The sequence below is a fragment of the Modestobacter excelsi genome (assembly GCF_005930495.1).
Lineage (GTDB): Bacteria > Actinomycetota > Actinomycetes > Mycobacteriales > Geodermatophilaceae > Modestobacter > Modestobacter excelsi.
Genome location: NZ_SJEX01000009.1, coordinates 1 through 55360 on the forward strand (window position 1 = coordinate 1; position 55360 = coordinate 55360).

General features: G+C 74.7%; 58 protein-coding genes, 1 pseudogene and 2 riboswitches. Of the genes and pseudogenes, 18 read left to right on the forward strand and 41 right to left on the reverse strand.

What is annotated here, in order from left to right; all coding sequences use genetic code 11:
• Together FHL80_RS05100 and FHL80_RS05105 are read right to left on the reverse strand one after the other, a co-directional pair.
• On the reverse strand, positions 1–216 hold a 216-nt coding region (locus tag FHL80_RS05100), incomplete at its 3' end, for a hypothetical protein (protein WP_138732380.1).
• 50 nt (positions 217–266) lie between these two features.
• Positions 267–1298 carry a zinc-binding dehydrogenase gene (locus tag FHL80_RS05105; protein WP_138732381.1) on the reverse strand — a complete coding sequence of 344 codons (1032 nt, stop codon included), beginning with the start codon at positions 1296–1298 and terminating at the stop codon, positions 267–269.
• 52 nt (positions 1299–1350) lie between these two features.
• Between FHL80_RS05105 and FHL80_RS05110 the strand changes: the two genes are divergently transcribed.
• From FHL80_RS05110 to FHL80_RS05125, 4 genes are all read left to right on the forward strand, one after another.
• Entirely contained in the window at positions 1351–2409 is a 1059-nt protein-coding gene (locus tag FHL80_RS05110) for a threonine aldolase family protein (protein ID WP_138732382.1), read from the forward strand.
• Positions 2410–2524: 115 nt separating this feature from the next.
• A riboswitch (SAM riboswitch) is annotated at positions 2525–2640 on the forward strand.
• 45 nt (positions 2641–2685) lie between these two features.
• On the forward strand, positions 2686–3978 hold the full coding sequence (locus tag FHL80_RS05115) for a bifunctional o-acetylhomoserine/o-acetylserine sulfhydrylase (protein ID WP_138732383.1): 1293 nt from the start codon (positions 2686–2688) through the stop codon (positions 3976–3978).
• 15 nt (positions 3979–3993) lie between these two features.
• Positions 3994–5118, forward strand: a complete 1125-nt coding sequence (metX, locus tag FHL80_RS05120; protein WP_246078468.1) for a homoserine O-acetyltransferase MetX — start codon at positions 3994–3996, stop codon at positions 5116–5118.
• 163 nt (positions 5119–5281) lie between these two features.
• Positions 5282–6388: a fatty acid desaturase family protein gene (locus tag FHL80_RS05125; protein WP_216870432.1), complete on the forward strand. Its 1107-nt coding sequence runs from the start codon at positions 5282–5284 to the stop codon at positions 6386–6388.
• 67 nt (positions 6389–6455) lie between these two features.
• On the opposite strand, the gene FHL80_RS05130 is transcribed toward FHL80_RS05125, so the two are convergent.
• Genes FHL80_RS05130 through FHL80_RS05150 form a run of 5 tightly spaced genes read right to left on the reverse strand, consistent with a single transcriptional unit; the run spans position 6456 to position 9667 of the window.
• A complete protein-coding gene (locus FHL80_RS05130) occupies positions 6456–7115 on the reverse strand; it encodes a sigma factor-like helix-turn-helix DNA-binding protein (protein ID WP_138732384.1) in 660 nt (219 codons plus the stop codon).
• A gap of 8 nt (positions 7116–7123) precedes the next feature.
• Entirely contained in the window at positions 7124–7654 is a 531-nt protein-coding gene (locus tag FHL80_RS05135; RefSeq protein WP_138732385.1) for a gamma carbonic anhydrase family protein, read from the reverse strand.
• 56 nt (positions 7655–7710) lie between these two features.
• A complete protein-coding gene (locus FHL80_RS05140; protein ID WP_138732386.1) occupies positions 7711–8022 on the reverse strand; it encodes a hypothetical protein in 312 nt (103 codons plus the stop codon).
• 24 nt (positions 8023–8046) lie between these two features.
• On the reverse strand, positions 8047–8937 hold the full coding sequence (locus FHL80_RS05145; protein WP_138732387.1) for an NAD(P)H-hydrate dehydratase: 891 nt from the start codon (positions 8935–8937) through the stop codon (positions 8047–8049).
• Complete coding sequence (locus FHL80_RS05150; protein WP_138732388.1) at positions 8918–9667, reverse strand: histidine phosphatase family protein; 750 nt, start codon at positions 9665–9667, stop codon at positions 8918–8920. Before FHL80_RS05150 ends, FHL80_RS05145 begins: the two co-directional genes overlap by 20 nt.
• 124 nt (positions 9668–9791) lie before the next feature.
• Between FHL80_RS05150 and FHL80_RS05155 the strand changes: the two genes are divergently transcribed.
• Both FHL80_RS05155 and FHL80_RS05160 read left to right on the forward strand, forming a co-directional pair.
• A complete protein-coding gene (locus FHL80_RS05155) occupies positions 9792–10373 on the forward strand; it encodes a YdeI/OmpD-associated family protein (protein WP_138732389.1) in 582 nt (193 codons plus the stop codon).
• A 129-nt stretch (positions 10374–10502) separates the two neighbouring features.
• Positions 10503–11843: an FAD-binding oxidoreductase gene (locus FHL80_RS05160; RefSeq protein WP_216870433.1), complete on the forward strand. Its 1341-nt coding sequence runs from the start codon at positions 10503–10505 to the stop codon at positions 11841–11843.
• 58 nt (positions 11844–11901) lie between these two features.
• On the opposite strand, the gene FHL80_RS05165 is transcribed toward FHL80_RS05160, so the two are convergent.
• The 3 genes from FHL80_RS05165 to FHL80_RS05175 form a co-directional block, all read right to left on the reverse strand.
• Positions 11902–12915: a C40 family peptidase gene (locus FHL80_RS05165; RefSeq protein ID WP_138732391.1), complete on the reverse strand. Its 1014-nt coding sequence runs from the start codon at positions 12913–12915 to the stop codon at positions 11902–11904.
• A gap of 133 nt (positions 12916–13048) precedes the next feature.
• Positions 13049–13498, reverse strand: coding sequence for a hypothetical protein (locus FHL80_RS05170; RefSeq protein ID WP_246078469.1), 450 nt, complete (start codon positions 13496–13498; stop codon positions 13049–13051).
• Between the two features lie 136 nt (positions 13499–13634).
• Entirely contained in the window at positions 13635–13940 is a 306-nt protein-coding gene (locus FHL80_RS05175; RefSeq protein ID WP_138732392.1) for a hypothetical protein, read from the reverse strand.
• Positions 13941–14233: 293 nt separating this feature from the next.
• On the opposite strand from FHL80_RS05175, the gene FHL80_RS05180 reads away from it, so the two are divergent.
• Entirely contained in the window at positions 14234–14794 is a 561-nt protein-coding gene (locus tag FHL80_RS05180; protein WP_216870434.1) for a DoxX family protein, read from the forward strand.
• A 7-nt stretch (positions 14795–14801) separates the two neighbouring features.
• On the opposite strand, the gene FHL80_RS05185 is transcribed toward FHL80_RS05180, so the two are convergent.
• The gene (locus tag FHL80_RS05185; protein WP_138732394.1) at positions 14802–16235 is read right to left on the reverse strand and encodes a glycine hydroxymethyltransferase; all 1434 of its coding nucleotides are present in this window, start codon (positions 16233–16235) and stop codon (positions 14802–14804) included.
• A gap of 17 nt (positions 16236–16252) precedes the next feature.
• Positions 16253–16334: riboswitch (ZMP/ZTP riboswitch) on the reverse strand.
• A gap of 102 nt (positions 16335–16436) precedes the next feature.
• Here FHL80_RS05185 and FHL80_RS05190 point away from each other — a divergent pair.
• A complete protein-coding gene (locus tag FHL80_RS05190) occupies positions 16437–16724 on the forward strand; it encodes a hypothetical protein (protein ID WP_246078470.1) in 288 nt (95 codons plus the stop codon).
• A gap of 387 nt (positions 16725–17111) precedes the next feature.
• On the opposite strand, the gene FHL80_RS05195 is transcribed toward FHL80_RS05190, so the two are convergent.
• The 5 genes from FHL80_RS05195 to FHL80_RS05215 all read right to left on the reverse strand — a co-directional run bounded on the left by FHL80_RS05195 (position 17112) and on the right by FHL80_RS05215 (position 22849).
• Positions 17112–18500: a metallopeptidase TldD-related protein gene (locus tag FHL80_RS05195; RefSeq protein WP_138732396.1), complete on the reverse strand. Its 1389-nt coding sequence runs from the start codon at positions 18498–18500 to the stop codon at positions 17112–17114.
• Entirely contained in the window at positions 18497–20011 is a 1515-nt protein-coding gene (locus FHL80_RS05200) for a TldD/PmbA family protein (RefSeq protein ID WP_138732397.1), read from the reverse strand. Before FHL80_RS05200 ends, FHL80_RS05195 begins: the two co-directional genes overlap by 4 nt.
• An 86-nt stretch (positions 20012–20097) precedes the next feature.
• Positions 20098–21966 carry a Na+/H+ antiporter gene (locus FHL80_RS05205; RefSeq protein ID WP_138732398.1) on the reverse strand — a complete coding sequence of 623 codons (1869 nt, stop codon included), beginning with the start codon at positions 21964–21966 and terminating at the stop codon, positions 20098–20100.
• Positions 21967–21997: 31 nt separating this feature from the next.
• Entirely contained in the window at positions 21998–22336 is a 339-nt protein-coding gene (locus FHL80_RS05210; protein WP_138732399.1) for a UBP-type zinc finger domain-containing protein, read from the reverse strand.
• A gap of 153 nt (positions 22337–22489) precedes the next feature.
• A complete protein-coding gene (locus FHL80_RS05215; protein WP_216870435.1) occupies positions 22490–22849 on the reverse strand; it encodes a nuclear transport factor 2 family protein in 360 nt (119 codons plus the stop codon).
• 81 nt (positions 22850–22930) lie between these two features.
• Here FHL80_RS05215 and FHL80_RS05220 point away from each other — a divergent pair, with 81 nt between their 5' ends.
• The 3 genes and pseudogenes from FHL80_RS05220 to FHL80_RS27010 all read left to right on the forward strand — a co-directional run.
• Entirely contained in the window at positions 22931–23458 is a 528-nt protein-coding gene (locus FHL80_RS05220) for a MarR family winged helix-turn-helix transcriptional regulator (RefSeq protein WP_138732400.1), read from the forward strand.
• A gap of 17 nt (positions 23459–23475) precedes the next feature.
• Positions 23476–24297, forward strand: coding sequence for an MBL fold metallo-hydrolase (locus FHL80_RS05225; RefSeq protein WP_138732401.1), 822 nt, complete (start codon positions 23476–23478; stop codon positions 24295–24297).
• Positions 24191–24742 (forward strand): annotated as a pseudogene (locus FHL80_RS27010) (aldo/keto reductase); the annotation flags it as partial. The gene FHL80_RS05225 and the pseudogene FHL80_RS27010, both read left to right, overlap by 107 nt.
• 67 nt (positions 24743–24809) lie before the next feature.
• Here FHL80_RS27010 and FHL80_RS26100 read toward each other — a convergent pair.
• Both FHL80_RS26100 and FHL80_RS05235 read right to left on the reverse strand, forming a co-directional pair.
• On the reverse strand, positions 24810–25043 hold the full coding sequence (locus FHL80_RS26100; RefSeq protein WP_246078471.1) for a hypothetical protein: 234 nt from the start codon (positions 25041–25043) through the stop codon (positions 24810–24812).
• Positions 25044–25114: 71 nt separating this feature from the next.
• Positions 25115–26410, reverse strand: a complete 1296-nt coding sequence (locus FHL80_RS05235; protein ID WP_138732402.1) for an amidohydrolase family protein — start codon at positions 26408–26410, stop codon at positions 25115–25117.
• A gap of 38 nt (positions 26411–26448) precedes the next feature.
• Here FHL80_RS05235 and FHL80_RS05240 point away from each other — a divergent pair, with 38 nt between their 5' ends.
• From FHL80_RS05240 to FHL80_RS05250, 3 genes are read left to right on the forward strand one after another with little or no spacing between them, the layout of a single operon-like run.
• A complete protein-coding gene (locus tag FHL80_RS05240; protein ID WP_246078472.1) occupies positions 26449–27090 on the forward strand; it encodes a DedA family protein in 642 nt (213 codons plus the stop codon).
• Positions 27087–27767 (forward strand): HAD family hydrolase, encoded by a 681-nt coding sequence (locus tag FHL80_RS05245; protein ID WP_138732403.1) that lies wholly within the window; start codon positions 27087–27089, stop codon positions 27765–27767. The genes FHL80_RS05240 and FHL80_RS05245 overlap by 4 nt, the downstream gene beginning before the upstream one ends.
• The gene (locus FHL80_RS05250) at positions 27764–28375 is read left to right on the forward strand and encodes an alpha/beta hydrolase family protein (protein ID WP_138732404.1); all 612 of its coding nucleotides are present in this window, start codon (positions 27764–27766) and stop codon (positions 28373–28375) included. Before FHL80_RS05245 ends, FHL80_RS05250 begins: the two co-directional genes overlap by 4 nt.
• A gap of 15 nt (positions 28376–28390) precedes the next feature.
• On the opposite strand, the gene FHL80_RS05255 is transcribed toward FHL80_RS05250, so the two are convergent.
• The 6 genes from FHL80_RS05255 to FHL80_RS05280 form a co-directional block, all read right to left on the reverse strand.
• A complete protein-coding gene (locus FHL80_RS05255; protein WP_138732405.1) occupies positions 28391–29317 on the reverse strand; it encodes an SRPBCC family protein in 927 nt (308 codons plus the stop codon).
• A 221-nt stretch (positions 29318–29538) separates the two neighbouring features.
• The gene (locus FHL80_RS05260; protein ID WP_138732406.1) at positions 29539–30402 is read right to left on the reverse strand and encodes an FAD binding domain-containing protein; all 864 of its coding nucleotides are present in this window, start codon (positions 30400–30402) and stop codon (positions 29539–29541) included.
• Entirely contained in the window at positions 30399–32879 is a 2481-nt protein-coding gene (locus tag FHL80_RS05265) for a xanthine dehydrogenase family protein molybdopterin-binding subunit (protein WP_138732407.1), read from the reverse strand. The genes FHL80_RS05260 and FHL80_RS05265 overlap by 4 nt, the downstream gene beginning before the upstream one ends.
• Positions 32876–33424, reverse strand: coding sequence for a (2Fe-2S)-binding protein (locus FHL80_RS05270; protein WP_246078473.1), 549 nt, complete (start codon positions 33422–33424; stop codon positions 32876–32878). The genes FHL80_RS05265 and FHL80_RS05270 overlap by 4 nt, the downstream gene beginning before the upstream one ends.
• 233 nt (positions 33425–33657) lie before the next feature.
• A complete protein-coding gene (locus FHL80_RS05275) occupies positions 33658–34980 on the reverse strand; it encodes a GAF domain-containing protein (RefSeq protein WP_138732409.1) in 1323 nt (440 codons plus the stop codon).
• Between the two features lie 86 nt (positions 34981–35066).
• The gene (locus FHL80_RS05280) at positions 35067–36284 is read right to left on the reverse strand and encodes an MFS transporter (protein WP_216870437.1); all 1218 of its coding nucleotides are present in this window, start codon (positions 36282–36284) and stop codon (positions 35067–35069) included.
• 108 nt (positions 36285–36392) lie between these two features.
• Here FHL80_RS05280 and FHL80_RS05285 point away from each other — a divergent pair, with 108 nt between their 5' ends.
• Positions 36393–37142 (forward strand): hypothetical protein, encoded by a 750-nt coding sequence (locus FHL80_RS05285; RefSeq protein ID WP_138732410.1) that lies wholly within the window; start codon positions 36393–36395, stop codon positions 37140–37142.
• Positions 37143–37194: 52 nt separating this feature from the next.
• On the opposite strand, the gene FHL80_RS05290 is transcribed toward FHL80_RS05285, so the two are convergent.
• Positions 37195–38115 carry an ABC transporter permease gene (locus tag FHL80_RS05290; RefSeq protein WP_216870438.1) on the reverse strand — a complete coding sequence of 307 codons (921 nt, stop codon included), beginning with the start codon at positions 38113–38115 and terminating at the stop codon, positions 37195–37197.
• Entirely contained in the window at positions 38112–39101 is a 990-nt protein-coding gene (locus tag FHL80_RS05295) for an ATP-binding cassette domain-containing protein (protein ID WP_138732411.1), read from the reverse strand. The genes FHL80_RS05290 and FHL80_RS05295 overlap by 4 nt, the downstream gene beginning before the upstream one ends.
• 38 nt (positions 39102–39139) lie before the next feature.
• Here FHL80_RS05295 and FHL80_RS05300 point away from each other — a divergent pair, with 38 nt between their 5' ends.
• Positions 39140–39799, forward strand: a complete 660-nt coding sequence (locus FHL80_RS05300) for a TetR/AcrR family transcriptional regulator C-terminal domain-containing protein (RefSeq protein WP_216870439.1) — start codon at positions 39140–39142, stop codon at positions 39797–39799.
• Between the two features lie 9 nt (positions 39800–39808).
• On the opposite strand, the gene FHL80_RS05305 is transcribed toward FHL80_RS05300, so the two are convergent.
• The 5 genes from FHL80_RS05305 to FHL80_RS05325 form a co-directional block, all read right to left on the reverse strand.
• Positions 39809–41107, reverse strand: coding sequence for a multidrug effflux MFS transporter (locus FHL80_RS05305; protein WP_216870440.1), 1299 nt, complete (start codon positions 41105–41107; stop codon positions 39809–39811).
• 170 nt (positions 41108–41277) lie between these two features.
• The gene (gene mftF, locus FHL80_RS05310; RefSeq protein ID WP_138732412.1) at positions 41278–42723 is read right to left on the reverse strand and encodes a mycofactocin biosynthesis glycosyltransferase MftF; all 1446 of its coding nucleotides are present in this window, start codon (positions 42721–42723) and stop codon (positions 41278–41280) included.
• A complete protein-coding gene (locus FHL80_RS05315) occupies positions 42720–43268 on the reverse strand; it encodes a cysteine hydrolase family protein (RefSeq protein WP_138732413.1) in 549 nt (182 codons plus the stop codon). The genes mftF and FHL80_RS05315 overlap by 4 nt, the downstream gene beginning before the upstream one ends.
• Positions 43265–44731 carry a purine-cytosine permease family protein gene (locus tag FHL80_RS05320; RefSeq protein ID WP_138732414.1) on the reverse strand — a complete coding sequence of 489 codons (1467 nt, stop codon included), beginning with the start codon at positions 44729–44731 and terminating at the stop codon, positions 43265–43267. Before FHL80_RS05320 ends, FHL80_RS05315 begins: the two co-directional genes overlap by 4 nt.
• Before the next feature lie 113 nt (positions 44732–44844).
• Positions 44845–45102: a type B 50S ribosomal protein L31 gene (locus FHL80_RS05325; protein WP_138732415.1), complete on the reverse strand. Its 258-nt coding sequence runs from the start codon at positions 45100–45102 to the stop codon at positions 44845–44847.
• Positions 45103–45298: 196 nt separating this feature from the next.
• Here FHL80_RS05325 and FHL80_RS05330 point away from each other — a divergent pair, with 196 nt between their 5' ends.
• Positions 45299–46297 (forward strand): iron-siderophore ABC transporter substrate-binding protein, encoded by a 999-nt coding sequence (locus tag FHL80_RS05330; RefSeq protein WP_138732416.1) that lies wholly within the window; start codon positions 45299–45301, stop codon positions 46295–46297.
• 33 nt (positions 46298–46330) lie between these two features.
• On the opposite strand, the gene mftE is transcribed toward FHL80_RS05330, so the two are convergent.
• Positions 46331–47023, reverse strand: a complete 693-nt coding sequence (gene mftE / locus FHL80_RS05335; protein ID WP_138732417.1) for a mycofactocin biosynthesis peptidyl-dipeptidase MftE — start codon at positions 47021–47023, stop codon at positions 46331–46333.
• Positions 47024–47243: 220 nt separating this feature from the next.
• Between mftE and mftD the strand changes: the two genes are divergently transcribed.
• Positions 47244–48464, forward strand: a complete 1221-nt coding sequence (gene mftD, locus FHL80_RS05340) for a pre-mycofactocin synthase MftD (protein WP_138732418.1) — start codon at positions 47244–47246, stop codon at positions 48462–48464.
• A 59-nt stretch (positions 48465–48523) separates the two neighbouring features.
• Here the strand turns inward: mftD and FHL80_RS05345 are convergent, their stop codons facing one another.
• The 9 genes from FHL80_RS05345 to mftA all read right to left on the reverse strand — a co-directional run bounded on the left by FHL80_RS05345 (position 48524) and on the right by mftA (position 55120).
• Positions 48524–49456 (reverse strand): vWA domain-containing protein, encoded by a 933-nt coding sequence (locus FHL80_RS05345; protein WP_138732419.1) that lies wholly within the window; start codon positions 49454–49456, stop codon positions 48524–48526.
• Between the two features lie 60 nt (positions 49457–49516).
• Positions 49517–50578, reverse strand: coding sequence for an AAA family ATPase (locus tag FHL80_RS05350; RefSeq protein WP_246078474.1), 1062 nt, complete (start codon positions 50576–50578; stop codon positions 49517–49519).
• Positions 50575–51408, reverse strand: a complete 834-nt coding sequence (locus FHL80_RS05355) for a mycofactocin-coupled SDR family oxidoreductase (protein ID WP_138732420.1) — start codon at positions 51406–51408, stop codon at positions 50575–50577. Before FHL80_RS05355 ends, FHL80_RS05350 begins: the two co-directional genes overlap by 4 nt.
• Before the next feature lie 46 nt (positions 51409–51454).
• On the reverse strand, positions 51455–52294 hold the full coding sequence (locus FHL80_RS05360) for a mycofactocin-coupled SDR family oxidoreductase (protein WP_281283432.1): 840 nt from the start codon (positions 52292–52294) through the stop codon (positions 51455–51457).
• Positions 52291–53253 carry a mycofactocin-coupled SDR family oxidoreductase gene (locus FHL80_RS05365; protein ID WP_342777314.1) on the reverse strand — a complete coding sequence of 321 codons (963 nt, stop codon included), beginning with the start codon at positions 53251–53253 and terminating at the stop codon, positions 52291–52293. Before FHL80_RS05365 ends, FHL80_RS05360 begins: the two co-directional genes overlap by 4 nt.
• Positions 53193–53339: a hypothetical protein gene (locus FHL80_RS25230; protein ID WP_216870441.1), complete on the reverse strand. Its 147-nt coding sequence runs from the start codon at positions 53337–53339 to the stop codon at positions 53193–53195. Before FHL80_RS25230 ends, FHL80_RS05365 begins: the two co-directional genes overlap by 61 nt.
• A 70-nt stretch (positions 53340–53409) precedes the next feature.
• Entirely contained in the window at positions 53410–54636 is a 1227-nt protein-coding gene (mftC, locus tag FHL80_RS05370; RefSeq protein WP_138732421.1) for a mycofactocin radical SAM maturase, read from the reverse strand.
• Positions 54633–54953 carry a mycofactocin biosynthesis chaperone MftB gene (gene mftB / locus FHL80_RS05375; protein ID WP_138732422.1) on the reverse strand — a complete coding sequence of 107 codons (321 nt, stop codon included), beginning with the start codon at positions 54951–54953 and terminating at the stop codon, positions 54633–54635. The genes mftC and mftB overlap by 4 nt, the downstream gene beginning before the upstream one ends.
• A 47-nt stretch (positions 54954–55000) precedes the next feature.
• The gene (gene mftA, locus FHL80_RS05380) at positions 55001–55120 is read right to left on the reverse strand and encodes a mycofactocin precursor MftA (RefSeq protein WP_138732423.1); all 120 of its coding nucleotides are present in this window, start codon (positions 55118–55120) and stop codon (positions 55001–55003) included.
• Between the last annotated feature and the right edge of the window lie 240 nt (positions 55121–55360).

Here is a 55360-nt window from a genome sequence, read left to right on the forward strand (position 1 = left end):
CGCCGCCACGACACCGACGACGACGACGACCCGCCCGAGCCGCACCACGGCCACCTCGGCCGCCCCGGACGAGGACGAGGGGACCAGCGCGCCGACGACCACCGAGGACGAGCCCGGCGAGCAGGCCCCCCGCAGCTCGAGCACCCCGAGCGCCGTCAGCACGCCGACGAGCCGGGCGCCGTCGACGACCCGGGCTCCTGCGTCGACCCGCGCCACCGCGACGACGGCCGCCCCGACGTCGAGCGCGCCGACCAGCTGAGCGCGGCTCAGAACGAGGTGACGACGGCGATCCCCGGCTCCCGGCCGACCGCGGCCAGCGCCGCGCCGGCGTCGTCCAGTCCCAGCCCGCGGGTCACCAGGAGCTCGGGGTGCAGCCGCCCGGCCTCGATCAGCGAGAGCATCGCCGGGTAGTCCGCGGCGGCCATGCCGTGGCTGCCCAGCACCGCCAGCTCGCCGGCGATGACCAGCTCCATCGGCACCTCCGGGCGGCCCACCGCGGGCGGCAGCAACCCGACCTGCACGTGCCGGCCGCGCCGGCGCAGGCTGCGGATCGAGTTGACGCAGGTCGCGGCCGCGCCGAGGGCGTCCAGGGAGACGTGCGCGCCCCCGCCGGTGAGCTCGGTGACCGCGGCCGGGACGTCGTCCGCCGTCCCGTCGACGAGGTGCTCCGCACCGCACGCGGCGGCCAGCTCCAGCGCCCCCGGCGAGACGTCGACGCCGACCACCCGGGCACCGGCTGCGACCGCGACCTGGACGGCGGACAACCCCACCCCGCCGCAGCCGTGCACGGCGACCCACTCCCCCGGGACCACCTGGCCGACACCGGTGACCGCGCGGTACGCGGTCGCGAACCGGCAGCCCAGGCCGGCGGCGGTGGAGAAGGGCATGCCGTCGGGCAGGGCGACCAGGTTGACGTCGGCGGCGTCCAGCGCGACGAGCTCCGCGAGCGACCCCCAGTGGGTGAACCCGGGCTGGGTCTGGTGCAGGCACACCTGGCCGGCGCCCTCCCGGCACGGCGGGCAGTGCCCGCACGCGCAGACGAACGGCACGGTCACCCGGTCGCCGACCGACCAGTTCCGCACCCGGTCCCCGACCGCGGCGACGGTGCCGGCCAGCTCGTGCCCGGGGACGTGCGGGAGGACGACGTCCGGGTCGTGCCCGGACCAGCCGTGCCAGTCGCTGCGGCAGATGCCGCTGGCGCCCACCTGCACGACCACGCCGTCCGGGGCGGGGGCCGGCTCGGGCACCGAGCGGACTGTCAGGGGGCCACCGAACTCCTCGAACACCAGCGCGCGCACAGCGCAGAGCCTGCCTGGTGCCGCTGCGGGGGCGGCAGGCAGGCTGGGCGGCGTGGACGACCTCGCTGCGCTGCGCCAGTCCTGCGACCGGGCGCTGTCCGGGCACGGCCCGCAGACCGCCGCCGACCTGCTCGCGACCGTCCCGCCGGACACCGCGGTGGACCGCTACGGCGACGGCGGCGTGGTCGCCGAGCTGGAGGAGGAGGTCGCCGACGTCCTCGGGCAGCCGGCGGCGGTCTACCTGCCCAGCGGGATCATGGCCCAGCAGGCCGCGCTGCGGGTGCACGCCGAGCACCGGGGACGCCGTGCGGTGGTCTACCACCCGCAGTGCCACCTGGAGGTGCACGAAGGGCGCGCGCTGGAGCGGCTGCAGGGCCTGGTCGGCCGCCCGGCCGGCGACCGGGACCGGCTGCTGCTCCGGGCCGACCTGGACGCCGTCGCCGAGCACCCGGCGGCGCTGCTGGTCGAGCTGCCGCAGCGCGACCTGGGCGGGCAGCTGCCGCCGTGGGACGACCTGGTCGCGCAGGCGACCTGGGCGCGAGAGCGCGGCGCCGCCGCCCACCTGGACGGCGCGCGGCTGTGGGAGGCCGCCGCCGGTTACGGCCGCCCGCCGGCCGGGATTGCCACGCTGTTCGACACCACCTACGTCAGCTTCTACAAGGGCATCGGCGCGCTGGCCGGCAGCGCGCTCGCCGGGCCGGCGGAGGTCGTCGCCGAGGTCCGCGAGTGGCGGCGCCGGCTCGGCGGCACGCTGTTCGGGCTCTGGCCCGGCGCCGCCTCCGCGCTGACCTGCCTGCGCCGGCGGCTGCCGCTGTTCCCGGGCTACCTGGAGCGGGCCCGCGAGGTCGCCGCCGCGGTGCGGGACCTGCCCGGGGTCACCGTCGTCCCGGACCCGCCGCAGACCCCGATGCTGCACCTGCTGATCCGCACCGACGCCGACCGGTTCACCGCGGCGGCCCGCACGCTGGCCGAGGGCGGGCTGTGGACCTGGGAGCGGGCGATGCCGACCGCCGACCCGGGCGTGCTGCGGGTGGAGCTGCCCATCGGCGACGCGACCACGGCGCTGTCGGTCGAGGAGGTCCGGACGGCGATCGCGACGTTCGCCTGCTGAGCGGCCGCCCGCCCGGGCGGCCATGTCGGCCAACATGGCTCCTCACGACGTGAGCGGAGGCTGGCGCCCCGGGGGAGTTGTGCAGCTGCCCGACCGTCGTCCTAGGATCACCGTGGCTCACGAGAGGCAGCGACAAGCACCTGGCTGGCTGCCCGGCAACCTCAACTCCGTCTGAGGTGCTCCAGGGGAAGAGCTGGCCGGACGGCGCCCGCCGCCCGGCAAGGACGGAGCCCTCCGCGCTGTGGGTGCTCCGGCGACCCAGGAGGTGCTCAGCGCATGACCGAGCCCAACGGCTGGAGCTTCGAGACCCGGCAGATCCACGCCGGAGCCGCCCCCGACCCGACCACCGGCGCCCGGGCGTTGCCGATCTACGCCACCACCAGCTACCAGTTCCGGGACAGCCAGCACGCCGCAGACCTGTTCGCGCTGGCCGAGATGGGCAACATCTACACCCGGATCATGAACCCGACGCAGGACGCGCTCGAGCAGCGCGTGGCCTCGCTGGAGGGCGGCGTCGCGGCGCTCGCGGTGGCCAGCGGCCAGGCCGCCGAGACCCTGGCGATCCTGAACATCGCCGAGGCCGGCAGCCACGTCGTCGCGTCGGCCTCGCTGTACGGCGGCACCTACAACCTGCTGCACCACTCGCTGCCCAAGCTGGGCGTCCAGGTCTCCTTCGTCGAGGACCCCGACGACCCGGAGAACTGGCAGTCCCTGGTGCAGGAGAACACCAAGGCCTTCTACGCCGAGACGATCGGCAACCCGAAGGGCGACGTCCTGGACATCTCGGCGGTGTCGGAGGTCGCGCACCGCAACGGCGTCCCGCTGATCGTCGACAACACGATCGCCACGCCGTTCCTGATCCGGCCGATCGAGCACGGCGCCGACATCGTCGTCCACTCCGCCACCAAGTACCTCGGCGGGCACGGCACGGCGATCGCCGGGCTCATCGTCGACTCCGGCAACTTCGCCTGGACCGGCGGGGAGTTCCCCGGTTTCACCACGCCCGACCCGACCTACCACGGCGTCGTCTACGCCGACCTCGGCGCGCCGGCGTACGCGCTGAAGGCCCGGGTGCAGCTGCTGCGCGACCTCGGTCCGGCGATCTCCCCGTTCAACGCCTGGCTGGTCGTCCAGGGCATCGAGACGCTCTCGCTGCGCATGGAGCGGCACGTCGCCAACACCCAGCGGGTCGCCGAGTGGCTGGAGTCCCGCGACGAGGTCGAGTCGGTGCACTACGCCGGCCTGGCGTCCTCGCCCTGGCACGCCGCGCAGCAGAAGTACGCCCCGAAGGGCGCCGGTGCGGTGCTGGCGTTCGAGATCCGCGGCGGCATCGAGGCCGGCAAGCGCTTCGTGGAGGGGCTGGAGCTGCACAGCCACGTGGCCAACATCGGCGACGTGCGCAGCCTGGTCATCCACCCGGCGTCCACCACGCACTCGCAGCTGACCGCCGACGAGCAGCGGACCACCGGCGTCACCCCCGGCCTGGTCCGGCTGGCCGTCGGCCTGGAGGGGATCGAGGACATCCTGGCCGACCTGGAGTCCGGGTTCCGGGCCGCCAAGTCCGCCTGAGCAGGAGCGCCTGAGGTGACGGGGGTCCGGGACGCGGAGGCGACTGCGGCCACCGCGTCCCGGACCGGCGGCTGGGTCGAGGGCGACCCGGTCGGGATGCGGCGCTTCGTCGACCTCGGCGGCCCGCTCCGGCTGGAACGCGGCGGCGTGCTGCCGGCGGTGCGGGTCGCGTACGAGACGTGGGGGACGCTCACGCCCGACGCGGGCAACGCGGTGCTGGTCGAGCACGCGCTCACCGGCGACAGCCACGTCGTCGGCCCGGCCGGGCCGGGGCACGCGACGGCCGGCTGGTGGCCGTCGCTGATCGGCCCGGGCGCCCCGCTGGACACCGACCGGCTGTTCGTCGTCTGCGCCAACGTCCTCGGCGGCTGCCAGGGGACGACGGGGCCGTCGTCGACCGCGCCGGACGGCGCCCCGTGGGGTTCCCGGTTCCCCGAGGTCACCATCGCCGACCAGGTGGCGGTCGAGGCAGCCCTGGCCGACGCCCTGGGCATCGGCACGTGGCAGGGGGTGCTCGGCGGCTCGATGGGCGGGATGCGGGCGCTGGAGTGGGCGGTCTCCCGTCCGGACCGGGTCGCCGGGTTGTTCTTCCTGGCCTCGGGGGCGGTGGCCAGCGCCGACCAGATCGGCACCCAGACCACCCAGCAGGCCGCCGTGCGCAGCGACCCGGCGTGGGCCGGCGGCGACTACGCCCCCGGACCCGGACCGGTGACCGGGCTCGGCATCGCGCGCCGGATCGCGCACCTCACCTACCGCAGCGGCCTGGAGCTCGACGCACGGTTCGGGACGACGGTGCAGGACGACGGCCGGTTCGCCGTCGCCTCCTACCTCGACCACCACGCCGCCAAGCTGGCCGCGCGGTTCGACGCCGGCAGCTACGTCGTGCTCACCGAGGCGATGAACAGCTGGGACGTCGGCCGCGGTCGGGGTGGCGTGGAGGCGGCCCTGTCCCGGGTCACCGCGCGGGCGGTGGTCGCCGGCATCGACTCCGACCGGCTCTACCCACCGGCGCAGCAGCAGCGGGTGGCGGCGGGCCTCGGCGTCCCGCTGCGGCTGATCAGCTCCCCGTACGGCCACGACGGCTTCCTGGTGGAGACCGCCGAGGTCGGCGCCCTGGTCCGGGAGCTGTTGGCGGGCTGAGCGGGCCGGCGCCGGGGGCCTCGCGTGGCAGGCCGGTGCCACGTCGCATACCGTCGGCCGCACGCGGTGCTCGATCCAGACGCAACGCGGTCCCCGTCGTCGCCGGCCCGCCGGCCCCACCCGGCGTGCCCCGGAGCAGCCCGGAGCCGGCCAGAGAGAGCAGATGACCGCATCCACCCTGGAGGGCCCCACGCCTCCCCCCGCCCGCGGATCGCGTCCCGAGCGGGCCCGTGACCGGTCGGTCAGCGTCTACGCCGAGCTCTCCCAGCAGGTCAAGGACGCCGGGCTGCTGAACCGTCGCCGCCCGTACTACGTCGTCTCGATCGCGTTGACCGTCGCCGCGTTCGCCGGCGTCTGGGCCGCGATCGTCGCGGTCGGGGACTCGTGGTGGCAGCTGGCCCTCGCCGTCCTGCTCTCGCTGGTCTGCACCCAGTTCGGCTTTCTGGGGCACGACACCGCGCACCGCCAGGCGTTCGGCTCGCACCGGGTCAACGAGTGGTCGGCGCGCGTGCTGTCCTGCGGCTTCGCGGGCATCGGCTACGGCTGGTGGATGCAGAAGCACAACCGGCACCACAACGCCCCGAACCAGATGGGCAAGGACCCCGACATCGTGTCCGAGGTGCTGGCCTTCACCCCGGACGACGCCGCCGAGCGGACCACGGGGCTGCGCGGATGGTTCACCCGCCACCAGGGCTGGGCGTTCTTCCCGCTGCTGTGCTTCGAGGGTGCGGCGCTGCACGCCAACAGCCTCGCCACGCTGATCCGGGACAAGTCGATGCCGCACCGCCGGCTCGAGGTCGCCGTCATCGCGCTGCGGCTCGGCCTGTTCGTCGCCGCCGTCTTCCTGGTCATGCCGCCGCTGCTGGCGGTGGGCTTCATCGTCGTCCAGCAGGCGGTCTTCGGTCTGCTGCTCGGCGGGTCGTTCGCGCCCAACCACAAGGGCATGCCGGTCGTCCCGAAGAACGCCAAGGTCGACTTCCTGCGCCGCCAGGTCCTCATGTCCCGCAACATCCGGGGCGGTCTGCTGACCGACTTCATGATGGGCGGGCTGAACTACCAGATCGAGCACCACCTCTTCCCGAGCATGCCGCGGCCGAACCTGCGGAAGGTCCAGCCGATGGTGCGCGCGCACTGCGAGAAGCACGGCATCAGCTACACCGAGACGTCGCTGGTCGGGTCCTACCGGATGGTCGTCCGGTACCTGAACCGGGTGGGTCTGGGTGAGCGCGACCCCTTCGTCTGCCCGCTGGTGCAGTCCGCCCGCAACTGAAGAAGGACCCCGCTGCCCCCACCACTCGCGAGCTCGCGGCGGGGCCCTGCAGCGGGGCCCTGCTGCGTCAGAGGGTGACCGCGACCAGCACGACGATCGCGACCAGCACGGCAGCCAGGGCGAGCAGGCCCAGGCGGTGGCTGTGCCGGTCGTGGGCGCCCTCCCGGACCCAGTGGAGGACGTCGTCGGGTGCGGCGCCGACCTGCTGCGCCCGCCGGGCCAGGTGGCGGGCCAGCCGGGTGCCGTCGGTGTCGAGGGCGTCCAGGCCGCGGACGATGTCGCTGGTGACCGTCTCGGCCGGGGAGCCGAGCGCCTCGGCGGTGTCGGCCACGGGCAGCCCCGCCCCGTACCGGAGCACCAGGGTGGCCCGCAGCTGCGGTGCGAGTCGCGCCAGTGCGGCCGCCACCTCGTCCGGCGGGCCGGGGTCGGAGGGCCGCCGGGCGAAGCCGGGGAAGCCGGAGGCGTTCGCCAGGACCGGGCTGTCCCCCAGCAGGTCGCCCACCCGGGACACCCGCCGCCAGCTGGTGTGCGCGGCCACCAGCTCCCGCCGGGCGGACGCGGTGGCCTGCTGCTGGTCGCCGAACCGGTCCCAGGACCGCTCGGTGACGATCAGCGCGCTCTGCAGCAGGTCGCGCGCCTCCACCCGGTCGCCGGTCAACAGGTACGCCGTCCGCAGCAGCCCGGCCGCCTGGTCGGCCACGAACCCCTCGAACGTCCCCGCCGTCACCCGCCCACCTACTGCACGCGGCGGACCGCGCGGTGGGCGTCGAGGCGATCGGTGTAGCTGGTCGCGTTCAGCCGGATCGCCGCCCGGTCGTCCTCGGTGGTCTCCCGGCGCACCTTGGCCGGCACCCCGGCGACCAGCGAGTTCGGCGGGACCTCCGCACCCTGCATGACCACGGCCCCGGCGGCGACGATCGAGCCGGAGCCGATGTGCGCGCCGTTGAGCACGGTGCTGCCCATCCCGATGAGCACGTCGTCGTCCACCCGGGCGCCGTGCAGCACCACGTTGTGGCCCACCGTGACCCCCCGGCCGATGACCAGCGGCGCACCCGGGTCGCTGTGCAGCGTCGAGCCGTCCTGCACGTTGGAGTCCGCGCCGATCTCGATGACCTCGGTGTCGGCGCGGGCGATCGCGCCGTACCAGATGCTCGACCGCGGCCCCATCGTCACCTTGCCCACCACGACCGCCGTCGGTGCCACGAACGCCTGCTCGTCGATCGCCGGGGCGCCGAAGTCGAGCTCTCCGATGTAGCTGTCAGCCACGCTGCTGCACTCCTCGCCGAGGTCGCGGGCGGGTCCCGCTGCTCGGGAGCAGCAGATCACACCTCGCCGTCGGCACCCCACTCGGCGAGGAAGGCGGCCGGGCTGAGCTCGGCGAGGTGGCGCTGCACCAGGCCGAGCATCTCCCCGGGCACGTTGGGGTCCCCGGCCGACACCCGCACCACCTCGGCGCCGTCGGCGCGGCGGGTCACCACCACGTCGCTGAGCGAGGGCTGCGGGAGCAGCCCCCAGGCGAGCTCGGCGGCGAACGCGGCGAGGAACCGGGCGCTGCGGACCAACCGGCCACCGCGGCGCGGCTGCAGCGTCGCCTCGTACACGTCGCTGGCGCGCTGGGCCTCTGCTCCGGTCACCGGGCCAGCCTGGTCGACGCAGGGTCAGAGGTCGACCTCGGCGAGCACCCGGGGGATCTGCGCCGGCAGCTCGCGGGCCAGGAAGCCGAGCCGGCCGACCGTCGCGGCCAGCAGCTCCCCGGCCCGGCCGTGCAGGTAGGAGGCCCACACCGCGGCTTGGTCGGGCTCGGCCCCGCGGGCCAGCAGGCCCGCGACCACCCCGGCCCGCACGTCGCCGGAGCCGGAGACGCCCAGCCCCGCGCCACCGCTCTCGTCCTCCCACAGCCGGCCGTCCGGCCCGGCGATCCAGCTCGTCGCCCCGCCCAGGCCCACCGTGGCGTGGGTCTGGTCGGCCAGCCGGCGGGCGGCCCCGGCGGGATCGTCCTCGAGCTCGTCGGGGTCGGCGTGCAGCGAGATGGCGAGCTCGGTCGGGTTGGGGGTGAGCACCGCACGACCGGCCAGGTGGTGCAGGCAGCCGGGGTCGGCCGTGACGGCGGCCAGCGCGAGGGCATCCAGCGCGACCGGGCCGGTGAGCCCGGGCAGCAGCGCCTCGACCAGCCCGCGGGCCTCGTCGACGTCGGCCAGGCCGGGGCCGATGAGGACGGCAGACGCGCTCTGCGCCAGGTCGGTGACCAGTTCCGCCGAGTCGGCGCGGATGGCACCGGCCTCGGTCGACGGGACGCCGCGGACCAGCGCCTCGGGCAGCGCGATGGACACGTGCGGGGCGACCTTCGACGGGACGACGACCTGCAGCTTGCCCGCGCCGGAGCGCAGCGCCGCCTCGGCTGCCAGGGTCACCGCGCCGAGGGTCTCCGTGCTGCCGCCGATGACCAGGATCGAGCCGCGGGACTCCTTGCCCCCGGTCGGCTCGGGCAACCGCCAGGCGCGCAGCACCTGCGGGGTGACCAGGGTGGCGTCAGGCTGGGGACGGGACATCGTTCTCCTCGGTCACGGGGGCCTCGTCGTCCGGGTGGCCGTCGAGGTGCTCGACGCTGTTGAAGGTGACGAGCTGGAAGCGCCCGTCGGACAGCTCGTACCGGGTCACCGAGGTGTTGGCGATCTGGTCGCCCCGGTCGATCTCCAGCAGCTGGGTCTCGGTGAGCTCCTCCAGCACGTACCGGAACACCATCACCACGGCCTGGTGCGAGACGCACAGCAGCCGCTCGCCGTCGTGCCGCAGCGCCTCGGTGGCCAGCAGGCTGCGCACCCGCAGGGCGACGTCGGCCCAGCTCTCGCCGCCCGGGGGCCGGTAGTAGAACTTGCCCAGCAGGTCGCGGCGGCGCGCCTCGTCGGGGTACTCCTCGCGGATCCCCTCCCGGGTCATCCCGTCGAAGGCGCCGAAGTCCCGCTCGCGCAGCCGCTCGTCGTACCGGATCGTCAGCTCCGCCCCGCTGGCCGCGACGGCCCGCTGCGCCGTGGTCGCCGCCCGGGTGAACGGGGAGCTGAGCACGGTGGTCGGCCGGTCGTCGGCAGGCAGCTCCGCCAGCCAGGCGCCGAGCGCGTCGGCCTGGGACTCACCGGTGGGCGACAGCGGGACGTCGGGGTCGCGGACGTCGAGCTCGAGCCGGCCCGAGCCCTGCTCGTGCGCCTGGGCATCGGCCAGGTTGCCCATGCTCTCGCCGTGGCGCACCAGCCACAGCGCGGTGGGGCCCGGTGACTGCGCCATGGAGAGTCCCCGTCCGTCGTCGCGGCGCCGCTGCTCGGGCCGTCCGCTGACCCGTAGCCGAGGGGGACGGTGACCAAACCGCCGACTGCTGGACGGCGGCGGTCGCGCTCAGCACGATGGGGCCGTGGCCGACGACACCGCCTTCGAGACACGGGCCTTCCCGAGCGCCGCCGACTTCGACGCCTGGCTGGCGGCCGAGCACGACCGGGCGCCCGGGCTCTTCGTCAAGATCGCCAAGAAGTCCGCCGGCATCCCGTCGCTCACCGCGGCCGAGGCGGTCGAGGTGGCGCTGTGCCACGGCTGGATCGACGGCCGCGGCAACCGGGTGGACGACGACTGGTTCACCGTCCGGTACACCCCGCGGCGGGCGAAGAGCGTGTGGTCGCAGAAGAACGTGGAGACCGTGGCGCGGCTGGTCGCCGACGGCCGGATGCGGCCGGCCGGGCTCGCGGCGGTCGAGGCCGCCCAGGCCGACGGCCGCTGGGACCGCGCCTACGCCGGGTCGGCGACGATCACGGTGCCCGACGACCTGGCTGCCGCGCTGGCCGCCGAGCCCGCGGCGGAGTCGTTCTTCGCCGGGCTGGACAAGACCAACCGGTACGCCGTCCTCTGGCGGGTGCACACCGCCGCCACCCCGCAGACCCGGGCCAAGCGCATCGCTGCCTGCGTCCAGATGCTCGCGGAGGGTCGCCGCTTCCACCAGTGAGCCGCGTGTCGCGCCCGCGTGCTGGTTCCGGACGACGACGACCGCCTCACCTGCGGGTCCGCTCCGCTAGGAAGTCCCGCGTCCCGCGCCCGGCGGGACGGCAGCGGGACGACCTCAGGAGGCTCCTCCGTGACCAGCACGCTCGACCAGCTCACCGGCACCGTGCACCGCCCCGGCGACCCGGGCTGGACCGCGGCGGTGACCGGGTACAACCTCGCCGTCGTGCACGCGCCCGCCCTCGTCGTCGAGGCGCACTCGGTCGACGACGTCGTCGCCGCGGTCCGGTACGCCGCCGCCGAGGGCCTCGCGGTGACGGTGCAGAACACCGGGCACGGTGCCCGCCGTCCCGTCGGACCGGACACCCTGCTGCTGCGCACCGGCGCCCTGGACGGCGTGGCGGTGGACCCCGTCGGCCGCACCGTGACCGTGGGCGCCGGCGTCACCAGCGGCCAGGTCGCGGCCGCCACCGCGCCGCACGGGCTGGCGATGGTCGCCGGCTCCGCCGGCACGGTGGGCGTCGTCGGGATGACCACCGGGGGCGGCATGGGCCCGCTGGCGCGGGCGCTGGGCTTCGCCTCCGACCGGGTGCGCAGCTTCGAGGTGGTGACCGCCGACGGCGAGCAGCGGCACGTGTCCGCCGACAGCGAGCCCGACCTCTTCTTCGCCCTGCGGGGCGGCGGTGGCGGGGTCGCCGTCGTCACCTCGCTGACCGCGGACCTGGTCGAGCTGCCCGGTTTCTGGGGTGGCGCGGTGTTCTTCCCCGGCGCCCAGGCGGCCGCCGTCCTGCACGCCTGGCGGGCCTGGGCGCCCACGCTGCCCACCGAGGTGACCACGTCGATCGCGCTGCTCCGGCTCCCGGACCTGCCGCAGCTCCCCCCGCCGCTGCGCGGGCAGTTCCTGGTGCACCTGCGGATCGCCTCGACCGGCTCACCGGCCGACGGTGCGGCCCTGCTCGCGCCGATGCTGGAGGTGGCCCCGGTGGTGATCGACACCGTCGGCCCGAGGCCGTACACCGAGATCGGCGCCGTCCACCTCGACCCGGAGGAGCCGGCTCCCGCCGCGGAGTCCGGCTGCCTGCTCCGCGAGCTGCCCGCCGAGGCGGTCGACGCGCTGCTCGCCCTGGCCGGGCCGGGTGTGGAGACACCGCTGCTGGCGGTGGAGCTGCGTCAGCTCGGTGGCGCGCTGGCGGTGCGCCCTGCGGTGCCGGACGCGGTGAGCGGCCGGGACGCCGCCTTCTCGCTGTTCGCGATCGGCATGCTCGCCCCACCGGTCGCCGCGCAGGTACCGGCCGCCGTCCGCGCCGCGGTCGCCGCGCTGGCGCCGTGGCGGTCGGGGGTGCAGTACGGCTTCGCGGCCGGTCAGGACCTCACCGACGCGTGGACCCCGGACGTCCTGGCGCGGCTGCGGCAGGTCACCCGCGACCGCGACCCGAACGGCCTGTTCCGCGCCGCCCAGCAGCTGCCCGGCTAGGTGGCCCCGGTGCAGGGGCCCGCCGCGAGCTGGCGAGTGGTGGGGGGCAGCGGGGTCCTCACGCTGTGACGCGGCGGGCGCCGACGTAGCCGGCCTTGTCCACGCTGGTGACGGCGACCGGCTTGCCGGTCACGCTCGCGTGCACCATCTGGCCGTTGCCGATGTAGATCCCGACGTGGCTGACCGGTGAGTAGAAGAACACCAGGTCACCGGGCTCGAGCTCGGCCCGGGAGACCGCCACGCCCATCGTGGACTGTGCGCGGCTGGAGTGCGGCAGGGTGACCCCGGCGGCGGCGTAGGCGTACATCGTCAGGCCGGAGCAGTCGAAGGTGTCCGGGCCGCTGGCGCCGACGCCGTACATGTCGCCCACCTGGGCCAGCGCGGTCTGCACCGCGACCCCGGCGGCGGCGGTCGGCGCGGGCGCCGGGCTGGCGGTGACCTCGGGGCCGGCCAGCACGGTCTGCACCCGGACCTGGTCGTCCGCCGAGAGCCGGGCCAGGTCGGCCTGGTAGCCGGCCAGCTCGTCCCTCAGCTGCGCCTTCTGCGACTCCAGGTCGGCCGCGGCCGCGGCGGCGGCGGCCGCGGCGTCGTCCGCGGCCTGCTGCGCCTCGTCGGCGGCGGTGCGCGCCGCGGTCGCCTGGGCGACGATCGCGTCGGCGTGCGAGGCCAGCTGGTCGAGGGTGTTCATCTGCTGGATCAGGTCGTCGGCCGACCCGCTGGTGAGGAAGGCGGCCAGCCGGCCGCGGGTGGTGCCGACGTACCCGGTCTGCGCGATCGCCCGCAGCTCCGGCTCCAGCGCGTCGAGCTGTGCCTGCGCCTGGGTCGCCGCTGCGGCGGCGGCGGTCGCGGCCACCTGCTGCTGATCGGCGGCTGCCGCGGCCTGGTTGACCTCCTCGCCGACCTGCGCGAGCTGCTGCCCGGTGTCCGCGACGGCCTGCCGGGCCTGCTCGGCGGTGGCCGGGGCGGTGGCCGGGGCGGCGGAGCTGGTCGTCGGGGTGAGGACGACGGCGACACCGGCGGTCAGCGCGAGGGCGGTGGCGAGCGTCCACCGTCGCGTGGTCGATCGGGTCACGAGGGGCCTCCGTCTGCGCGCGTCGCGCCCGGGGAGGGGCGACGGGCTCCGCGCGCGTCGATACGGAAGGTAGGGAGATCGTGACGTTGTCAAGAGGTCCGGCACGCCGGGACCGATCGGTCCGCAGGAGACCTCAGTCCCACAGGCCCCGTGCGCCACTCCCACCCCGCGCGGAGGGGATCAAGCGGTCCGCGACGGTGCCGGTGGTGAAGGAGTAGACGGCCTTGTGCGCGACGTCGACGACCTGGTCGCGGCGGGACCAGGTCCACGGCGGCGCGCCCACGCCGGTGACGTTCTCCAGCGTCTGGTCCACCGCGAGCCGCACGACGGTGTGCCAGGCAGAGGCGCGCGGGCCGCGCAGCCCGGCGGCGGACCAGATGCCCCGCAGCGCTCCGACGACGGCGCCGGTGCCCCAGTGCATGAGGTGGTTGCGGACCGGTGGACGCGCGGACTCCGGGAGCCGACGTCCGGTGGCCAGCGCGGTGAGCGTGCGTCCCGGCACGTAGGAGTCCGGACGGTGGGTGAACTGCTGCTCGAGCTTCTCCCCCGCGGTCATCACGGCGACGCCGGCGAGGCCGGCCACTGCTCCACGTGCTGCTGCTCGGGCCCACATGCCCTGCGGCCTACCCGCAGGACGGTCACCGCCAACCCGACCCCGGACATGCAGCGAGCCGCCCACCGGTTGCCCGGTGGACGGCTCGTGGTGCTGGCTGGTGCGGTCAGCCCGCAGCGGGCTCGGAGGCCTCGAGCGCCTCCAGGGTGGCGACGTCGCGCAGGATGGCGGAGAGCTCGGCGGAGCTCCAGGACTCGCAGCAGTCGCAGTCGCCGGTGGCGGTGAAGCTGCGCAGCCCGAGGCTGCCGCCGGCCTGGTCCTCGGCGAGGGCGAGCTGGCCGTCGTCGGGGTTGCGGTGGCACCGGCACGACGAGGCGCACATGCCCAGCCCCCAGCCCGAGACGATCACGGACGGGCCGTTCTCGTGGACCTTGCCCAGCTGGAAGATGGAAGGCTTCTGGCAGTACGTCATGTCGGGCTCCCCTCGCCGTCCTGCCACGGCGGGCAGCGCGTCGTCATCGGCGTTCGGGGAGAAGTAGACACGAACCAGGTTCGATGTCCGCGTCGGCAGGGCACGAAACGCGGTCCGGTCAGAACGTCCTGCTCATCCGTCCCACGGGTCGCGGGGGACCCTGCTGTCCCCGGCCCGCGATCCAGTGCCCCGGGCGAGGACACTGCACGGCAGGACCACCGGGAGGCCGAGACGGCGGCCGCGGACCGGTGGCCGGTGGCCGGGCACGGCCGCCCCCCAGGTGGAGGTCCCCCGTGGACACCAGCACACGTCAGGACGTCGGTCTGCTCCTCTTCCGGCTCGGGGTCGGCGGCACCCTCGCCGCCCACGGCACCCAGAAGCTGTTCGGCTGGTTCGGCGGCGGCGGGGTGGAGGGCACCTCGGCCGGCATGGAGGCGATGGGCTTCCTGCCCCCGCGGACGAGCGCGGTGATGGCCGGCCTCGGCGAGACCGCCGGCGGGCTCGCGCTCGCGGTCGGGCTGGCCACCCCGGTGGGCGGGGCGGCGGCGGCCTCCACGATGGCCGCGGCCGGCGCCGTCCACCACCCGGCCGGGTTCTTCGCCACCGAGGGCGGCTTCGAGTACACCGGCGTCCTGGCGCTGGCCGGCACCGCCGTGGCGATCAGCGGGCCGGGCCGGTTCTCGCTGGACCGGCTGACCGGCGACCGGCTGAACCGGCCGTGGATGAGCGCCGCCGCCCTCACCGTGCTGGGCGGCGCCTCGGCGTTCGTCGTCGCGCGCCGCAACCGGGCGGTGGCCGCCGCCGCACCCGCCGCCGTCCTGGACGCACCGTCCGACGCGGCGTCGGGCGGCTGACCGCGGGTCAGCGCCCGGAGAGGTCGACCTCCGGGTAGAGCGGGTGCGCGCCGACAAGCTCGGCGGCCCGGGACCGCACCCGCTCGGCGACCGCGACGTCCAGCCGGTAGCGGACCTTCGAGTCGCCGTCGGGCCGGGTGTGGGCCAGCACGTCGACGAGCAGGTCGCCGACCTCGGCGAGCTCGGCCTCGCGGAGGCCACGGGTGGTCAGCGCCGGCGTGCCGAGCCGGATCCCGGAGGTGTACCAGGGGCCGTTCGGGTCGGCGGGCACGGAGTTGCGGTTGGTCACCAGGCCGGCGTCCAGCAGCGCCGCCTCGGCCTGCCGGCCGGTGAGCCCGAAGCCGCCGACGTCGACCAGCACCAGGTGGTTGTCGGTGCCGCCGGTGACCAGCCGTGCGCCACGGCGCAGCAGCCCGTCGGCGAGCGCCTGGGCGTTGTCGACGATCTGCTGGGCGTAGCCGGCGAACTCCGGACGGCGTGCCTCGGCCAGCGCGACCGCCTTGGCCGCCATCACGTGCGGCAGCGGGCCGCCGAGCACCATCGGGCAGCCCCGGTCGACGTCCGGGGCGTACTGCTCGGTGCAGAGCACCATCCCGCCGCGCGGCCCGCGCAGCGACTTGTGCGTGGTGGTGGTGACGACGTCGGCGTGCGGCACCGGGTCGAAGTCACCGGTGAGCACCTTGCCCGCCACCAGTCCGGCGAAGTGCGCCATGTCGACCATCAGGGTCGCGCCCACCTCGTCGGCGATCTCCCGCATCGCGGCGAAGTCGACCCGCCGCGGGTAGGCGGAGTAGCCGGCGACCAGGATCAGCGGCCGGAACTCGCGGGCGCGCTCGCGGAGGGCTGCGTAGTCGATCAGCCCGGTCTCGGGATCGGTGCCGTAGCTGGACTGCTGGAACATCTTCCCGGAGATGTTCGGCCGGAACCCGTGGGTGAGGTGGCCGCCGGCGTCCAGCGACATGCCCAGCATCCGCTGGTCGCCCAGCGCCCGGCGCAGCCGCGCCCAGTCGGCCTCGCTGAGCCCGTCGACGTTCGTCACGCCTGCCTCGGCCAGCGCGGGGCTCTCCACCCGGTGCGCCAGGATCGACCAGAAGGCGACCAGGTTGGCGTCGATGCCCGAGTGCGGCTGGACGTAGGCGTGGTCGGCCCCGAAGAGCTCGCGGGCGTGCTCGGCGGCCAGCCGCTCGACGGTGTCGACGTTCTGGCAGGCGGCGTAGAACCGCCGGCCCCGCGTGCCCTCGGCGTACTTGTCGCTGAACCAGTTGCCCATCGCCAGCAGGACGGCCGGCGAGGCGTAGTTCTCGCTGGCGATGAGCTTGAGGCTCTCCCGCTGGTCGGTGAGCTCCTGCCCGATGGCGGCTGCCACCCGGGGCTCGACCTGCGCGATCACGTCCAGCGCACCGGCGAAGGCGGCGGTCTCACGGCTGACGGTGGTGGTCATCGGGCACTCCTGGCGTCGACGGGAGCCCAGGCGCGCGGCGGTCGACGGAGCCGCTCCCCGGTGGTGGTCCACCTGTCAGCGCCAGTCACGGCCCGCTGCGAGCGTAGCGGCAGCCCGCCCCGGACCCCCGGCCGGTGGCACCGGATGGCCGCCTGCCGGTGGTGCGGCGGTCATCCCGCTGGGTATGGGGGCTCCATGTCCATGAGCGCACCGTCCGACCCGGTCCAGCCCTCAACCGACGACGGGATCCCCGCCGCGGACGCCGGGACCGGCGCACCTCCGCCGGCCGAGGGCTTCGGGGTCGGCGGCGAGGAGCCGGACCGCCCCGAGGAGACCGACGGGGGCAGCCCGGCCGCGACGCAGAGCACGACCCCCTTCCACACCCCGGACCCCACCGAGGTCGGCCCGGAGCCGACCGGCAACCCGGTCGACCCGGCCATCTCCACCACGACGCCGGACCCCGGGCAGACCGGCCGCGACGAGCGCTGACCGGCCCACGGCCCTGGTCGTGGGACGTGCTGGGACGGCAAGGGACGTTGCCCGACGACGCGGGGCGCAGCACCGTGGCTCCCGTGACCACCGCCTCCCCCGCCCTCCGGGCCGCAGAGTCGAGCGCCGTGCTGGTCGGCCACGACATCGGTTCGCCCATCGCCGCCGGGACGCGGACTCCTACGTCAGCTGGTTCCAGCCGCCAGGCCTCGCGGAAGCCGACATCGGGCGTGATCCCGGGCCTGGCTGACCGGCTTCCACGCCGGGCTGACCGGCGAGGCGCACAGCTCGCCCGGCCCGGACGGGCTCGTCTTCATCCCCACCGGTGCCCGGTCGGCCAGCTGCTGGTCGGGTGGCTGGCCGACCTCCCGGCGACCAGCCACGCGGTCAGCTGGCCGGGCTGACCGAGCTCATGTTGAAGTCCGGGATCCGCAGCATCGGCATCGCCGCGCGGGTGAACCAGTCGTTCCACTCCCGCGGCAGCGTCCGCTCGGTGCGGCTGGCCTCGGTGGCCCGGCCGAGCAGGTCGACCGGCGACTCGTTGAACCGGAAGTTGTTCACCGCCCCGGTCACCTCGCCGTTCTCCACCAGGAAGACGCCGTCGCGGGTGAGCCCGGTGACCAGCAGCGTCTGCGGGTCGACCTCGCGGATGTACCAGAGCGTGGTCAGCAGCAGCCCGCGCTCGGTGCGGGCGATCATCTCGGCGGCCGACGCGGTGGCCGTCCGGTCCTCGAGGACCAGGTTGTCCAGGGCCGCGGTCGCCGGGGCCTCGGTCTTCTGCGCCCAGGCCCGCGGCCGGACCAGGTTGGTGAGCACGCCCTCGGAGATCCAGTCGACCGCCGGCGTGGCCATGCCGTTGTCGAACACCGAGGCGCTGCCCGAGGAGCTCCCGACCACCTGGAACGGCGAGCTCTCCAGGCCGGGCGCGTCCGGGTCGCTGCGCAGGGTCAGCGGCAGCTGGGCCAGCCGGTCACCGATCCGGTTGCCGCCGCCGGGCCTGGCGTAGACGCTGCGCCCCTCGTCGGCGTCCCGCGCCTCCATCGACCAGTAGGCGACGACCATCAGGTCGCTGACCGTCGACGGCGGCAGCAGCGTCTCGTAGCGGCCGGCCGGCAGGTCGATCCGGCGCTGCGACCAGCCCATCTTCTGCTGCACCTCGGCGGCCAGGTCGGCGACCGAGACGTCGGTGAAGTCGCGGGTGCCCACGCCTGCCCACACCGACCGGCCGAAGTCGGCGCTCTTGCCGTTGAGCTCCACCCGGCCGGTGGGCTGGTCGTGCCGCAGCCGCAGGCCGGTGGAGCTGCCGAGGTAGGTCGTCGCCAGCTGGTGCTCGGCGAACCCGAACAGCAGCTCGTCCCGCCCGCGGGCCTCACCGAACGCCTGCCCGAGCGCGGGGGCGAAGTCGGCGAAGACGTTGATCGAGGTCTCCGCGGCGTCGGCGTCCCAGTCACCGGAGCCGGGCGGCACCTCGCTGACCAGCGGCATCGCGTCCTCGGCCGGCCCGGCGTCCCGGGCGGCCTGCTCACTGGCCGCCACCAGCTCGGCGACGTCCGGGGTCCCGGTGCGGGCGACCGTGCCGGTGGCCATCCCCGCGCCACCGTCGACGAAGGAGACGACCACGACCTGCCGGGAGCGCATGGCGCCGTTGGTGGTCAGGCTGTTGCTGGCCCAGCGGAGGTTGGCCTCCGAGCTCTCGGTGACGTAGGTGATCTGCCCGTCCGCCGTCGACGCGGCCAGCGCCTGCTCGACCAGCTCCTGCGGCCTGAGCCGGGTCATCGCCCGCCCTCCTGCTTGGTGTTGAGGATGGTCGTGTTCTCGAACAGCGCGGTCGGGCAGCCGTGGCTCACCGGCGCGACCTGACCGGGCTGGGCCTTGCCGCAGTTGAACGCACCGCCGAGCACGTAGGTCTGCGGGCCGCCGACCGCGGTCATCGAGCCCCAGAAGTCCGTCGTCGTCGCCTGGTAGGCGACGTCGCGGAGCTGCCCGGCGAGCTGCCCGCCCTCGATCCGGTAGAACCGCTGGCCGGTGAACTGGAAGTTGTACCGCTGCATGTCGATCGACCAGCTGTTGTCCCCCACGACGTAGATGCCGCGCTCGACCCCGGCGATGATCTCCTCGGTCGAGGGGCCGTCGGGCGTCGGCTGCAGCGAGACGTTGGCCATCCGCTGCACCGGCACGTGGGCGGCGGAGTCGGCGAACGCGCAGCCGTTGGACCGCTCGGAACCCAACTTGGAGGCCGTGTTGCGGTCGACCTGGTAGCCGACGAGCACGCCGTCGCGGATGAGGTCCCACTGCTGGCCGGCGACGCCCTCGTCGTCCCAGCCGACGGTGGACAGGCCGTGGTCGGCGGTCCGGTCGCCGGTGACGTTCATCAGCGGCGAGCCGTAGTGCAGGGTGCCCAGCTGGTCGACGGTGGCGAACGAGGTCCCGGCGTAGGCGGCCTCGTAGCCCAGCGCCCGGTCGAGCTCGGTGGCGTGCCCGACGGACTCGTGGATGGTCAGCCACAGGTTCGAGGGGTCGACGACCAGGTCGTACCGGCCCGGGTCGACCGAGGGCGCCTTGACCTTCTCCCGAAGCAGCTCCGGCAGCTGGGCGAGCTCACCGCGCCAGTCCCAGCCGCCGCCGGCGACGAACTCCCAGCCCCGGCCCACCGGTGGGGCCAGCGTGCGCATCGACTCGAACGTGCCGGTGGTCCGGTCGACGGTGAGCGCGGTGAACTCCGGGTGCACGCGGACACGCTGCTGCCGGGTGCGGGTGCCGGCCGTGTCGGCGTAGAACTTCTGCTCCTTGACCTGCAGCACGCTGGTCTGGACGTGCTCCACGCCGTCGGCGGCCAGCAGCTGCTCGGAGAGCTCGACGAGCAGCCCGGTCTTCTCCGCGTCGGGGACGGCGAACGGGTCGATCTCGTAGGCCGACACCCACTCGCCGTCGGCGTGCACCGGCTCGGGCGCCAGCTCGACGCGGTCGGTGTTCATCGCGGCGGACACCTGCGCGACGGCGACCGCCTCCTCGGCGAGCCGGACCGCCTCGGCCGCGGTCAGCACGACGCCGGCGGCGAACCCCCAGGTGCCCTCGTGGACGACGCGGACGGCGAGCCCGAGGTCCTCCCCGTCGCCCAGCGCCTCCAGCCGCGCATCGCGCAGCCGGACGCTCTGCGTGCGGATCCGCTCGACCCGCAGGTCAGCGTGCTCGCACCCCAGGTCGACCGCCCGGGTCAGCGCCGCGTCGGCGAGCGCGGACAGCGGGAGGGCGAGGAAGGACTCGTCGACGGAACGGGTCTGTGCCACGGACCGTGTCTACCCCATGCCCCGGCCTCGGCCCCGCTGCAGGGGCCCGCCGCGAGCTCGCGAGCGGTGGGGGGCAGCGGGGTCCTTCAACCGAGCTCGCTGTCCACCCAGCACCAGCGCCAGGCCTCGTCGGGCTCGGCGCTGACGACGACCGGGTGCGCGGTCGAGCCGAAGTGCGCCCGGGAGTGCCGGCGCGGCGAGGAGTCGCAGCAGCCGACGTGGCCGCAGGACAGGCAGGTGCGCAGGTGCACCCACGTCGTCCCCTCGCGCAGGCAGTCCTCGCAGGCCGACTCCGGGTGCGCGGCCCCCACCGGCGCCAGGCGCAGGTGCGTGCAGTGCTCGTCGCTGGGCCGGGGGGCCAGCGGGCGCTCGCGGTCCAGCGACTCCAGCTCCTCGTGGCGGTCGAGCAGCGACTCCTCGACGTCGATGGCGTTGAGCGCGGCCTCCAGCACCTCCGCCGGGGCCGTGCCGGAGTCCCGGGCGCGCACCACGACGTCCCGCTCGGCGTCGAGCATCGCCATCCGCAACCGCGCGTAGATGCTGGACGGCGTCTCCTGGTCGGCCAGCGGCCGGCCCAGCCGCTCCCAGCTGGCGTGCGACCGCGCGATCGACCGGTCGCGCAGCCGGGGGACGACGCCGTCGGGCTCGTCCCCGGTGGTCAGCTCGCTCAGCCGCTGCAACCCGGCGGCGTTGGCGGCGTCCCCGATGACCGCTGCCTGCAGCGCGTCCTCGGCCGGGTCGGGTGCCGGCAGGCCGACCCGGCGCACCAGCCACGGCAGGGTCGAGCCCTGCACCAGCAGGCTGCCCACGACGACGGTGAACGCCGCCAGCAGCAGCACCTCCCGGTCGGGCAGGTCCTCGGGCAGCACCTGCGCCGCGGCGAGCGTGACCACACCCCGCATGCCCGCCCAGGAGACCAACCCGGCCACCGCGGGGCTCCACGCCTGCCGGCGCATCGCCGGGGTGCCGACGGAGAGGAGGCCGGCCAGCCCGAAGACGAACGCGAAGCGCACGACCACGGTGGCCACCAGCACCCCGACGCAGACCAGTGCGACCCGGCCGGCGCCCAGCCCGCTGTCCGCGGCGCCGGAGAGCAGGCCGGGCAGCTGGAGCCCGATGAGCAGGAAGACGCTGTTCTCCAGCACGAACGCGACGGTGCGCCAGGTGATCGCCTCGGTCACCCGCGCCGTCGCCGTCTGCACCTTCGGGGAGACGTGGGCCAGCGCCAGCCCGGTGACGACGGTGGCCAGCACGCCCGAGGCGTGCACCTCCTCCGCGGCCAGGAAGGCCAGGTAGGGAGCCACGAAGGAGACCAGGGTGTCCCGCACGGGGTCCTGCACCCGGGCCCGGACGACGGCGAGCAGCGCGGCGACCACGCCGCCGACCAGCGCCGCGCCCACGACCGCCCAGACGAACTCGCCGGCGACCTCGAACGGCGAGGGCTCCGAGGTCAGCGCCGAGACCGCGACGCTCAGCGCGATCAGCGCCGCGGCGTCGTTGACCAGGCTCTCGTGCTCCAGCAGGGTCGCCACCCGCCGCGGCAGCCCCAGCCGGCGGCCGATCGCCGAGGCGGCGATCGCGTCGGGTGGCGCGACCACCGCACCCAGCGCCAGGGCGGCCGCGAGGGCCACGCCGGGCAGCAGCAACCAGGTGACCCAGCCGACGAACAGCGTGGTGACGACGACGAGCACCACCGACATCGAGACGATGCTGGCCTTGTTGTGCTTGAAGTCGAACAGCGACGTGCGGGCGGTGGTGGCGTACAGCAGCGGCGGGAGCAGGGCGAAGAGCACCACGTCCGGGTCCAGCTGGACGTCCGGCACGTGCGGCAGGAACGACGCCGCGGCGCCGACCACCACGAGCACCAGCGGGGTGGGCCAGCCGAACCGGTCGCACAGGCCGGCCACGACGCCGACGGCGATCACCAGCGCGACCAGCTCGGCGGTCAGCTCCACGGTCTGCTCGTCCCCACGGACGACGATCCTCTCAGTGCAGGTGACTCATCCAGTCGGCCGGCACCCTGCCGGCCGGGCCGGGCACCGGCTGCGCCGCCGGGTGGGCGGTCGGGGCGGTGAGCTCCGGGCCGTCGGCGAACTCGCCCTCCACGTAGTCCCAGAACCAGCCCTCCCCCGGCTCGAAGCTCTGCACGATCCGGTGCCCGGCGGCGTGCGCGTGCGCGGTGGCGTGCTGGTTGGGGGAGGAGTCGCAGCAGCCGACGTGCCCGCAGGCCGCGCACCGGCGCAGGTGCAGCCACCACGCGCCGCTGGCCTCGCACTCGACGCACCCCGTGCCGCTCGGCGGGACGGTCGGGTCGATCTGGTCCATGGGTGCTCCTCCTGGGGTCGATGCGCCGCCGTGAGTCTCACCCAGCGGCGGCTCCTCCGGAAGCGGTCAGACCTGGTCCTGGCCGCCGTCGAGCAGCCCCGGCGTCTCGGTGGACCCGGGCATGTCACGATTCCGCCGAGGCAGCCGGGGACCTCAGCCGTCCAGCACGGTCCAGAGCCGGGTGATCCGGCCCGCGGCGGTCTGGGCGACGTCCAGGCCGCCAAGCACCGGCTCCCCGCCCGGCGGGCCGAGCCGCCAGGGCCGCAGGCCGAGGTCGCCCACGCCGCGGAACGGCCCGGCGGGTGTGAAGACGAGCCCCGGCCCCTGCGCCAGCAGGCCGGTCACCGCGGCCGCCAGCTCCTCCTGGCCGGTCACCGTCCGCTCGCCGTCGACGAACACCACGTCCGCGGCGAACACCTCGGCGATCACCTCGGCCCGGTGCTGCGGGTCCGGTTCGTTGAAGACGCCCTGGAGCATGCGCTCCAGCAGCTGCTCGCTGGTGGGCTCGGACACGGGCGCCTCCCGGCTCGGCTCCGACTGGACGGCGGTCCGCGGTCGACACTGACAGGGCCGTCGCAGAGGAAGCTACATGACATGTCACCCAATTCGGGCAGCCCCGTGCTCACCCCTGACCAGCAGGAGACCTGGTTCGCGTACATGCGGGTGATGCTGCGGCTGTCTCACGAGATGAACCGTCAGCTGCAGACCGACAGCGACCTGTCCCTGCCGGACTTCGACGTCCTCAACGCGCTGGCCGACTCGCCGGGCGGGCGGCTGCAGCTGACCGGGCTGGCCACCCGCCTCGCCTGGGAGCGCAGCCGGCTGTCCCACCACCTGCAGCGGATGAGCGCCCGCGGGCTCGTCGAGCGGAGCCCGTCGGCCACGGACCGGCGGGCGACGGACGCCGTCCTCACCGACGCCGGCCGGGCTGCGCTGACCGCGGCCACCCCGGGCCACGCGGAGCTGGTGCGGCGGATGTTCTTCGACGGGCTGGACCCGGCCCTGCTGCCCGCGCTGCGCACCGCGCTGGAGCAGGTGCACGAGCAGGTGCTCACCCACGGCACGCTGCCGCGCCCCGGTCGGCCGCAGGGGCGACTGCCGGGGTTGGAGCCCGAGGCCTGACGGGTACCCGCCGCGGCATGGCCGGCGACGAGCACGACGTCACGCTCACCTTCGGCGGCAACGCGACGACCCTGCTCCGGCTCGGGCCGTTCACGCTGCTGACCGACCCCAACTTCCTGCACCGGGGCCAGCGGGCCTACCTGGGCTACGGGTTGTTCACCAAGCGGCTCACCGAGCCCGCGCTGCAGCCCACCCAGCTGCCGGCGCTGGACGCGATCCTGCTGTCGCACCTGCACGACGACCACTGGGACAAGATCGCCACCCGCTCGCTGCCGAAGGACACCCCCGTCGTGACCACCCCGGCGGCTGCGCGCGAGCTGGCGGAGAAGGGCTTCGGCGCGACCAGCGACCTCACCGACTGGCAGACCCACGAGCTCACCTCCGGGACGACGACGCTGCGGATCACCTCGGTGCCCGGCGTGCACGGCCCGGGCCTGCTCGGCCGGCTGCTGCCGCCGGTGATGGGCAGCGTGCTCGAGCTGGTCTCCGACGGCACGGTTACCTGGCGGGGCTACATCAGCGGTGACACGCTCTTCCGCCGGGACATCGGGGAGGTGCTGCAGCGCTGCGGCCCGCTCGACGTCGCCATCCCGCACCTGGGCGGCACCAAGGCGTTCGGCTTCACGGTCACCATGGACGGCCGCCAGGGCGCCGACCTCGTCGACCTGCTGCGGCCGTCGGTCGTCGTCCCGGTGCACTACGACGACTACACGGCGTTCAGCAGCCCGCTCGGTGACTTCGTCGCCGAGGTGGCCGCCCGCCGCGCCCCGGGGGAGATCCGCACCGTGGGCCGCGGCCAGACCATCTCACTGCGCGCCACCCCCGCAGGAGACCACTGATGGAGTACCGCCAGCTGGGCAGGTCGGGGCTGCGCGTCTCGACGCTGACCCTGGGCACGATGACCTTCGGCGGTGCCGGCACCACCTCGTCCGCGCCTGCGAGGCCTCGCTGCAGCGGCTGGGCACCGACCACATCGACCTGTACCAGCTGCACGAGTGGGACGGGCTGACCCCGCTGGAGGAGACCTTCGAGGCGCTCCGGTCGCTGGTCGACGCCGGCAAGGTGCGCTACGTCGGCATCTCCAACTACTCCGGCTGGCAGCTGATGAAAGCGGTCGGGACCGCGGAGCGGATCGGCGCGCCCCGGCCGGTCAGCCAGCAGGTCTACTACTCCCTGCAGGGCCGGGAGGCCGAGTACGAGCTGGTGCCGGCGACGCTGGACCAGGGGCTGGGCGTGCTGGTGTGGAGCCCGCTGGCCGGTGGGCTGCTGTCGGGCAAGTACCGCCGCAGCCGGCGGAGGGCCGCCAGCTGTCGGACTGGGGCGAGCCGCCGGTGTACGACCCCGAGGCCCTCTACGACACCATCGAGGTGCTGGTGTCCGTCGCCGAGGCGCGCGACGTGCCCCCGGCGCCGGTCGCGCTGGCCTGGACGCTGTCCCGGCCCGGGATCACCTCGGTCGTGGTCGGCGCCCGCACGCCGACCAGCTGCGGCAGGACCTCGCCGCCGCCGACCTCACCCTGGACGACGCCGAGGTCGCCCGGCTGGAGGAGGTCAGCCGCCCGCCGCTGCTCTACCCGTACTGGCACCAGGCGACCACCGCCGCCGACCGGCTCTCCCCCGCGGACCTCTCCCTGCTGGCCCGCCACCTCTGAGCCGGCTACGCGCGGCCGGCGAGCCGCATCGCCCGGGTCTGCACGTCGGCTCGTAGCGCCGCCTCGTCCACCGTGGTGCTGACGCCGTCGCGCACCACCTGCCGGCCGGCGACCCAGGTGTCGCGGACGTGCCGCGAGCCGACCGACCAGACCAGGTGGGTGAGCAGGTCGGTCACGTCGCCGACCGGCGTGAACGCGATGTCCCCGCTGTCCACGTGCACCAGGTCCGCCCGCCGTCCGGCGGTGAGCTGGCCCAGGTCGTCGCGCCCGATCGCCGCGGCCGCCGCGCCGGTGGCCAGCCAGAAGGCCTCCGGGGCGGTGAGCGCGGTCGCGTCCCGCTCCCGGAGCCGGGCCAGCTGGGCGGCCAGCCGGAGGTCCTCGAACAGGTCCAGGTTGTCGTTGGACGCCGGCCCGTCGGTGCCCATGCCGACCCGGATGCCCAGGTCGAGCATGTCCCGCAGCCGCGCGGTGCCGCTGGCCAGCTTGGTGTTGCTGCCCGGGCAGTGGGCCACCGCGACGTCGTACTCCCGCCAGAGCTCCAGGTCGCCGTCGTCCATGTGCACGCAGTGCGCGCCGAGCACCCGGCCGCCGAGCACGTCGTGGGCGGCCAGCAGCGCCGGGACGCTCAGCCCGTGGGTGGCCAGCAGCTCGTCGCCCTCGGTGGCGGTCTCCGCGACGTGCACGGTGAGCAGCAGGCCGTGCTCGCGGGCCGCCCCGGCCGCCTGGGTGAGCACCGGGAGGGGCACCGTGTACGCCGAGTGCGGGCCGATGCCGAACTCGACCTGCTCGTCGCTGCGCCCGGCCAGCCCGACCGCGGTGGCCAGCTGCTCGTCGAAGGTGCCGAACCCGGGGAGCCCGATGAGCGGGTTGGCCACGACCGCCCGGGCGCCGGTCGCGCGCACCGCCGACGCGATCCGCTCGGGCTGGAAGTACATCTCCACGCTGGTGGTGACCCCGTGCCGGAGCATCTCCGCCGACGCGGCGGTCATCGCCACCTCGACGTCCTCGGCTGTGAGCCTCGCCTCACGCGGCCACATCACCTCACGCAGCCAGCGGTCCAGCGGGAGCCCCTCGCCCTGGCCCCGGAACAGCACCATCGGGGCGTGCGAGTGGGTGTTCACCATGCCCGGCGTGAGCACCCCCGGCAGCCGCCTGACCTCGGCGTCCTCCGCCACGTGCGGCGCGTCCGCGGCCGGGCCGACCCAGCTGATCACGCCGTCGTCGACGTCGAGCACGGCATCGGGGACGACGGTGCCGGCGCGGTCCCCCACGACCACGGCGCGGGCGGTGAAGCGCTGCATGGCGGAACCGTAACCGCCGGGCCCCCGTTGGACGGGGCGTGCCGACGGCTGCTGCCGCCGACCCGGGCGGACTCACGGGAACAGTGCTCGACCTGATGGAGGCGCTCGGCGCCCCGGGGGTCGGGCTCGCCATCCTGCTCGAGACGGTGGTGCCACCGATCCCCAGCGAGGTGGTGCTGCCGCTGGCCGGCTACCTCGCCCAGACCGGGCGGATGGGGCTGGTCGCGGCCTTCCTCGCCGCGACCGCGGGCTCGCTGATCGGGGCGTCGTTCCTGTACCAGCTGGGCCGCTGGCTGGGGCCCGAGCGCAGCCGCCGCTGGCTGGACCGGCTGCCGCTCGTCGACACCGCCGACGTGGACAAGGCCTTCGACGCCTTCGAGCGTCGTGGCCGGGCGGCCGTGCTGCTCGGCCGGCTGGTTCCGGTGGTGCGCAGCTTCATCTCCGTGCCCGCCGGCGTCGTGCGCATGCCGTGGCCGCAGTTCCTGCTCTACACCGCGATCGGCAGCGCCGTCTGGAACGGCACCCTGATCGGGGCCGGGGTGGCGCTGGGCACCCAGTACGAGCTGGTCGAGCGCTACGTCGGGCTGCTGGACTACGCGCTGGTCGCGGCCGTCGTCGGCTTCGGGACCTGGATCGTCGTCCGGCACCTCCGGCGCCGAGGCAGCACCCTGGGCGGGTGACCGAGCCCCGCACCCGCCCGGACGTCGTCGCCTTCGACGTCAACGAGACCCTGCTGGACCTCGCGCCGGTCGGCGCCGCGCTGGTCGAGCAGGGGCAGCCCGCCGAGCTGCTGCCCACCGTCTTCGCCCGCACCCTGCTCACCGGCTTCGCCGGCGCGGCCGTGGGCAGCTGGTTCCCGTTCCGGGCCGCCTTCGAGGCCTCGGTGGCGCAGCTGACCGGCCTCCCGGCGCCCGCCTGCTCCGCGGTGGCCGATGCTTTCATGGAGATGTCGCCGCACGCGGACGTCGAGCCGGCGTTCCGGCGGCTGACGGAGGCCGGCGTACGGGTGGTGACGTTGAGCCACGGCGCGCCCGGAGTCGCCGAGGCCGGGCTGACCCGCGGCGGTGTGCACGGCCTCGTCGAGCAGACCCTGACCTCGCAGTCGATCCGGGCGTGGAAGCCGAACCGGGAGGCCTACCTCTGGGCGGTCGGGGTCTGCGGGGTGGAGCCTGCGCAGATGGCGCTGGTGGCGTCGCACTCCTGGGACGTGCTGGGCGCCTCCCGCGCGGGGCTCACCACCGGCTTCACCTCGGGCCGCTCGGAGCAGGTCTTCGCCGATGTGCTCGGTGCTCCGGACGTGCAGGGCGGGTCGCTGGTCGAGGTGGTCGAGGCGCTGCTCGCCCTCCCCCGCCGGTGACCGCCCGCGAGGTCGGCACCCCGCTGGGACCGGCACGGGTGCACTGCGCCGAGCCGCCGGCCGAGGTCGCCGGCACGCTGGTGCTCGGCCACGGCGCCGGCGGCGGGGTGGACTCCGCCGACCTGCGCGCCGTCGCCGGGGCCGGCTCGGCGGCGGGGTGGCGGGTGCTGCTGGTCGAGCAGCCGTGGAAGGTCGCCGGGAGACGGATCGCGCCCGCGCCGCCGCGGCTGGACGAGGCCTGGACGGCGGTGCTGGCCGCGGTGTCCGACCTGGTCGGCGGACCGCTGGTGCTCGGTGGCCGCAGCGCCGGGGCACGGGTGGCCTGCCGGACGGCGTCGGCGCAGGGTGCGGCCGGGGTCCTCGCCCTGGCCTTCCCGCTGCACCCGCCCGGCAGGCCGGAGAAGAGCCGCGCCGCGGAGCTGCGCGGCGTCGCCGTCCCGCTGGTCGTCGTGCAGGGCGGGACCGACGCCTTCGGCCGCCCGGCCGAGGTCGAGGCCGCGCTCACCGGGCACGACGGGACGGTGCGCGCCGTGCCCGGTGACCACGCGTTGTCGAAGGACCCCGCGGCCGTCGCCGCCGCCGCCGTCAGCTGGCTGGGGCAGCTCTGACGGCGGCGGCCACCGTCACCTCCGGAACCGGCGGATGATCAGCAGGAGCAGCACCAGCACGGCCGCCCCGCCGGCAGCGGGGGCCGCGTAGCGGGTGAACGCCGCGCCGCCGGCCACCTCCAGCAGGTCGATCGGCTCCGGCTCCACCGGGGTGAGCGGGCGCTGCGGCGCGGACGGCGTGCTCCGGACCGGGCCCCCAGCGGCGGGCCGGTTCGGCGGGGCGGTGGTGCCCGTCGGCGGCTTGCTCGGTGCCTTCTTCGCCGCGGTGATGGGGGTGGGGGCGGCCTTCGTCGGCGGGAGCGTCGGGTCGGGCACCGCCGCGGCCGGGGCCGGCGCGGCCTTCGCCGGGGTGGCCTTCACCGGCGGGGTGACCGCCGACGACTGCGTGGTCGCGGCGCCGTCGGCCGCGGCGGCGGTCGCTGCGGCCTCCGCCGCCGCCGTGGTGACGGTCGGTTCCTGCCGCACCTCGGCCGCCGCCTGGTCGACGAGGCCGGCGTCCCCGCTGGCCAGCTGGGCGGAGAGCTTGTCGGCGAACTGCCCGAGCAGCTTGTTGCCCACGTCGGTCATCACGCCGCGGCCGAACTGCGCGGGACGGCCGGTGATGTTCAGGTCGGTCAGCACGTCGACCCGGGTGACGCTGCCCTCGGCGGCCAGCGTGGCGGTGACGATCGCCGCGGCGGTGCCGTTGCCCCGCTGGTCCTTGCCGCGGGCGTCGATGACCGCCTTGTGCGCGGTCTCGTCCTTCTCGATGAAGGAGCCCTTGCCCTGGTAGGTGAGGTTGATCGGGCCGAGCTTGACCTTCACCCGGCCGGTGAAGTCATCCTGGTCGACCGAGTCGAGGACGGCGCCCGGCATGCAGGGTGCGATCCGGTCGATGTCCAACAGCACCCGCCACGCCTCGTCGACGGGCAGGGGGACGGTGAACGAGTTCTCCAGCTGCACTGCAGGACCTCCGAGTCTGTGCGGCCCGACGCCGTCCCGAGGGGCGGCGACACCGGCGGCGTGCCGGGCCGGGACGTGCGCTGATCTGGCTGTGACGGCGACGCCACCACGCACCGTCCCACACATCCGATCACGGGTGGGACGACGGCGCAGGCGGGATCACGACGGCGCGCCGGACCGGCCCGCCCCGGGAGGACGGACCGGTCCGGTCGGGCCGGTCGCTACAGACCCGCGGCCGCGGCCAGGGCCCGCTTGGTGAGCACCTGCGCGAGGTGCTGCCGGTAGTCGGCCTGGGCGTTGAGGTCGTTGCTCGGGCTGGTGCCCTCGGCGGCCTGGGCGGCGGCGGCGGTGACCGTCTCCAGGCTCACGTCGACCCCGACCAGGGCGGCCTCGGTGGCGCTGGCCCGCAACGGGGTCGGCCCCATGTTGGTCAGCCCGATGCGCGCCTCGGTGATCCGGCCGCCCTCCCGCCGGACGGCCGCGGCCACCGCCACGATCGACCAGGCCTGGGCGACCCGGTTGAACTTCTCGTAGCGGACGCCCCAGCCGTCGGCCGCGGCGATCTTGGGGAGCCGGATCTCCACGAGCAGCTCCCCCTCCTCGAGCACGGTGGTCAGGTAGTCGACGAAGAACTCGCCGGCCGGCACCGTCCGCCGTCCGGCCGGGCCGGCGATGACGAACTCGGCGTCCAGCGCCAGCGCCACCGCCGGCAGGTCACCGGCCGGGTCGGCGTGCGCCAGCGCGCCGCCGAAGGTGCCCCGGCGGCGGACCTGCCGGTCGGCCACCGTCTCGGTGGCCTGCACCAGCAGCTGGGCGTACTGGGCCAGCAGCGGGTCGCTGAGCACGTCGGCGTGCGTCGTCATCGCGCCGACGACCAGCTGGTCGCCCTCCTCGCGCACCCCGCGCAGCTCCTCGACCCGGGTGAGGTCGACGACGAGCTCCGGTGCGGCCAGCCGCAGCCGCATCACCGGGATCAGCGACTGCCCACCGGCGAGGACCTTCACGTCGTCCCCGCCGTCGGCGATGGCCTGCAGCGCCTCCTCGACGGTGGTGGGCCGGGAGTACGCGAACGCTGCGGGGATCACTGCTGGTCTCCTTCGGTGGCAGAAGCGGTGGCCGCCTCGCTGGAGGAGACGCTGTGCGCGTTGGTGCCCGCGGTGGCCCGGTCGCCGCCGTCCCCGCCGCCGTGGATGGCCCGCCAGACCCGTTCCGGGGTCAGCGGCATGCGGATGTCGGACACGCCCAGGTGCCGGACGGCGTCCAGCGCGGCGTTGACGACGGCCGGGGTGCTGGCGATGCAGCCGGCCTCCCCGACCCCCTTGGCACCGATTGGGTTGCCCGGGGCCGGGTGCACCGTGTTGGCCGTGTCGAAGTGCGGCAGGTCGGCCGCCGACGGCACCAGGTAGTCCACGAACGTGCCGGTGGTCAGGTTGCCCTCGGCGTCGTAGATCGCCTCCTCGTACAGGGCCTGCGCGATGCCCTGGGCCAGGCCGCCGTGGATCTGGCCCTCGACGATGAGCGGGTTCACGATCGTGCCGACGTCGTCGACCGACGCGTACTTGCGGATCTTGACGAAGCCGGTCTCGGTGTCGACCTCCATCGCGCAGATGTGGGTGCCGTGCGGGAAGGAGAAGTTCACCGGGTCGAACGTCGCCTCGGCGTCGATCGTGGGCTCGATCCCCTCCGGGTAGTCGTGCGCGGCGAAGACCGCCAGGGCGATCTCCTGGATGCCGACGCCCGAACCCGGCGTGCCCTTGACGGAGAACTTCCCAGCGCTGAAGTCCAGGTCGTCCTCGTCGGCCTCCAGCATGTGGGCGGCGACCTTGCGGGCCTTGGCGATCACCTTGTCCGCGGCCTTGACCACCGCGGTGCCGCCCACGACCAGCGATCGGGACCCGTAGGTGTCCATGCCCCGCGGCGACACGGCGGTGTCACCGTGCAGCACCTCGACGTCTTCGAACGGCACGCCCAGCTGGTCGGCGACGAGCTGGCTCCACGCCGTCTCGTGGCCCTGGCCGTGCGGCGTCGAGCCGGTGACCACCTCGACCTTGCCGGTGGGCAGCATCCGGATGGAGGCCGCCTCCCAGCCCCCCGCGCCGTAGGACAGCGAGCCGAGCACCCGGGAGGGGGCCAGGCCGCACATCTCCGTGAAGGTGGAGAAGCCGATGCCCAGCTGCACCGGGTCGCCGGACTCGCGGCGGCGCTGCTGCTCGGCCCGCAGCTCGTCGTACCCGATCATCTCCAGCGCCTGCTGGGTGGCCGTCTCGTAGTCACCGCTGTCGTACTCCATGCCGCAGACGGTGGTGAACGGGAACTCCTCCGCCTGGATCCAGTTCTTCCGGCGCAGCTCGAGGGGGTCCATGCCGAGCTCGACGGCGAGCTCGTCCATGATCCGCTCGATCGCGAAGGTCGCCTCCGGCCGGCCGGCGCCGCGGTAGGCGTCGGTGGGCACCTTGTTGGTGAACACGCCGTCGCACTCGAACCGGTAGGCCGGGAACTTGTAGATGCCGTTGAACATGAACGCACCCAGCGCCGGGACGCCGGGGGTGATGAGCCGCAGGTAGGCGCCCATGTCGGCCAGGATCCGGCAGCGCAGGCCGCGGACGTTGCCCTCGCGGTCGGACGCGATGTCGATGAACTGGACCTGGTCGCGGCCGTGGTGGGCGGTCATCAGCGACTCGCTGCGGGTCTCGGTCCACTTCACCGGCTTGCCCAGCCGGCGGGCGACCAGCAGCGCCAGCACCTCCTCCGGGTTGACCTGGAGCTTGCCGCCGAAGCCGCCACCGACGTCCGGGGCGATGACGCGCAGCTTGTGCTCCGGGACACCGGTGACCATGGCGAGCATGACCCGCAGGACGTGCGGGATCTGGGTCGCCGACCACAGCGTGAAGTTGTCCCCCTGCGGCTGGACGACGACCGAGCGGGGCTCCATGAACGCCGGGATGAGCCGCTGGTTGACGAAGCGGCGGCTGACGACCACGTCGGCGTCGTCGAACGCCTGGTCGACCGAGGCGCCGGTGCCGGCCTCGGCGGAGTCGAAGACGAAGTGGTAGCTGGTGTTCGACGACAGGTGGTCGTGGACGAGCGGGGCCCCGTCCTTGACCGCCTCCTCCATGTCCAGGACCACCGGCAGGGACTCGTAGTCGATGTCGATCGCCTCGAGGGCGTCGGCGGCCGCACTGCGGCTGCGGGCGATGACGATCGCGACCGCCTCACCGACGTGGTTCACCTGGTCGACGGCGATCGAGGGGTGGCCGGGGTTGACCATGTCCGGGGTGACCGGCCAGGCACAGGGGATCGAGCCCTGCTCCTCGGCGAGGTCGGCGCCGGTGAGGACGGCGACGACGTTGGGCCGCTCCTTGGCGGCGCTGACGTCGAGCTGGGTGATCCGCGCGTGGGCCACCGGGCTGCGCAGCACCGACATGTGGAGCATGCCGGGCAGCACCATGTTGTCGGTCCAGGTCGTCTTGCCGGTGATCAGCCGCGCGTCCTCCTTGCGGCGGCGGGCCTTGCCGACCTCCTTCGCCGGGGCCATGGCCGCGGCGTCCTCGGTGACGGTCATGACTGCGCCGCCATGGGCTCCGCAGCGGCCGTGTCGCCTGCCGCCGGTGAGGCGCCCGGGTCACCCGGCGCCTCACCCCGCATCTCCGCCGCCGCCTGCTGCACGGCGCGCACGATGTTCTGGTAGCCGGTGCAGCGGCAGAGGTTGCCCTCGATGCCCTCACGCACCTCGGTCTCGGTCGGGTCCGGGTTCTCCTTCAGCAGGTCGATCGAGGCCATGATCATCCCGGGGGTGCAGAACCCGCACTGCAGGCCGTGCAGCTCGTGGAACGCCCGCTGGACCGGGTGCAGCGTGGCGCCCCCGCCGGAGGCGACCCCCTCGATGGTGGTCACCTCGCTGCCGTCGGCCTGCACGGCGAGCACGGTGCAGGACTTCACCGCCTGCCCGTCCAGGTGGACCGTGCACGCGCCGCAGTTGCTGGTGTCGCAGCCCACGACCGTGCCCACCTTGCCCAGCTGTTCCCTGAGGTAGTGCACCAGCAGGGTCCGCGGCTCGACGTCGTCCGAGTAGGACGCCCCGTCGACCCGCACGTTGATCTGCGTCACGTGTCCTCCGCTTCGTTGCATCGGCTCTGCACCGCGGTCGGCCCGCGGATCCTGCGGCAGTGTGACAACCGACACGCGCGCGAGTCCACACCCGGTGCTCCCGGTCGACGACCCGGCTCCGCATTCGCGGTCGCCCAAAGCTTGGCGGATCCGCAGCTGCGGAAGTACAGCGGTGGGTCGGGCCGCAGCCCGGCCGCAGGGCAACGTTGCACCGCGTTGCAGCGGGGCAGCGCTCAGCGGCGGACCGGACCGCGGGGTCCGCCGCGCAGCCGCTGCACGTGCCCGGCCGCGGCGGTGCGCCGCGCCCCGGGCGGGAGCACGGCCAGGCACGCCTGCCAGGTGCCCAGGTCGTCGGCCGCCTCGGCCAGCTCGCTGTAGCGGACCAGCAGGTCCGGGCGCCCGCTGGTCAGCACCGCCGTGCGGACCTCGTCGGCGAGACGGGCGCGGGCGGCTCGCACGCCCGGTGCCATCGATCCGGGCAGCAGCGGCCCGCGGTAGCGGTCCAGCGCGGAGCCCACCGCGCCCTGGGCGATGAGTCCGCGCACCTCCTCGGCGTCGGTCCGCACCGGCCCGAGCAGCCGGTAGGGCCGCGAGCCGACGAGCTGGTCGCCCACCAGCCGGCGGAGCCGGGACAGCTCGGCGCGCACGGTGACCGCAGCGGCGTCGCCGGCGTGGCACTCGGCGGCCAGCTGCTCCGCCGTCCGCCCGGTGCCCGCGGCGGCGGCCTCGGCGAGCAGCACCATCAGCTCCGAGTGCCGCAACGACAGCTCCTGCGCACCGGCGGCGGTGCGGAGCCGGGCGCGGTCGCGCCCCAGGACCTCCAGCGTCGGGACGACGGGCCGCAGGCCGGCGGGGGACCGGTCGGCGCGCATCCCCCGGTCACGGCTCAGCCAGCGGAGCTCGGACTCCGCGGCAGCCGCCGTCGCCCGGACCAGGGTCAGCACGTGCGGACTGGCCACGTGGTCGCCGCCGGTCACGTCGATGGCGCCGAGCAGGGCACCGGTGAGCGGGTCGTGCACCGGTGCCGCCGAGCAGCTCCACGGCTGGACCGGACGGCGGTAGTGCTCGCTGCCGTAGATCTGGACGGCGTGGTCGAGGGCGAGGGCGGTGCCCGGCGCGTTGGTCCCGGCGGTGCTCTCGCTCCACGTGGCGCCCTCCACGAAGTGCACCCCGGCGGCCCGGTCACGGAGCCGCGAGTCGCCCTCCACCCACAGCATCCGGCCGGCCGCGTCGGTGACCGCGACGATCATCTGGTCGGCCTCGGCGTCGGCGACGAGCAGCCGGCGGATCACCGGCATGACCGCGGCCAGCGGGTGGGCCGCCCGGTAGGCGACCAGGTCGTCGTCGAGCAGGTCGACCGGGGGCGGCGCCCCGTCGGGGTCGACGCCGCTGCTCAGCGACCGCCGCCACGAGTCCCACACGACCGCGCGCACCTGGTCCCGCGGGGGTGTGTCGACCTGCGTGACGAGGGCCTCGTGCGCGGCCCGGAGGCGCCGGGCGAGCACCGGGCCCGGGTCTCCGTCAGGAAGTGCGAGCCACGGGTTCACGGTCGTCACGGCGCGGGGTCCCCGGGGCTGAGGGTCATGGTCGCCCCATCGTGACCGCTGTCACGGGATCGCGCCAGCAGGGTGGCCTGCGACTGTCAGGCGGCGGCGAGCTCCCGGCGGCGCAGCACCGCCGAGACGGCGAGGAAGCCGAGCCCGAGCACGGCCAGCCCGGCACCCACCAGGCTGGGTGCCCGGTAGCCGAAGCCGGCGGCGATGACCAGGCCACCGAGCCATGCACCCAGGGCGTTGGCCAGGTTGAGCGCCGAGTGGTTGAGCGCCGCGCCGAGCATCTGCGCCTCCCCGGCGACCTCCATCAGCCGCAGCTGCAGGCAGACGGCCAGGACCGAGCTGGCGCCGGCGGTCAGGAACACCGCGACGAGGAGCGCGCCCGTGCTGCCGGCGAGGACGACCACGGCCAGCAGGAAGCCGCCCAGCGCCACGACCGCGCCGAGCAGCGACGGGAACAGCGCGCGGTCGGCGAGCCGGCCACCGAGCGCGGTGCCGATGATCATGCCGACGCCGAACACCAGCAGCGCGACCGGGACGAAGCTCGCCGAGGCCCCGGCGACGTCGGTGAGCAGCGGGGCGATGTAGCTGTACAGGGCGAACATGCCGCCGAAGCCGACGATCCCGAACAGCAGCGTGAGGACGACCTGCGGCCGGCGGAGCGCGCCCAGCTCCGACCGGATGGTCGCCTCGGCACGGCCGGGGAGGGCGGGGACGACGAGCAGGACGGCGAGCACGGTCACCGCACCGATGAGCACGACGGCCCAGTAGGCAGAGCGCCAGCCCATCGCCTGGCCGAGCCAGGTCGCCGCGGGGACGCCGACCACGTTGGCGACCGCCAGGCCGAGCATCACCGAGCTGACCGCCCGGCCGCGGAGCCGGTCGGGCACCAGCGAGGCGGCGATGAGCGAGGCGACACCGAAGAAGGCGCCGTGCGGCAGCCCGGCCAGGAACCGGGCGAGGACCAGGGTGCCGTAGCCGGGGGCCAGCGCGCTCAGCGCGTTGCCGACGACGAACGCCGTCATCAGGCCCATGGCCAGGCCGCGGCGCGGCAGCCGGGCGCCGAGGGCGGCGATCACCGGCGCGCCGACGACCACACCGAGGGCGTAGGCGGAGATGAGGTGACCGGCCGAGGGGATGCTCGCGTCCACCCCGGCGGCGATGTCGGGCAGCAGGCCCATCGTGACGAACTCGGTGGTGCCGATGGCGAAGGCGCCGATGGCCAGCGCGCCGATGGCGAGGACCGCGGTGCGGGTGGAGGGGACGGTCGGGGCCGGCGTCGTCTCGACGGCGGGGGCGGCACTCACACGTGGAGCCAAGACGGTGGCCCGGGCGGGCATTCCCCGGCCCCGGTTGGTCTCAAGCAACCACCCCCGGGTGCCGATGACCGACGCAGGACCGGGGAGGGGGCTGTCATGGCCGCACGGAGACGCCGCACGCCGAACGCCGGCGTGCGCCGCACGCCGCAGAGGGGCGCCCGCCGCGCGCCGAGGAACGGCGGGCTGACGCGCTGGCTGACCCCCGTGCTGGCGCTCGCCGCCGGCGGGTCGTTCGCGGCGGCCCAGCTCACCCCGGTGGTGGTCGACCTCACGGCGTCCAGCACGATCGCCGACGAGGGGGTCACCTCGGGCGGCAGCGCAGCCAGCTCGCTCGGCGACGGCCTGTTCTCCTGGTCCACCGGTCCGGTGGCCGGCGACTCCAACGGCGCGACGGTGGCCGACGGCGACGCCGTGCGCGACCTCGCCGTCCCCCAGCCGCCCCGGCCGGGCGGGATCACGCTGCAGCCCTGGGCGGCCAGGGGCGTCGCCCCGACGCTGACCCCGCGGGAGCCCGCCTGCGGCGGGTACAGCACCCCGAGGAGGATCACCCCGGGGGTGGTGGCCGGCACCGGCTCGGCCACCGTCACCTGGATGTCCGACGCCCGCGGGGAGGTGCAGTCCTACCAGGTCTCCGCGGTCCAGCAGCCGGTGAGCGGGGTCCAGCCGGCCCCGGTCACCACCACCGCGGCCCAGCCGGACGGGTGCCAGCAGGTCACCGCGACCATGACCGGGCTGGTGTCGGGTCGGTACTACGTGTTCTGGCTGGAGGAGCAGGTCACCAGCGCGACCACCGGGCGGGCCCGGCTGGACCAGGTCGGCAGCTCGGCGCCGGTGCTGGTCGGCTGAGCTCCTCGGTCGGCTGGGCTCCTCGGTCGGCTGGGTTCCTCGGTCGGCTGGGTCACTCGGTGCTGGCGAACAACCGTGCCCCGAGCCCGATGAGCGCGACGGTGATGACCGCGACGGTGAGCAGCTGCACCCCGACCGGCACCGCCCAGCCGGCCCAGGTGAGCGGTGGCAGCAGCTTCTGCTCCGCCGCCGCGGTCAGGTCCAGGCGCTCGAGCACCAGGTGGCGCATCGGCTGGACGACGTAGGTCAGCGGGTTGAGCCGGGTGACGACGCTCAGCCAGGCCGGCAGGCCACCGAGCGGGAACAGCGACCCGGACAGGAACATCATCGGGGTGATCAGCAGCTGGAGCATCGGCATCGCGCCCTGGATGGTCGTGATCCGGGTGGACAGCAGCACCCCGAGCGCGGTCAGGAACAGCGAGCCGAGGAACAGGCAGCCGATCAGCTCCACCAGCAGCAGCGGGTCGTAGGGGATCCCGACCGTGCCGACCAGGGCGAGCAGCACCAGGCTCTGCCCGGTGGCGACGATCGCCCCGCCCAGGCACTTGCCCCAGATGATCGACGCCCGCGAGATCGGCGCGACCATCATCTCGCGCAGGAAGCCGAACTCCCGGTCCCAGACCAGCGAGATGCCGGCGAACGCGGCGGTGAACAGCACCGAGGTGGCCAGCACGCCCGGGAAGAGGAACGTGCGGAAGCTGATCCCGCCGCCGGTGTCGACGATGCTGCCCAGCCCGGTGCCCATCACGAAGATGAACAGCAGCGGCTGCAGCAGCATCGACAGCATCCGGGCGCGGTCGGACCGGAAGCGCAGCAGCTCGCGGCGGGTGACGACCCAGGTGGCCCGGGCGTGGTGGGACAGGTCGCTGCGCACCTCGCCGAGCGGACCGGCGGGGACGGGCAGCGTCGTCGTGGAGTCGGTGCCCATCGGGTCGGTGCTCACCGGGTCGGTGCTCATCGGGTCGGTGCTCATCGGGTCATCGCCCTTCCGGCGGCCGCCCGGGGCGCCTCGGAGTCGCGGATCGTGCGGCCGGTGTAGGTCAGGAAGACGTCGTCCAGGCTGGGCCGGGTGACGGTCACCGACCGGATGTGCAGGTCGAGCTCGGTGAACAGCCGGGGGACGACCTGCGCGCCCTCCGGGACGGCGAGGGTCACCTGCCCCTCGTGCACGCCGGCCTCCAGGCCGAGCCGCTCCCGGATCCGGGCGATCGCCAGCTCGTCGTCGTCGGTGCGCAGCGCGATCCGGTCGGTGCCGACGCTGGACTTCAGCGCCTCCGGGGTGTCCTCCACGACGACCTGGCCGTGGTCCATGATCGCGATCCGGTCGCAGTGCTCGGCCTCGTCCATGTAGTGCGTGGTGACGAAGACGGTGATCTCGGTGCGCTGCCGCAGGTCGCGCAGGTAGTCCCAGATGGCCGCGCGGGTCTGCGGGTCCAGCCCGATCGTCGGCTCGTCGAGGAAGAGCACCTGCGGCGCGTGCACCAGGCCGCGGGCGATCTCCAGCCGGCGCTTCATGCCGCCGCTGTACTTGACGACCGGGTCGCGGCGGCGGTCGGTGAGCGCCACCATCTCCAGCACCTCCCCGATCCGGCGGTCGGCGTCGGCGCGGGAGAGCCCGTAGAGGTCGGCGTGGAAGCGCAGGTTCTGCTCGGCGGTGAGCTGCTGGTCCAGGGTCTGCTGCTGGAACACCAGGCCGATCCGGCGGCGGACCTCGGTCCGCTCCCGGACGACGTCGAACCCGGCCACCCGCGCCGTCCCCGAGGTGGGGTTCCGGATGGTGCACAGCATCTCGATGGTGGTGGACTTCCCGGCACCGTTCGGGCCCAGGAACCCGTAGGTCTGCCCCGCCTCGACGCGCAGGTCGAGGCCGCGGACCGCCTCGACGACACCGTCGGCCGCCGGGTAGCTCTTGGTCAGCCCGACCACCTCGATGGCGGGCTCTCTAACGGTGTTAGACACAGCGCAGACAGTCCTCTTACACCGTTAGGCTGTCAAGCGTGACCGCCACCCGCCCGCCGGTGACCCGCGAGGCCGTCGTCAGCACCGCCCTGGCGCTGCTCGCCGACGGCGGGCTGGAGGCCGTCTCGTTCCGCCGGATCGCCACCCAGCTGGGGGTGTCGGCACCCACGCTCTACTGGCACGTCGAGAGCAAGCGGCAGCTGATGGACCTGATGGCCGAGGAGCTGGTCCGCCGCAACGAGTCCTCCTACGCCGGCCCGCGGCCCGGGCAGCCGTGGTGGGAGTGGCTCCGCGAGGACGCCCGGCAGCTGTTCACCGCGCTGATCGGCACCCGCGACGCGCCGCGGGTGGTCGCCGGCAACCGGCCCAGTGCCGAGTCCTTCGCCGGCATCGAGCGGGTGCTCGGCGTGCTGGTCGAGGCAGGCATGACGCCGGGGCAGGCCCAGCAGACGCTGTTCGCGATCGGCGCCTACGTCATCGGCAGCGCGACCGAGTGGCAGGCCGAGGCGGAGCGGGCGCGCGTGCAGCCGCTGCTCGACGCCGACGACGGGGCGGCCGACGCCGTCCGGGCCCGGGCGCTGGCCGAGCAGCCGGTGCTGCTGGCGGCGATCGGCGAGCTGCTGGACCAGCCGCACTCGGCGGCGTTCGAGCACGGCCTGGACCTGCTCGTCCACGGTCTCCGCGCCCGCTACAGCTGACCCGCGGGGTCAGTGCACGGCGACCTGCGCGGCCTCCGGGTCGGGGTCCTCCAGCTGCCACGGGCGGACGACGACCACCAGGACGACGATCGCCAGCACCAGCGACGCGAGGACCACCGTGCCCATGGCGACGGCGTCGTTGCCCAGCAGGCCGACCAGCGGCGACACCGCGGCACCGACCCCGAACTGGACGGCGCCAAGCAGCGCGGCTGCGGTGCCGGCGGCGTCACCGTGCCGGGACAGCGCCAGCGCCGGGGCGTTGGGGAGCGCGAGACCGCAGGCGAACAGCACCGCCCACAGCGGGACGGCGACGGCGAGCAGCCCGCCGGTCGCGGTGGCGGCGAGCGCCAGCAGCACCGCTCCGGCCGCGGCTCCGGCGACGGTGCCGGCGACCAGCACCTGCGCCGGGGAGAACCAGCGGAGCAGCACCGGGTTGAGCTGGGTGGCGGCGATCAGCCAGACGGCGCCGGCGCCGAAGAGCAGCCCGAACTGCTGCTCGTCGAGGCCGAACTCGTCCTGGTAGACGAACGAGGACCCGGAGACGTAGGCGAACAGGCCGGCCATGGTCAGGCCCGCGACCAGGACGAAGCCGACGTAGGCACGGTCGCCGAACAGCGACCGGTAGCCGCGCAGCGTGCCCCGGATGCCGTCGCGGCTGCGGCGCTCCGGGGGCAGTGTCTCGCGGACGGCGGCGGAGCCCATCGCGACCAGCAGCAGGCCGTAGACGGCCAGCAGCGCGAACACACCCCGCCAGGAGGTGAACCGGAGCAGCTCACCGCCGATCGTCGGGGCGAGCACCGGCGCGACGCCGAGCACCAGGAACAGCCGGGAGAGCATCGTGGCGGCGGCGCGGCCGTCGAACAGGTCGCGGACGACGGCGATGGCGATCACCGAACCGGCCGCGGCGCCCACGCCCTGCAGCACGCGCAGCAGCCCGAGGACGGCGACGCTGGGCGCGAGGAGCACCAGCAGCGAGGCGAGCACGTGCAGCGCCGTCCCGGCCAGCAGCGGGCGCCGGCGGCCGAACCGGTCCGACAGCGGGCCGAGCACCAGCTGGCCGAGCGCGAGGCCCACCAGGGTGCCGGTGAGCGTCAGCTGGACCGCCGAGGAGGTGGCCTCCAGCCCCTCGGTGATCGTCGGCAGCGCCGGCAGGTACATGTCGATGGTCAGCGGCCCCAGCGCGACGAACGCGCCCAGGACCAGCGCGGTGCGCGCCGTCCTCGGCTCCTCGATCCGCGGGTCGGGCAACGGGACCCCGGTCGGCGACGGGACGGCCGAGCGGGCGGTGCGGTCCTGCGTGGCGGTCATGGGCCCCCCTCGTGGTGCGGTGACGCGGGGCCTCCGTTGGCCGGGACGCGGTGACGACGGCGACAGCACCGCACAGCCTCGGCGCATTCCGCCCGGACCGATGAGGGGCGCCCACCAGATGGCCGGCGGGACGGCGTTCGTCTTCGTGACCGAGGGGTTCGACGCGGCCGCTACCGCGTCGGCCGGCGGGGTGGGCTGACCGGTGGCGGCGCGGCCGGCAGCAGCGCCCGCGCGTCCCGGGCCCGGAGCGCGCCGAACCACAGCCCCGCGCCGTAGGCGAGGTCCTCGAGGCGGCGTCCTGCGGCGAAGGTCGGCAGGTCGATCTCCCGCCGGTGCGGCCGCCAGCCGCTGACCGCGTCGGCGACGGCCACCCCGGCGACCAGCCACCGGGCCCGCCGGGACCGCAGTGCCGCCGCGGCGGCGAGCGGCCAGTGGTGCCGGGTGACCGACCGGGCCAGGGTGCGGCCGGACGCGGCCGTGCCCCGCAGCACCAACCCGGCCGCGAGCGGCACCGGCGGCCGGTCGCCGGGGCCGGCGAGCCGGCGGGCCAGCTGCCACGACGCCCGGCCCAGCACCCCACCGGCGGTGAGCACGCCCAGCGGCGTCCCGGTCAGCGCCAGCGCCCACGCCGCGGCCGACCACGGTGAGACGACCACCGGCGCGACCGCCGAGCCGTGCCGCTGCGCCAGCAGCGCCGCCCCGGTGCCGTAGAACGCGCGGCGGCGCAGCCACTGCGCCGGTGCCACCCGGTGGTCGTGCGCCACCCGGGCCGCCGGTTCGTAGCGCACCCGCCAGCCGGCGCCGGCCAGCCGCCACACCAGGTCGACGTCCTCGGCGACCCGCATCGTCTCGTCGAAGCCGGCTCCCAGCGCCGCGCGCCGGGCCAGCAGCGCGGCGCTGGGCACGTAGGAGACGGCCGTCAGCGGAGCGACCCGGGCGGGCGTCGTCCCCATGTCCAGCGCGCTGCTCAGCGACTCGTACCGGGCGACCCAGCCGGTGCCCGCACCGGCCAGCGCGGTGATCCGGGGGGCGACCAGCGCCACCCGGGGGTCGGTCAGGTGCCCGGCCAGCCGCTCCAGCCAGCCGGGCTCCGGCACGCAGTCGGAGTCGACGAAGGCGACCAGTTCGGTGCCGGCGACCCGCAGCCCGGCGTTCCGGGCGGCGGCCGGGCCGAGGGCCAGCGGGTGCCGCACCAGCCGGGCACCGGCCGCCACCGCCGCGACGGCGGCCGGGTCCGCCGAGCCGTCGTCCACCACGACCACCGGGCAGCCCGCCGACCCGGGGTCGGCGCGCAGCGCGGCCAGCAGCCGGACCAGGCCGTCGGTGCGGTCCTTGACCGGGACGACCACGGTCACCTCGGGGAACGGGCCCGGCGGCGGGTCCGGGTCGGCGACGCCGGTGTCGAGCAGCCGGGCGGCCAGCGCCGCGCTGCGGCCGTCGGTCACCTCGAGCCGGTCGCCGGCCAGCAGGGTCCGGGCCGTCGGCGCGAGCCGGAGCATCCGGAACGGGGACCCGCCGAGCAGCGTCGTCCCGCCGTCCCGGCGCTGGGTCCCCGGCGCCAGCCGGACGGCGAACCCGTCCGGCAGCCGGTCCGGCGGCGGCGCGGGGACCGTCATCGCCCGGCGAGCACCGCGCCGGTCGTGGTCAGGGTGATCAGCGGGGCGTAGAGCGCCATCGCGGCGAGCGCCCGGTCGTGGTCGGCGTCGCTGGCCCCGGTGCAGGCGTCGGTGACCACCTGCACCGGCACCCCGGCGTCCGCGGCCGGCAGCGCGGTGGAGAGCACGCAGCAGTCGGTCGAGACGCCGGCCAGCAGCAGCGGTCCCTCGCCCACGAGGGCGGCGAGCCCGGGGCCCCACTTGCCGAACGTGGTCGCGTCCAGCACCAGGGCGTCCCCGGGGTCGTCGACCAGCGCGTACAGCGGCGCGTCCGCAGGCTGCAGCGCGAAGGGGAACTGCTCGTAGTAGGGCACCCAGGCACCGGTCGGCTCGGCCGGCGCGACGAACCGGGTGTGCACCACCCGGCCGGGGAAGGCGGCGGTCAGCCGGCGGATGGCCGGGTGCACCTCGGCGAACCGGGGTGCACCCCACGGTGAGTCGCGGTCGGCGAAGACGTGCTGCACGTCGACGACGACCAGCACCCCGGCAGCGACGCCGTCGGTCACGCGGCCTCCTGCCGGCGCACCGCACCGCGGCGGAGCAGCAGCGTGCCGGCTGAGCCGACCACCAGGGCGACCAGCACGCCCAGGTTGGCGAAGGCCCAGTCGCCGTCCTTGCCGCCCAGCCCGAGCGGGCCGAGCAGGTAGCCCTGCCACTGCAGCCAGCCGGCGTAGGTGTTGGTGACCAGGCCCCAGCCGAGCACGGACCCGAGGACCAGGAGCGCCAGCGGCATCGGGGGGACGGCGCCGTAGCGGCCGCGCGGGTCGTACAGGTCGGCCTCGGCGTAGTCGCGGCGGCGCAGCAGCAGGTCGGCCAGCACGATCCCGCACCAGGCTGCGATCGGGACGCCGAGGGTGATCAGGAAGCCTTGGAACTGCACGAAGAAGTCCCCCTCGGCGAGGAAGACGACCCAGATCGCCCCCAGCACCATGAGCACGCCGTCGATGGAGGCGGCGACCGGCCGGGGGATCCGCACGCCGGCCGACAGCAGCGCCAGGCCGGAGGAGTAGATGTCCAGCAGCGCCCCGCCGACCAGCCCGAGGACGGCGACCAGGGCGAACGGGACGAGGAACCAGGTGGGCAGCAGGGTGGCCAGCGCGCCGATCGGGTCCGCGCCGATCGCGGTGGACAGGTCACCGGAGGAGCCGGCCAGCAGCAGCCCGACCACGAGCAGGACCACCGGCGCCAGCGCCGAGCCGAACGTCGTCCAGCCCACGACGCCCCGGGTCGAGGCGGAGCGCGGCAGGTAGCGGGAGTAGTCGGCGGCGGCGTTGACCCAGCCGAAGCCGTAACCGGTCATCACGAACACGAGCGCCCCGATGAACGCCTGGGTGGAGCCCGACGGCAGCCCGCTGACGGTGCCCCAGTCGATCTCGTCGGCGACCAGCACCAGGTAGACGACGGTCAGCACGCCGGTGACGACGGTGATGACCGTCTGCATCCGCATGATCAGGTCGAAGCCGAGCACCCCGCCGACGACGACCAGCGCGGCGACCACCAGCAGGGCGACGACCTGCGTGGCCGTCCCGCCGCCCCAGCCCAGCTCGGTGAAGACCGTCGCGGTGGCCAGCGTGGCCAGCGAGGTGAGCACGGTCTCCCAGCCGACGGTCAGCACCCAGGACAGGACGGCGGGCACCCGGCCCCCGGTGACGCCGAACGCGGCCCGGCTGAGCACCAGGGTGGGCGCCGACCCGCGCTTGCCGGCGATGGCGACGAGCCCGCAGAGCAGGAAGCTGACGACGATCCCGACCACGCCGGCCACGACGGCCTGCCAGAACGAGATGCCGAACCCGAGCGTGAAGGCGCCGTAGGCCAGGCCGAGGACGCTGACGTTCGCACCGAACCAGGGCCAGAACAGCTGCCGGGGCGTGCCCTTGCGCTCGGACTCGGAGATGACGTTGATGCCGTTGGTCTCCACCGCCACCCGCGAGGTGGGTGCGGCCGGGTCCCCGGTCACCTGGTGCGCCATGCCGTGCTCCGTCCTCGCCGGCGGGGCCGTGCCCCGCTCTCGCTGCGGGACCCTAACCGGACGCCGACGGGCCCGGCGGCCGGAGACCACCGGGCCCGTCGTGGGGGTGCTGCTCAGCTGCGGGTGCGGTTCCGCGCGCCGTAGCGCTGGTTGAACTTCTCGACCCGTCCGGCGGTGTCCAGCACGCGCTGGTTGCCGGTCCAGAACGGGTGGGAGGAGGCGCTGATCTCGACCGGGACCACCGGCAGGGTCTCGCCGTCGAGCTCGATCGTCCGGCTCGTCGCGACCGTCGAGCGGGTCCGGAACGTCTCACCCGTCGAGGTGTCCTGGAAGACGACGGTGCGGTACTCGGGGTGGATGCCGTTGCGCATGGCTGGTCCTCTCGGTCTGCGCGGGACGTCCGCCCCCTGTGGGGCGGGCTGATCGCGTCGGTACGGACAACAAACCGACGCTGCGGTTGTTCCCGGTCAGGGCCTGGGGGACGCCCGGTGACCTCGCCGTGACCTCCGGCTGATTAGGTGAGGCTCACCTGACCGACGTGTGCGCCTGTCCGACCTGGAGCCCCCCATGCCCTCCCGCCTCGCCCTCCGCGGCGCCGCCCTGCTGGCCGTTGCCCTCGCCGTCACCAGCTGCAGTTCCGACTCCGGGGACGACGGCTCGGCCGCGGGCTGCAGCGCCGGCGGCAGCTCCTCCGGCGCCTTCCCGGTCACCGTGGGCACCGCCTTCGGCGACGTCACCGTCGACGAAGCACCCAGCCGGGTCGTCGCCCTCGGCTGGGGCGACGCCGAGACCGCGCTCGCGCTCGGCGTGCAGCCGGTCGGCGCCAGCGACTGGCTGGCCTTCGGCGGGGAGGGCGTCGGCCCGTGGGCCGCCGGTGGGTACGACGAGACGCCGGAGATCATCGACACCCTCGAGCCGAGCTACGAGGCGATCGCGGCGCTGCGGCCGGACCTCATCCTGGACACCAAGTCCCCGGCCACCCAGGACCGCTACGACAAGCTCAGCGCGATCGCCCCGACCGTCGGCCAGCCCGAGGGCGCGGATCCCTACCTGACCTCCTCGGCCGACCAGCTGGAGATGATCGGCGCGGCGCTCGGCAAGAGCGACGAGGCGACCGCGCTGCAACAGCAGGTCGACCAGGCCTTCACCGACGCGGCCGCAGCCCACCCGGAGTTCACCGGCACCTCGGTGGCCGTGGCCGCCTACAGCTCCGAGGGCTTCGGCGCCTACGTGGAGGGTGACGCCCGGGTCGACTTCATGGAGCAGCTCGGCTTCACGCTCAAGCCGGAGATCCAGGCGCTGGCCACCGACAGCTTCTTCGTCCCGGTCAGCGAGGAGCAGTTGCCCCTGCTGGACGCCGGGCTGACCGTGGCGTTCCCGATCTTCGTCGACGCCGGCCAGATCACCGCCAACCCGCTGTGGCAGGCCATCCCGTCGGTGCAGGCCGGGCACGCGGTCGTCCTGGCCGACGAGACGCTGACCAACGCCTTCTCGATCGGCACGCCCCAGGGCATCCGGTACGCGCTGGACAACGCCGTCCCGCTGTTCGCCGACGCGCTCGGCTGACCTCCGGCCCCAGCGTCACCGGGTGGCTCCGGCTCAGCTCCGGAGCCGCCCGGTGCCGTCCACCGCCCAGCGCGCCACGGCGGCGAGCATGCGGTCCCCGAGCGCCGTCAGCAGCTCCGCCCCCTCGGCCGCCGAGGCGCCGGCCGGGTCCCCGAGGACGCCGTCCGGGCTCACCGCCCGCACCCCCTCGGCCCGCAGCCGGGGCAGCAGCTCGCTGATCGGCGCCGTCTCCCCCGCCGCAGCCAGCGCCTCGCGCACCGCTCCCGGTTCCACGTGCAACATCAGTGACGTCTCGGTCCGCCCCGCGTGGGCATCCCCGCCGGGCACGCCGCAGGGGAACCAGGCGACGTCCCGGCCCTCGGCCCGGAGCAGCGGCACCGCCGTCCGCAGTGCGTCCAGGTTGCCGCCGTGGCCGTTGACCACCAGCAGCCGGCCGGCCCAGCGCCCCGCCGAGCGGCCGTACTCCACCAGCAGGGCGCTCAGCGCCTCCGTGCCGATCGAGATCGTGCCCGGGAAGCCCTCGTGCTCCCCGCTGGCGCCGTAGGCGAGCGCCGGGGCGAGCAGCGCGCCGTCCAGCCGGGGGACGACGGCCTCGGCGACGGCCTGCGCCACGACCGTGTCGGTGGCCACCGGCAGGTGCCGGCCGTGCTGCTCCACCGACCCCAGCGGGACGACGACCAGCGGCGCGCCGGTGGTCTCGGGCCAGGTGGCAGCGGTCAACCTCACGACCGCGACCCTGCCAGAGCCGGTGCGGGCCCTGGCCCAGGCGTCCCGCATCGGCGGAGGATCGTGGTCCGTCCCCCGTCGCGATAGCGTGGCACCCCGTGCCAGCGTCGGCCGCCGCGGCTGCCCTGCGCTGTCACCCGGCCCGCGCGACCATGGGGCCCCCGCTGGGCGGCGACCCGTCACCCGGCGCGATCACGTACCAGGACGGCAGGAGCAGTCGATGGCCAACCCGTGGTTCGAGTCAGTGGCGGAAGCGCAGCGTCGGGCGAAGAAGCGCCTGCCCAAGGGCGTCTACGGCGCGCTGGTGGCCGGCTCCGAGCGCGGCGTCACCGTCGACGACAACACCGCCGCCTTCGCCGAGCTCGGCTTCGCCCCGCACACCGCCGGGCTGGCCAACGACAAGCAGATGGCCACCCGCGTCATGGGCCAGGACGTCTCGATGCCCGTGCTGATCAGCCCCACCGGCGTGCAGGCGGTGCACCCCGACGGCGAGGTCGCCGTCGCCCGCGCCGCCGCCGCCCGCGGCACCGCGATGGGGCTGTCGTCCATGGCGAGCAAGCCGATGGAGGAGGTCATCGAGGCCAACCCGAAGACCTTCTTCCAGCTCTACTGGGTCGGTGACCGCGACGTGATGGCCGCCAAGGTCGAGCGGGCCCGCAAGGCCGGGGCGGCCGGCCTCATCGCCACCCTGGACTGGTCGTTCGCCTACGGCCGCGACTGGGGCAGCCCGTTCATCCCGGAGAAGGTCAACCTCGAGGCGGTGCGCCGGTACGCCCCGCAGGTGGCCCTCAAGCCGCGGTGGCTGTGGACCTTCGCCAGGACCGGCAAGCTGCCGGACCTGACCGTGCCGAACATGGTGGGCGTCCCCGGCGAGCCGGCGCCGACCTTCTTCGGTGCCTACGGCCAGTGGATGCAGTCGCCGATGCCGAGCTGGGAGGACGTCGCCTGGCTGCGCGAGCTGTGGCCCGACGCCCCGTTCATGCTCAAGGGCGTCATGCGGGTCGACGACGCCCGGCGCGCCGTCGACGCCGGGGTCACCGCGATCTCGGTGTCCAACCACGGCGGCAACAACCTCGACGGCACGCCGGCCTCCATCCGGGCGCTGCCGGCCGTGGCCGAGGCCGTCGGCGACCAGGTCGAGGTGCTGCTGGACGGCGGCATCCGCCGCGGCAGCGACGTCGCCAAGGCCCTCGCCCTGGGCGCGAAGGCGGTCATGATCGGCCGCGCCTACCTCTGGGGCCTCGCGGCCAACGGCCAGGCCGGGGTGGAAAACGTCCTGGACCTGCTGCGCGACGGCCTCGGCTCCGCGCTGATCGGCCTCGGCCACACCTCGGTCGACCAGCTCAACCCGGGCGACCTGGTCATCCCGCCGGGCTTCGAGCGGCACCTGGGCACCGACGGCGCCGACGCCCCGCTCACCCCGCAGGCCTCCGGCAAGTAGACGGACCCCGCTGCCCCCCACGCCTCGCGAGCTCGGCGCGGGCCCCTGCAGCGGGGCCGTCAGTCGGCGAAGACGGCGGTGAGGGCGGCGGCGACGTCGCGGTGGTCGCGCACCAGGCGGAGCCGCCCCCGGCCGGCCCGGGCCAGGTCGCGGCCCAGCTCGACGTCGTCCTCCCCCGAGGTGTCCAGCAGCACGTCGAGCCGGGGCAGCTGCGCCGCCGTGAGCCGCGGGTCCGGCCCGGCGTTGTGCACGCAGTCGGACAGCAGCAGCACCCGGGCGTCCCGCGGCGGCACCCCGGCCAGCTGCCGGGCCGCCGTCTCCAGCGCGAAGGTCACGTTGGTCAGCCCCTGCGTCGGCACCCGCAGCAGCAGGTCGAGCACGGCCAGCGGGGCCACCTGCTCCCCCATCCGCACCAGCACCGCCGCGTCGGACCAGAAGGCGACGACGGCGAGGGAGTCGCGGGCCAGCTCGCCGGCCAGCGCGCCCACCGTGGCCGCCGCCGTCCGGACCCGCTCGCCCTTCATCGACCCCGACACGTCGACCACCAGGACGACCGACCGGCGCTGCCGGACCCGCTCGCGGACGAGGATCTCCGCCTCCTCCGGGTAGGGGTTGCCGGCCAGCGCCTCGAGCGTGCGTTCCAGGTCCAGCTCGTCCGATCCCCCGGCCCACGGCAGGGTGGCCAGCTCGCCGACCCCACGCCGCGAACGACGGTCCCGCGGTGGCCGCGGCACCGCCAGCCGACGGGCGATCTGCCGGGCTCGGGCCCGGGTGAGCTGGTCGACCGAGCTCTCGGTCTCCAGGTCGGCCAGCGCGATCAGGTCGGCCGGCTCGTCCGTCGTCCCCGACGCCGTGCCGCCCGGCCGGGACGGACCGGTCCGGTCCCGCCGCCGGTCACCCGAGGACAGCGCCAGGCCGCTCCCGCCGCGCGCAGGCTCGTAGAGGGAGGGCTGCTCGGTCAGCTGCTTGGGCCTCCGCCGGAGGGGGCGCATCCCCCGGGGAGTCCCGGTGCGGTCGCGCCGGGTGACCGGGGAGTCGGCCTCGACGGCTCTTCAACCGGGTTCGGCGGCCGCCGGGTGGAGCAGGAAGTGGTCCTCCCAGATCTCCCGGAGCACCGCCTCAGGGCTGCTCTCCAGCGTCTCGTCGAGGAAGATCCGCCCGGACAGCGCCAGCAGGAGGGCGTCCAGGACGACGTCGGTGTACTCCTCCGGCAGCCCGCGCGGCGGGGCGGTCGACGGCTCGTCGGGCAGCGGCACGCCGCGCATGGCGGCCAGCTGGGCGGCGACGAGGGCGGTGTCGATCGCGCCGCGCACGCTGCTGCCCTGCCGGACGTCGTCGCGCTCGCGCGTCGCCCGGGTGAGCGCCACGGCGTCGGCCACCAGCCGCGGGGACTCCACCCCGGTGCGCCGGCCGACGATGCCGCGCTCGGCCTCGGCGTCCTGGTAGCCGATCGCCAGCCGGCACAGCCGGTCGTGCACCGAGGTCGACAGCCGTGTGGTGCCCACGTTGTCGTAGGGGTTCATCGACGCGATGACCCGGAAGCTGGCCAGCGCCTCGACCACGCCGACCCGGGGGATGGTGATCCGGCGTTCGGCCATGGCGGTGAGCAGCGTGTTCAGGGTGTCCTCGGGCGCCCGGTTGAACTCCTCGACGTAGAGGAACCCGCCGGCCCGCATGGCCTCGACCAGCGGGCCGGGCACGAAGTTGTCCGGGGAGTAGTCCTCGCGCAGCACCCGGGCCGGGTCGTGGTGCCCGACCAGCCGGGTGGGCGTGAGGTCGGCGTTGCCCTCGACGAAGACCAGCGGGATGCCCCACTCCGCGGTGATCGAGCGCAGCAGCGTGGACTTGGAGGTGCCCGGCGGCCCCTCGAGCAGGACGTCGCGGCCGGCGGCGACCGCGGCCAGGAGCAGGTCGAGCTCGCGGGCCCGCCCCACCAGGTGCCGGGCGACCCGTCCGCGCACGGCCCGCACCGAGGCGCCGTCGTCGCCGGTGACCCGGCTGCCGGTGACCAGCGGGTCGTCGCCGGTGGAGTGGGAGATGTGCTCGGTCAGGAGGTCCTCCTCGGGCGGCCGGTACCGGGAGCCGGGGCCCCCGGTACCGGACGCGTCGCTCACTTGCCGGTGGACCCGGCGTCGATGGGCAGGGTGACGCCGGTGATGTAGCGCGCCTCGTCGGAGACGAGGAACAGGATGGCGTTGGAGATGTCGACCGGCTCCACCCAGGGGACGGGCAGCGCGTTGATCGACTGGAACACCGGGGCGGCGGACTCCTGGGACGGGTTGGGGTTGTCCGGCTGGAAGAGCCCCCAGGTCTTCTCGTTCTGGATCATCACGGTGTTGACGCTGGTGGGGTGCACCGAGTTGACCCGGATCGAGTGGGGGGCCAGCTCGTTGGCCAGTGTCCGCATGATGCCCACGACACCGTGCTTGGCCGCTGTGTAGTGGATGGTGTTCGGGACCCCCTTGAGCCCGGCGACCGAGCTGGTGAGCACGATCGCCCCACCCCCGCCCTCGATCAGGTGCGGCAACGTGGCCTTGCAGGTGTTCCACACCCCGGTGAGGTTGATGTCGATCATCTCGCGCCAGGCGTCGTCGGTGAGCTCGAGCGCCGGCTGGATCTCGAACACCCCGGCGTTGCCCAGCACGATGTCCAGCCGGCCGAGCTGAGCCACCCCGTCGTCGACCGCGGCCTTCAGCGCCCCGGTGTCCCGGACGTCGGCCTTGGTGGCGACGATCCGCCGGTCCTGCGCCTCGACCTGGCGCACCGTCTCCGCCAGGTCGTCCTCGGTGGCCGGTGGGTACATCTGGATCGACTCGACCGGCCCGACGATGTCGACGGCGATGATGTCGGCGCCCTCCTGGGCCAGCCGGACGGCGTGGCTGCGGCCCTGGCTGCGGGCCGCCCCGGTGATGAACGCGACCTTGCCCTCTACTCGCCCTGGCACGGGGTCCTCCTCCTGCAGTGGTGATCGGTGGGATCGAGCGGCACGCTCACTTGGTGATCCAGCCGGCGTCGACCTTGTGCAGCGCACCGGTGACGTAGCGGCCGGAGTCGGCGGCCAGGTACAGCACCGCCTCGCTGATGTCGTTCGGCTCGATCCACGGCACCTCGAGCAGGTTGAGCCCGGTGAAGGCCTCCCGGACGTCGTCCTCGCCCGGCTCCTCGAGGTCGGGGCGGAACAGCTTGAAGGTGTTCCCGTTCAGCACCAGCGGGGTGGCCACGTTCGTCGGGTGGATCGAGTTCACCCGGATGCGGTCGGGCGCGAGCTCGATCGCGAGGCTGCGCATCAGGCCGACCACGCCGTGCTTGGCCGCGGCGTACGCCGACACGTTCTGCATGCCGCGCAGCCCCAGCGCCGAGCTGATCAGCAGGATCGACCCCCCGTCGCCGTGCGCCCGGATGTGCGGGACCACGACCTTGGCCGTGAGGAAGACCCCGGTCAGGTTGGTCTCGATGACGTCTCGCCAGTCCTGGGCCGGCATGTCCGCCACCTGGTTGGGCACGCCCCCGATCCCGGCGTTGGCGACGGCGCAGTCCAGCCGGCCGAGCTGGGCCACGCCGTCCGCCAGCCCGGAGGTGAGCGCCTCCTCGTCGGTGACGTCGGCCTGGAAGGTCACCATCCGCCGGTCGAGGGCCTCGACGGCAGCCACCGTCTCGGCCAGGTCGTCCGCCGACGCGACCGGCGCCTGACCGCCCGGGATCGGCCCGCAGATGTCCATGCCGATGATGTCGGCGCCCTCCTGCGCGAGCCGCACGGCGTGGCTGCGCCCCATGCCGCGGGCCGCGCCGGTGACGAAGACGACCTTGCCCTCCATCCGGCCCGCCGTCACTTGATCACCGACCCGGCGTCGACGGGCAGCTGGACGCCGGTGACGTACCGGCCGTCGTCGCTGACCAGGAAGAGGATGGCGTTGCTGATGTCGACGGGTTCGACCCACTGGACAGGCAGCGCGTTCAGGCTCTGGAAGGCCTCCCCGACGTCGTCCCGGGTCACCTCCGAGGGCGCCTTGTCCGGCCGGAAGGTCCCGTACGTCTGCTCGTTGTGGATCATCATCGTGTCCACCGACGTCGGGTGCACCGAGTTCACCCGGATCATGTGCGGCGCCAGTTCCAACGCCAGCGTCTTCATGATGCCCACGACGCCGTGCTTGGCGGCCACGTAGTGCGTCAGGTTCGGCAGGCCCATGATCCCGGCGGTGGAGCTGGTGAGCACGATCGCGCCGCCGTTCCCGCCCGCCTTCAGGTGCGGGACGGCCGCGCGCACCGTCTTGAACACCCCGGTCAGGTTGACGGCGATCATGTCGTCCCACATCTCGTCGGTCATCTCCTCGACCGGCGCGAAGCTGGCGATGCCGGCGTTGGCCAGCACGATGTCCAGCCGGCCCAGCTCGGCGACCCCGTCGTCGACCGCACGCCGGAGCGCGGCGGTGTCCCGGACGTCGGCCTTGCCGGCGACGATCCGCCGGTCCAGGGGCCTCGACCAGCCGGACGGTCTCGTCCAGGTCCTCCTCCGTGGCCAGCGGGTACCCCACCGACCCGACCTGCTCCAGCAGGTCGACGGCGATGATGTCGGCGCCCTCCTGCGCCAGCCGGACGGCGTGGCTGCGGCCCTGACCGCGTGCCGCGCCGGTGATGAAGGCGACCTTGCCCTCGAGCTTGCCCATGACGTGCGCTCTTCCTGTGGTCCCCCGCTGTGGACGTGCCTGGACACGGTCCGACCACCCGGGGTCAGACCGTCGGGGCCCCTTCCGGGGCGGCGGCCGCCGGCCGCCCGGTTCGCGGGTGCCACGCCGCCGGGCCACGCAGGTACCAGGGGCGGGAGAGCTCGAGGGAGGCCAGGGCGGGGAGCGGCAGGCGGCAGTCCAGGACGGCCACGCGCTCCACCTCCCTGGTCGGTCCGGTCGTCGTCGTCCACGCCTGCGCCGTGCGCGCAGGCGGGCGGGGGTCAGCTGGGCTGCAGGCCGGCCAGCGGGGACTCGTCGCACAGCTTGGCCGGGATGCTCGGCAGGCCGAGCATCGTGGGCTGGCCGCGGACCGGGCCGGTGTGGCTGTGGTCCAGGTGGCTCCTCGGGGTGGCCAGCTCCAGGTCGCGGGCGGCCAGGGCGGTCTCGCCGTAGCCCTGCACGCACTCCGGGTCCGGGCCGTCCAGCGGCAGGCCGGTGAAGAACTTGGCCGCCATGCAGCCACCGCGGCAGGCGTCGAAGTGGGCGCACTTCGTGCACGCGCCGCCGGTCTGCGGGTTGCGCAGGTCGGCGAACAGCTCGCTGTGCTGCCACACCTGCTGGAACCCGCCCGGTGAGCGCACATTGCCGGCGAGGAACTGCTCGTGGATGGCGAACGGGCAGGCGTAGACGTCACCGACCGGGTCGATGAGGCAGACCACCCGGCCGGCACCGCACAGGTTCAGCCCGGGCAGGGCCTCACCCAGGGCGGACAGGTGGAAGAAGGAGTCGCCGGTGAGCACCTGGTCGCCGTTGGCCAGCAGCCAGGAGTAGAGGTCGCGCTGCTGGGCCTGGGTGGGGTGCAGCCGGTCCCAGACGTCGGCGCCGCGACCCGACGGCCGGAAGCGGGTGATCCGCAGCTGGGCGCCGTAGCGGTCGGTGAGCGCCCTGAACTCGTCGAGCTGCCCGGCGTTCTCCCGGGTGACGACGACGGAGACCTTGAAGTCCTTCATGCCGGCCTCGGCCAGGTTCTCCAGCGCCCGGGTGGCGGTGGCGAACGAGCCGGTGCCGCGGACGGCGTCGTTGACCTCGGCGGTCGCGCCGTCCAGGGAGATCTGCACGTCGACGTAGTCGGTGCGGGCCAGCTGCTGGGCGCGGGCCCGGTCCAGCTTGATGCCGTTGGTGGAGAACTTGACGCCGACGTCGTGGCCGATGGCGTAGTCCAGCAGGTGCCAGAAGTCCGGCCGCACGGTCGGCTCGCCGCCCCCGACGTTGACATAGAAGACCTGCATCCGCTGCAGCTCGTCGATGACCGCCTCGGCCTCGGCGGTGCTCAACTCGCGCGGGTCGCGCCGTCCGGAGGAGGACAGGCAGTGCACGCAGGCCAGGTTGCAGGCGTAGGTGAGCTCCCAGGTGAGGCAGATCGGCGCGTCCAGGCCGTACTCGAACTGGTCGATCAGCTTTCCGCCCGTGGGGCGCTCGGCAGGGCGGGACGGCAGGACGGCGGTCACGCGGACTCCTCGGTGCGGCGTTGGATCATCTGCGAGCGGGCGAGCGTGGCCAGCGCGGTGACGTAGGCCCGGTGCTGCGCCTCGGGCACCGCGCAGGCGGCCAGGGTGCTCGGCACGTCGGGGTGCGCCTCCAGGGCCGTCACCACCGCGACCAGCGGCTTCGACTTCAGGAACGACAGCTTCCGGTTCCCGAAGTGGTAGACGAGCGCACCGAACGGCTCCGGCCGCAGCGCCACCGACGGCGACTTCCGCCAGGGCACGGACGGGTCGAAGGGCACGGTCTCATCCACAGGTACGTGCTCGGCGGGGATCGTCACCGCCCCCGCGGTCGGCTGCCCGAGCGCGGGGGCGGAGGAGCCGTCGATCAGTACACCCCGCACATGCCGTCGATCGAGACCTCCTCGACCAGGGACTCCTCGACGAGCACCTCCTCGGCGGCGGCCGGCGTCTCGGTGCGGGTCTCGTCCTGCGTCGTCTCGGGCACGGTGCCTCCGGGAGTGATCTGGTTCACGATCGGACGAGCCCGACGCTAGTGACACCGAGTGCCACCGGCAAGGGGCAGTTGCGGACGCCCAGGTCCTGCACAGCAAGCGCCCCGGCCGCTCCCAGACCGGCGGCCGATGCTCGGCCGGGTACCCACCCGACCTGGAGGTCCCCGTGCTCACCGTCGCCGTGCTCGTCGCCTTCTTCGCCCTGCTCACCGTCGCCGACGTGCTCCCCGGTC

Excerpts from the sequence above, each read along its gene's own strand:
- FHL80_RS05195 (WP_138732396.1), bottom strand. The coding sequence starts at position 18,500 with ATGACCCGGCTCAGGCCGCAGGAGCTGGTCGAGCAGGCGCTGGCCGCG.
- FHL80_RS05125 (WP_216870432.1), top strand. The coding sequence starts at position 5,282 with ATGACCGCATCCACCCTGGAGGGCCCCACGCCTCCCCCCGCCCGCGGA.
- mftF (WP_138732412.1), bottom strand. The coding sequence starts at position 42,723 with ATGACGGTCCCCGCGCCGCCGCCGGACCGGCTGCCGGACGGGTTCGCC.
- mftD (WP_138732418.1), top strand. The coding sequence starts at position 47,244 with ATGGCCAACCCGTGGTTCGAGTCAGTGGCGGAAGCGCAGCGTCGGGCG.
- FHL80_RS05305 (WP_216870440.1), bottom strand. The coding sequence starts at position 41,107 with ATGACCGCCACGCAGGACCGCACCGCCCGCTCGGCCGTCCCGTCGCCG.
- FHL80_RS05185 (WP_138732394.1), bottom strand. The coding sequence starts at position 16,235 with ATGACCACCACCGTCAGCCGTGAGACCGCCGCCTTCGCCGGTGCGCTG.
- FHL80_RS05345 (WP_138732419.1), bottom strand. The coding sequence starts at position 49,456 with ATGCGCCCCCTCCGGCGGAGGCCCAAGCAGCTGACCGAGCAGCCCTCC.
- FHL80_RS05220 (WP_138732400.1), top strand. The coding sequence starts at position 22,931 with ATGTCACCCAATTCGGGCAGCCCCGTGCTCACCCCTGACCAGCAGGAG.
- FHL80_RS05320 (WP_138732414.1), bottom strand. The coding sequence starts at position 44,731 with ATGGCGCACCAGGTGACCGGGGACCCGGCCGCACCCACCTCGCGGGTG.
- FHL80_RS05150 (WP_138732388.1), bottom strand. The coding sequence starts at position 9,667 with ATGGCGCAGTCACCGGGCCCCACCGCGCTGTGGCTGGTGCGCCACGGC.
- FHL80_RS05225 (WP_138732401.1), top strand. The coding sequence starts at position 23,476 with ATGGCCGGCGACGAGCACGACGTCACGCTCACCTTCGGCGGCAACGCG.
- FHL80_RS05175 (WP_138732392.1), bottom strand. The coding sequence starts at position 13,940 with ATGACGTACTGCCAGAAGCCTTCCATCTTCCAGCTGGGCAAGGTCCAC.
- FHL80_RS05285 (WP_138732410.1), top strand. The coding sequence starts at position 36,393 with ATGGCCGCACGGAGACGCCGCACGCCGAACGCCGGCGTGCGCCGCACG.
- FHL80_RS05210 (WP_138732399.1), bottom strand. The coding sequence starts at position 22,336 with ATGGACCAGATCGACCCGACCGTCCCGCCGAGCGGCACGGGGTGCGTC.
- FHL80_RS05190 (WP_246078470.1), top strand. The coding sequence starts at position 16,437 with ATGAGCGCACCGTCCGACCCGGTCCAGCCCTCAACCGACGACGGGATC.
- FHL80_RS05330 (WP_138732416.1), top strand. The coding sequence starts at position 45,299 with ATGCCCTCCCGCCTCGCCCTCCGCGGCGCCGCCCTGCTGGCCGTTGCC.
- FHL80_RS05265 (WP_138732407.1), bottom strand. The coding sequence starts at position 32,879 with ATGACCGTCACCGAGGACGCCGCGGCCATGGCCCCGGCGAAGGAGGTC.
- FHL80_RS05290 (WP_216870438.1), bottom strand. The coding sequence starts at position 38,115 with ATGAGCACCGACCCGATGAGCACCGACCCGGTGAGCACCGACCCGATG.
- FHL80_RS05115 (WP_138732383.1), top strand. The coding sequence starts at position 2,686 with ATGACCGAGCCCAACGGCTGGAGCTTCGAGACCCGGCAGATCCACGCC.
- FHL80_RS05325 (WP_138732415.1), bottom strand. The coding sequence starts at position 45,102 with ATGCGCAACGGCATCCACCCCGAGTACCGCACCGTCGTCTTCCAGGAC.
- FHL80_RS05235 (WP_138732402.1), bottom strand. The coding sequence starts at position 26,410 with ATGCAGCGCTTCACCGCCCGCGCCGTGGTCGTGGGGGACCGCGCCGGC.
- FHL80_RS05145 (WP_138732387.1), bottom strand. The coding sequence starts at position 8,937 with ATGTCCCGTCCCCAGCCTGACGCCACCCTGGTCACCCCGCAGGTGCTG.